General features: G+C 57.4%; 77 protein-coding genes (1 of these 77 running past the window's edge). 55 read left to right on the plus strand and 22 right to left on the minus strand.

The window, feature by feature from the left end; all coding sequences use genetic code 11:
- Positions 1–34: 34 nt before the first annotated feature.
- Positions 35–487 carry a lysis system i-spanin subunit Rz gene (locus tag OKC42_RS17675; protein ID WP_270818343.1) on the minus strand — a complete coding sequence of 151 codons (453 nt, stop codon included), beginning with the start codon at positions 485–487 and terminating at the stop codon, positions 35–37.
- Positions 484–1272: a hypothetical protein gene (locus tag OKC42_RS17680; protein WP_270818342.1), complete on the minus strand. Its 789-nt coding sequence runs from the start codon at positions 1270–1272 to the stop codon at positions 484–486. Before OKC42_RS17680 ends, OKC42_RS17675 begins: the two co-directional genes overlap by 4 nt.
- 270 nt (positions 1273–1542) lie before the next feature.
- Here OKC42_RS17680 and OKC42_RS17685 point away from each other — a divergent pair, with 270 nt between their 5' ends.
- A complete protein-coding gene (locus tag OKC42_RS17685) occupies positions 1543–2070 on the plus strand; it encodes a hypothetical protein (protein WP_270818340.1) in 528 nt (175 codons plus the stop codon).
- Here the strand turns inward: OKC42_RS17685 and OKC42_RS22740 are convergent.
- Together OKC42_RS22740 and OKC42_RS17690 are read right to left on the minus strand one after the other, a co-directional pair.
- Entirely contained in the window at positions 2067–2261 is a 195-nt protein-coding gene (locus OKC42_RS22740; RefSeq protein WP_443111670.1) for a DUF4236 domain-containing protein, read from the minus strand. The two genes, OKC42_RS17685 and OKC42_RS22740, sit on opposite strands and share 4 nt — an antisense overlap.
- A complete protein-coding gene (locus OKC42_RS17690; RefSeq protein ID WP_270818339.1) occupies positions 2258–3010 on the minus strand; it encodes a RepB family plasmid replication initiator protein in 753 nt (250 codons plus the stop codon). The genes OKC42_RS22740 and OKC42_RS17690 overlap by 4 nt, the downstream gene beginning before the upstream one ends.
- A gap of 631 nt (positions 3011–3641) precedes the next feature.
- Between OKC42_RS17690 and OKC42_RS17695 the strand changes: the two genes are divergently transcribed.
- Together OKC42_RS17695 and OKC42_RS17700 are read left to right on the plus strand one after the other, a co-directional pair.
- Positions 3642–3920, plus strand: a complete 279-nt coding sequence (locus OKC42_RS17695) for a HigA family addiction module antitoxin (protein WP_270820519.1) — start codon at positions 3642–3644, stop codon at positions 3918–3920.
- Positions 3917–4294 carry a hypothetical protein gene (locus OKC42_RS17700; RefSeq protein WP_270820388.1) on the plus strand — a complete coding sequence of 126 codons (378 nt, stop codon included), beginning with the start codon at positions 3917–3919 and terminating at the stop codon, positions 4292–4294. Before OKC42_RS17695 ends, OKC42_RS17700 begins: the two co-directional genes overlap by 4 nt.
- 45 nt (positions 4295–4339) lie before the next feature.
- Here OKC42_RS17700 and OKC42_RS17705 read toward each other — a convergent pair whose 3' ends face one another.
- Positions 4340–4741, minus strand: a complete 402-nt coding sequence (locus OKC42_RS17705; protein WP_139495215.1) for a hypothetical protein — start codon at positions 4739–4741, stop codon at positions 4340–4342.
- A gap of 4 nt (positions 4742–4745) precedes the next feature.
- A complete protein-coding gene (locus OKC42_RS17710; RefSeq protein WP_270820390.1) occupies positions 4746–11408 on the minus strand; it encodes an SNF2-related protein in 6663 nt (2220 codons plus the stop codon).
- 128 nt (positions 11409–11536) lie between these two features.
- Here OKC42_RS17710 and OKC42_RS17715 point away from each other — a divergent pair, with 128 nt between their 5' ends.
- Complete coding sequence (locus tag OKC42_RS17715; RefSeq protein ID WP_270820392.1) at positions 11537–13207, plus strand: phage portal protein; 1671 nt, start codon at positions 11537–11539, stop codon at positions 13205–13207.
- Entirely contained in the window at positions 13204–14205 is a 1002-nt protein-coding gene (locus OKC42_RS17720; RefSeq protein ID WP_270820394.1) for a hypothetical protein, read from the plus strand. Before OKC42_RS17715 ends, OKC42_RS17720 begins: the two co-directional genes overlap by 4 nt.
- A 36-nt stretch (positions 14206–14241) precedes the next feature.
- On the opposite strand, the gene OKC42_RS17725 is transcribed toward OKC42_RS17720, so the two are convergent.
- The 3 genes from OKC42_RS17725 to OKC42_RS17735 form a co-directional block, all read right to left on the minus strand.
- A complete protein-coding gene (locus OKC42_RS17725; protein WP_270818334.1) occupies positions 14242–14448 on the minus strand; it encodes a Rop family plasmid primer RNA-binding protein in 207 nt (68 codons plus the stop codon).
- Positions 14449–14457: 9 nt separating this feature from the next.
- Complete coding sequence (locus OKC42_RS17730) at positions 14458–15135, minus strand: hypothetical protein (protein ID WP_270820396.1); 678 nt, start codon at positions 15133–15135, stop codon at positions 14458–14460.
- A gap of 715 nt (positions 15136–15850) precedes the next feature.
- A complete protein-coding gene (locus OKC42_RS17735; protein ID WP_270820399.1) occupies positions 15851–16012 on the minus strand; it encodes a hypothetical protein in 162 nt (53 codons plus the stop codon).
- 227 nt (positions 16013–16239) lie between these two features.
- Here OKC42_RS17735 and OKC42_RS17740 point away from each other — a divergent pair, with 227 nt between their 5' ends.
- The 32 genes from OKC42_RS17740 (at position 16240) to OKC42_RS17890 (ending at position 32371) form a co-directional block, all read left to right on the plus strand.
- Entirely contained in the window at positions 16240–16662 is a 423-nt protein-coding gene (locus OKC42_RS17740; RefSeq protein ID WP_270818332.1) for a hypothetical protein, read from the plus strand.
- A 29-nt stretch (positions 16663–16691) separates the two neighbouring features.
- The gene (locus tag OKC42_RS17745) at positions 16692–16958 is read left to right on the plus strand and encodes a helix-turn-helix domain-containing protein (protein ID WP_443111671.1); all 267 of its coding nucleotides are present in this window, start codon (positions 16692–16694) and stop codon (positions 16956–16958) included.
- Positions 16959–16990: 32 nt separating this feature from the next.
- On the plus strand, positions 16991–17443 hold the full coding sequence (locus OKC42_RS17750; RefSeq protein WP_270818328.1) for a hypothetical protein: 453 nt from the start codon (positions 16991–16993) through the stop codon (positions 17441–17443).
- A 41-nt stretch (positions 17444–17484) separates the two neighbouring features.
- Complete coding sequence (locus tag OKC42_RS22745; RefSeq protein WP_443111672.1) at positions 17485–17655, plus strand: ParE family toxin-like protein; 171 nt, start codon at positions 17485–17487, stop codon at positions 17653–17655.
- A complete protein-coding gene (locus tag OKC42_RS17755) occupies positions 17648–18028 on the plus strand; it encodes a helix-turn-helix domain-containing protein (RefSeq protein WP_270820400.1) in 381 nt (126 codons plus the stop codon). The genes OKC42_RS22745 and OKC42_RS17755 overlap by 8 nt, the downstream gene beginning before the upstream one ends.
- Positions 18025–18363, plus strand: coding sequence for a DUF4406 domain-containing protein (locus tag OKC42_RS17760; RefSeq protein ID WP_270820401.1), 339 nt, complete (start codon positions 18025–18027; stop codon positions 18361–18363). Before OKC42_RS17755 ends, OKC42_RS17760 begins: the two co-directional genes overlap by 4 nt.
- Positions 18347–18544: a hypothetical protein gene (locus tag OKC42_RS17765; protein WP_139495226.1), complete on the plus strand. Its 198-nt coding sequence runs from the start codon at positions 18347–18349 to the stop codon at positions 18542–18544. The genes OKC42_RS17760 and OKC42_RS17765 overlap by 17 nt, the downstream gene beginning before the upstream one ends.
- Entirely contained in the window at positions 18541–18966 is a 426-nt protein-coding gene (locus OKC42_RS17770) for a hypothetical protein (RefSeq protein ID WP_270820404.1), read from the plus strand. Before OKC42_RS17765 ends, OKC42_RS17770 begins: the two co-directional genes overlap by 4 nt.
- Before the next feature lie 45 nt (positions 18967–19011).
- A complete protein-coding gene (locus OKC42_RS17775; RefSeq protein WP_270820405.1) occupies positions 19012–19926 on the plus strand; it encodes a hypothetical protein in 915 nt (304 codons plus the stop codon).
- Entirely contained in the window at positions 19923–20681 is a 759-nt protein-coding gene (locus tag OKC42_RS17780) for a hypothetical protein (protein WP_270820407.1), read from the plus strand. Before OKC42_RS17775 ends, OKC42_RS17780 begins: the two co-directional genes overlap by 4 nt.
- On the plus strand, positions 20678–21148 hold the full coding sequence (locus tag OKC42_RS17785; protein WP_270820410.1) for a hypothetical protein: 471 nt from the start codon (positions 20678–20680) through the stop codon (positions 21146–21148). The genes OKC42_RS17780 and OKC42_RS17785 overlap by 4 nt, the downstream gene beginning before the upstream one ends.
- A 9-nt stretch (positions 21149–21157) precedes the next feature.
- Entirely contained in the window at positions 21158–21418 is a 261-nt protein-coding gene (locus OKC42_RS17790) for a hypothetical protein (RefSeq protein ID WP_270818320.1), read from the plus strand.
- A 34-nt stretch (positions 21419–21452) separates the two neighbouring features.
- Positions 21453–21845, plus strand: a complete 393-nt coding sequence (locus tag OKC42_RS17795; RefSeq protein ID WP_270820413.1) for a hypothetical protein — start codon at positions 21453–21455, stop codon at positions 21843–21845.
- A gap of 489 nt (positions 21846–22334) precedes the next feature.
- Positions 22335–22652, plus strand: coding sequence for a hypothetical protein (locus OKC42_RS17800; protein ID WP_270820415.1), 318 nt, complete (start codon positions 22335–22337; stop codon positions 22650–22652).
- A complete protein-coding gene (locus tag OKC42_RS17805; RefSeq protein WP_270820417.1) occupies positions 22652–22846 on the plus strand; it encodes a hypothetical protein in 195 nt (64 codons plus the stop codon). The genes OKC42_RS17800 and OKC42_RS17805 overlap by 1 nt, the downstream gene beginning before the upstream one ends.
- Before the next feature lie 2 nt (positions 22847–22848).
- Complete coding sequence (locus OKC42_RS17810; RefSeq protein WP_270820419.1) at positions 22849–23022, plus strand: hypothetical protein; 174 nt, start codon at positions 22849–22851, stop codon at positions 23020–23022.
- A gap of 68 nt (positions 23023–23090) precedes the next feature.
- Positions 23091–23726, plus strand: coding sequence for a hypothetical protein (locus OKC42_RS17815; protein ID WP_270820421.1), 636 nt, complete (start codon positions 23091–23093; stop codon positions 23724–23726).
- Between the two features lie 360 nt (positions 23727–24086).
- Positions 24087–24269: a hypothetical protein gene (locus OKC42_RS17820; RefSeq protein WP_270820423.1), complete on the plus strand. Its 183-nt coding sequence runs from the start codon at positions 24087–24089 to the stop codon at positions 24267–24269.
- Between the two features lie 10 nt (positions 24270–24279).
- Positions 24280–24450 carry a hypothetical protein gene (locus tag OKC42_RS17825; protein ID WP_270820424.1) on the plus strand — a complete coding sequence of 57 codons (171 nt, stop codon included), beginning with the start codon at positions 24280–24282 and terminating at the stop codon, positions 24448–24450.
- 12 nt (positions 24451–24462) lie between these two features.
- A complete protein-coding gene (locus tag OKC42_RS17830) occupies positions 24463–24717 on the plus strand; it encodes a hypothetical protein (RefSeq protein WP_270820426.1) in 255 nt (84 codons plus the stop codon).
- 4 nt (positions 24718–24721) lie between these two features.
- Positions 24722–25078 (plus strand): hypothetical protein, encoded by a 357-nt coding sequence (locus OKC42_RS17835; RefSeq protein ID WP_270820427.1) that lies wholly within the window; start codon positions 24722–24724, stop codon positions 25076–25078.
- Between the two features lie 426 nt (positions 25079–25504).
- The gene (locus tag OKC42_RS17840) at positions 25505–25909 is read left to right on the plus strand and encodes a phage protein NinX family protein (protein WP_270820428.1); all 405 of its coding nucleotides are present in this window, start codon (positions 25505–25507) and stop codon (positions 25907–25909) included.
- Between the two features lie 278 nt (positions 25910–26187).
- Complete coding sequence (locus OKC42_RS17845; RefSeq protein ID WP_270820429.1) at positions 26188–27708, plus strand: hypothetical protein; 1521 nt, start codon at positions 26188–26190, stop codon at positions 27706–27708.
- Between the two features lie 9 nt (positions 27709–27717).
- Positions 27718–28350, plus strand: coding sequence for a VRR-NUC domain-containing protein (locus OKC42_RS17850; protein WP_270820430.1), 633 nt, complete (start codon positions 27718–27720; stop codon positions 28348–28350).
- Positions 28351–28376: 26 nt separating this feature from the next.
- On the plus strand, positions 28377–28955 hold the full coding sequence (locus tag OKC42_RS17855) for a hypothetical protein (protein ID WP_270818302.1): 579 nt from the start codon (positions 28377–28379) through the stop codon (positions 28953–28955).
- A gap of 146 nt (positions 28956–29101) precedes the next feature.
- A complete protein-coding gene (locus OKC42_RS17860; protein ID WP_270820431.1) occupies positions 29102–29395 on the plus strand; it encodes a hypothetical protein in 294 nt (97 codons plus the stop codon).
- Positions 29392–30120, plus strand: coding sequence for a DNA-methyltransferase (locus OKC42_RS17865; protein ID WP_270820433.1), 729 nt, complete (start codon positions 29392–29394; stop codon positions 30118–30120). Before OKC42_RS17860 ends, OKC42_RS17865 begins: the two co-directional genes overlap by 4 nt.
- Complete coding sequence (locus OKC42_RS17870) at positions 30107–30820, plus strand: crAss001_48 related protein (RefSeq protein WP_270820435.1); 714 nt, start codon at positions 30107–30109, stop codon at positions 30818–30820. The genes OKC42_RS17865 and OKC42_RS17870 overlap by 14 nt, the downstream gene beginning before the upstream one ends.
- A complete protein-coding gene (locus OKC42_RS17875) occupies positions 30810–31190 on the plus strand; it encodes a helix-turn-helix domain-containing protein (protein WP_270820436.1) in 381 nt (126 codons plus the stop codon). Before OKC42_RS17870 ends, OKC42_RS17875 begins: the two co-directional genes overlap by 11 nt.
- Positions 31183–31413: a hypothetical protein gene (locus OKC42_RS17880; RefSeq protein ID WP_270818293.1), complete on the plus strand. Its 231-nt coding sequence runs from the start codon at positions 31183–31185 to the stop codon at positions 31411–31413. The genes OKC42_RS17875 and OKC42_RS17880 overlap by 8 nt, the downstream gene beginning before the upstream one ends.
- The gene (locus OKC42_RS17885; protein ID WP_270818292.1) at positions 31410–31745 is read left to right on the plus strand and encodes a hypothetical protein; all 336 of its coding nucleotides are present in this window, start codon (positions 31410–31412) and stop codon (positions 31743–31745) included. The genes OKC42_RS17880 and OKC42_RS17885 overlap by 4 nt, the downstream gene beginning before the upstream one ends.
- A 35-nt stretch (positions 31746–31780) precedes the next feature.
- Positions 31781–32371: a 3'-5' exonuclease gene (locus OKC42_RS17890; RefSeq protein WP_270820438.1), complete on the plus strand. Its 591-nt coding sequence runs from the start codon at positions 31781–31783 to the stop codon at positions 32369–32371.
- 45 nt (positions 32372–32416) lie between these two features.
- Here the strand turns inward: OKC42_RS17890 and OKC42_RS17895 are convergent, their stop codons facing one another.
- Both OKC42_RS17895 and parM read right to left on the minus strand, forming a co-directional pair.
- Entirely contained in the window at positions 32417–32905 is a 489-nt protein-coding gene (locus tag OKC42_RS17895) for a hypothetical protein (protein ID WP_270820440.1), read from the minus strand.
- Positions 32902–34008 carry a ParM/StbA family protein gene (gene parM, locus OKC42_RS17900; RefSeq protein ID WP_270820442.1) on the minus strand — a complete coding sequence of 369 codons (1107 nt, stop codon included), beginning with the start codon at positions 34006–34008 and terminating at the stop codon, positions 32902–32904. Before parM ends, OKC42_RS17895 begins: the two co-directional genes overlap by 4 nt.
- 650 nt (positions 34009–34658) lie before the next feature.
- Between parM and OKC42_RS17905 the strand changes: the two genes are divergently transcribed.
- Complete coding sequence (locus OKC42_RS17905; RefSeq protein ID WP_270820444.1) at positions 34659–35450, plus strand: hypothetical protein; 792 nt, start codon at positions 34659–34661, stop codon at positions 35448–35450.
- Positions 35450–36955: a terminase gene (locus tag OKC42_RS17910; protein WP_270820445.1), complete on the plus strand. Its 1506-nt coding sequence runs from the start codon at positions 35450–35452 to the stop codon at positions 36953–36955. The genes OKC42_RS17905 and OKC42_RS17910 overlap by 1 nt, the downstream gene beginning before the upstream one ends.
- 23 nt (positions 36956–36978) lie before the next feature.
- Here OKC42_RS17910 and OKC42_RS17915 read toward each other — a convergent pair whose 3' ends face one another.
- From OKC42_RS17915 to OKC42_RS17925, 3 genes are all read right to left on the minus strand, one after another.
- The gene (locus OKC42_RS17915) at positions 36979–37749 is read right to left on the minus strand and encodes a hypothetical protein (RefSeq protein WP_270820447.1); all 771 of its coding nucleotides are present in this window, start codon (positions 37747–37749) and stop codon (positions 36979–36981) included.
- A gap of 128 nt (positions 37750–37877) precedes the next feature.
- Complete coding sequence (locus tag OKC42_RS17920; RefSeq protein WP_270820448.1) at positions 37878–38174, minus strand: hypothetical protein; 297 nt, start codon at positions 38172–38174, stop codon at positions 37878–37880.
- Positions 38174–38362 carry a hypothetical protein gene (locus OKC42_RS17925; protein ID WP_270820450.1) on the minus strand — a complete coding sequence of 63 codons (189 nt, stop codon included), beginning with the start codon at positions 38360–38362 and terminating at the stop codon, positions 38174–38176. Before OKC42_RS17925 ends, OKC42_RS17920 begins: the two co-directional genes overlap by 1 nt.
- Positions 38363–39125: 763 nt before the next feature.
- Here OKC42_RS17925 and OKC42_RS17930 point away from each other — a divergent pair.
- Positions 39126–39740: a tyrosine-type recombinase/integrase gene (locus tag OKC42_RS17930; protein ID WP_270820451.1), complete on the plus strand. Its 615-nt coding sequence runs from the start codon at positions 39126–39128 to the stop codon at positions 39738–39740.
- 150 nt (positions 39741–39890) lie between these two features.
- Here the strand turns inward: OKC42_RS17930 and OKC42_RS17935 are convergent, their stop codons facing one another.
- The 8 genes from OKC42_RS17935 to OKC42_RS17970 all read right to left on the minus strand — a co-directional run bounded on the left by OKC42_RS17935 (position 39891) and on the right by OKC42_RS17970 (position 43903).
- A complete protein-coding gene (locus tag OKC42_RS17935; protein WP_270820452.1) occupies positions 39891–40538 on the minus strand; it encodes a hypothetical protein in 648 nt (215 codons plus the stop codon).
- A 181-nt stretch (positions 40539–40719) separates the two neighbouring features.
- On the minus strand, positions 40720–41055 hold the full coding sequence (locus OKC42_RS17940; RefSeq protein ID WP_270820453.1) for a Lar family restriction alleviation protein: 336 nt from the start codon (positions 41053–41055) through the stop codon (positions 40720–40722).
- 219 nt (positions 41056–41274) lie between these two features.
- Positions 41275–41571, minus strand: coding sequence for a hypothetical protein (locus tag OKC42_RS17945; RefSeq protein WP_270820454.1), 297 nt, complete (start codon positions 41569–41571; stop codon positions 41275–41277).
- Positions 41568–41972, minus strand: coding sequence for a hypothetical protein (locus tag OKC42_RS17950; protein ID WP_270820455.1), 405 nt, complete (start codon positions 41970–41972; stop codon positions 41568–41570). Before OKC42_RS17950 ends, OKC42_RS17945 begins: the two co-directional genes overlap by 4 nt.
- A gap of 5 nt (positions 41973–41977) precedes the next feature.
- Positions 41978–42268, minus strand: coding sequence for a hypothetical protein (locus OKC42_RS17955; protein ID WP_270820456.1), 291 nt, complete (start codon positions 42266–42268; stop codon positions 41978–41980).
- A gap of 64 nt (positions 42269–42332) precedes the next feature.
- Entirely contained in the window at positions 42333–43142 is an 810-nt protein-coding gene (locus OKC42_RS17960) for a hypothetical protein (protein ID WP_270820457.1), read from the minus strand.
- 95 nt (positions 43143–43237) lie between these two features.
- Positions 43238–43459: a helix-turn-helix domain-containing protein gene (locus OKC42_RS17965; RefSeq protein WP_153227358.1), complete on the minus strand. Its 222-nt coding sequence runs from the start codon at positions 43457–43459 to the stop codon at positions 43238–43240.
- Positions 43460–43534: 75 nt separating this feature from the next.
- Positions 43535–43903 carry a hypothetical protein gene (locus tag OKC42_RS17970; RefSeq protein WP_270820458.1) on the minus strand — a complete coding sequence of 123 codons (369 nt, stop codon included), beginning with the start codon at positions 43901–43903 and terminating at the stop codon, positions 43535–43537.
- A 206-nt stretch (positions 43904–44109) separates the two neighbouring features.
- Between OKC42_RS17970 and OKC42_RS17975 the strand changes: the two genes are divergently transcribed.
- The 15 genes from OKC42_RS17975 to OKC42_RS18045 all read left to right on the plus strand — a co-directional run.
- Complete coding sequence (locus OKC42_RS17975) at positions 44110–44427, plus strand: hypothetical protein (protein ID WP_270820459.1); 318 nt, start codon at positions 44110–44112, stop codon at positions 44425–44427.
- Complete coding sequence (locus OKC42_RS17980; RefSeq protein ID WP_270820460.1) at positions 44424–44666, plus strand: helix-turn-helix domain-containing protein; 243 nt, start codon at positions 44424–44426, stop codon at positions 44664–44666. Before OKC42_RS17975 ends, OKC42_RS17980 begins: the two co-directional genes overlap by 4 nt.
- Before the next feature lie 378 nt (positions 44667–45044).
- Entirely contained in the window at positions 45045–45518 is a 474-nt protein-coding gene (locus OKC42_RS17985) for a hypothetical protein (RefSeq protein ID WP_270820461.1), read from the plus strand.
- On the plus strand, positions 45515–45964 hold the full coding sequence (locus OKC42_RS17990) for a hypothetical protein (RefSeq protein ID WP_270818400.1): 450 nt from the start codon (positions 45515–45517) through the stop codon (positions 45962–45964). The genes OKC42_RS17985 and OKC42_RS17990 overlap by 4 nt, the downstream gene beginning before the upstream one ends.
- Entirely contained in the window at positions 45961–46233 is a 273-nt protein-coding gene (locus OKC42_RS17995) for a hypothetical protein (protein ID WP_270820462.1), read from the plus strand. The genes OKC42_RS17990 and OKC42_RS17995 overlap by 4 nt, the downstream gene beginning before the upstream one ends.
- On the plus strand, positions 46230–46427 hold the full coding sequence (locus OKC42_RS18000) for a hypothetical protein (protein WP_270820463.1): 198 nt from the start codon (positions 46230–46232) through the stop codon (positions 46425–46427). Before OKC42_RS17995 ends, OKC42_RS18000 begins: the two co-directional genes overlap by 4 nt.
- Positions 46424–46747, plus strand: coding sequence for a hypothetical protein (locus OKC42_RS18005; protein ID WP_270820465.1), 324 nt, complete (start codon positions 46424–46426; stop codon positions 46745–46747). Before OKC42_RS18000 ends, OKC42_RS18005 begins: the two co-directional genes overlap by 4 nt.
- 37 nt (positions 46748–46784) lie before the next feature.
- Positions 46785–47432, plus strand: coding sequence for a hypothetical protein (locus OKC42_RS18010; RefSeq protein ID WP_270820466.1), 648 nt, complete (start codon positions 46785–46787; stop codon positions 47430–47432).
- 117 nt (positions 47433–47549) lie between these two features.
- Positions 47550–48140, plus strand: coding sequence for a Ref family recombination enhancement nuclease (locus OKC42_RS18015; protein ID WP_270820468.1), 591 nt, complete (start codon positions 47550–47552; stop codon positions 48138–48140).
- 344 nt (positions 48141–48484) lie between these two features.
- The gene (locus OKC42_RS18020) at positions 48485–49168 is read left to right on the plus strand and encodes a hypothetical protein (protein ID WP_270820469.1); all 684 of its coding nucleotides are present in this window, start codon (positions 48485–48487) and stop codon (positions 49166–49168) included.
- The gene (locus tag OKC42_RS18025) at positions 49168–49491 is read left to right on the plus strand and encodes a baseplate protein (protein WP_139495176.1); all 324 of its coding nucleotides are present in this window, start codon (positions 49168–49170) and stop codon (positions 49489–49491) included. Before OKC42_RS18020 ends, OKC42_RS18025 begins: the two co-directional genes overlap by 1 nt.
- Positions 49491–50702 (plus strand): hypothetical protein, encoded by a 1212-nt coding sequence (locus tag OKC42_RS18030; protein WP_270818394.1) that lies wholly within the window; start codon positions 49491–49493, stop codon positions 50700–50702. The genes OKC42_RS18025 and OKC42_RS18030 overlap by 1 nt, the downstream gene beginning before the upstream one ends.
- On the plus strand, positions 50699–51250 hold the full coding sequence (locus OKC42_RS18035) for a hypothetical protein (RefSeq protein WP_270818393.1): 552 nt from the start codon (positions 50699–50701) through the stop codon (positions 51248–51250). Before OKC42_RS18030 ends, OKC42_RS18035 begins: the two co-directional genes overlap by 4 nt.
- A complete protein-coding gene (locus OKC42_RS18040; RefSeq protein WP_270820470.1) occupies positions 51243–51986 on the plus strand; it encodes a hypothetical protein in 744 nt (247 codons plus the stop codon). Before OKC42_RS18035 ends, OKC42_RS18040 begins: the two co-directional genes overlap by 8 nt.
- 3 nt (positions 51987–51989) lie before the next feature.
- Positions 51990–52271, plus strand: partial view of a hypothetical protein gene (locus OKC42_RS18045; protein WP_270820472.1) — the 5' end (the start) only. It continues 711 nt past the right edge of the window; 282 of the gene's 993 nt are visible here — the first part of the coding sequence; its start codon is at positions 51990–51992; its stop codon lies off the right edge, out of view.

Below are 52271 nucleotides of genomic sequence, written 5' to 3' on the forward strand. Positions count from 1 at the left end.
GTAACAAAAAGCCCCGGCACTGCCGGGGCTTTTCTCATTTCGCGCCCTGGTAAACCTTTAGGGCGTCTTGGCAGGCAAGGAGCCTGGTTGCTGTGGCTCTGCAGTCACCGGCGTACCGAATAAGAAATCCTGCATCCTCTCCACGAAGTCCGTGGGGGGTGGTTGCATTATCGAGGCCGGTACCGGCGCTGGCTTCACCGGCGCGGGGGCAGGTAAAGCGCTCGAGCACGAGCACAGAGCCAGACTCAGCAAGGTGAGCAAGGCGCTCCGTTTCATTTTTCCCATCAACTTGTTCCTTCTGGTGATTGGCGTCAATTTTCGCCATGCCGGACACCTGGCGCTGCTCCTCTTGCCTCGCCTGTTCGCTGCCGTCCATGTTGTGGGAGAGCCAGCGCTCCCCCCAAACTCGATCTGCATAGTCATACCCGATGGCAAGGCCAGCGATGAACACGATCAGCAGCACGATACCTGTGTTTGCAGGGCTCATTCCCAACCTCCCGATTCAATCTTGGTTTGGCGGTACTTCTGCCACGCGATAACCACGGCGCAACCAACGGCAAAGCTGCCCAGGGCGAGCCGGATCATGCTTCCGCTGGTCAGGTCATCCCGCGCACCTTCTACAGCCGTCACTACAGATGGCAATGCGTTTGCTAGGGCATCAACACCCGCACCAGCGGCGTCAGTGATTGCGGGGAGTACGTCAGATAGCTGGTCAGCACCAAAGATGGCGGCGCCTACTGGGATGGTTGCCTTGCTGGCAACGTCTTTAACGGATGGCTTTTTGCGAACTACGCCCGCTCGCCGCAGGCCTTCATCGATCTCGGCATCGCTGTACCAGCCGTTGGCGTTTTTGTAGAAGGGGCCGCGGCCGTTTTCGTGGCGAATGATCCCTTCTACCAGAGGGCGAAGGTGGTCGTAGTTGTGAACATCGATCACCTCATCAGAAGGGCCTACGCCATCGAGCAGGGCCGCCACGCTGGCAGAGTAGGATGTGGTGTCATTTTCATTGGGCGGAGCCCAGCGCTCGATGAACTCTCGCACGCTATCAATGCGGCTCCCGTCTTTGGCTCGGCGCTTATCCTGGTAGGTGATCAGAACACACGCCAGCGCGCGGATACCGTAGGTGGCAGAGATGAACTGGCAAAAGCGATCGTCTGTTCGGTCGCTCTCTGGCCGAAGCCCTTGCCATGGCGAGCCCCACTCCAAGTTTCCCGGGTTGTTATTCCGGTACCCTCGGGTTTTGCTTGGGCCCTTGCTTTTTTGCTTGGACATTTTTCCCTCCAAATGAAAAAAGGCGCTGTCGAAACAGCGCCTTTTACCTCACTCCCCGGCCGCGCCATTTGTTAAAAATGATACTTGCCGGTTTAACCCCGCAAACATCCTAACAACTGCGAAACGCCGATAAAAAGTGATTTCGAGGAATGGCCCGAAGGTGGCCGCATTTTGTGATTTGGGGTGGCCTGATTGGGGTCTCAATGTAAGTGTTTGTTCGGATGAGGATTTGTTACACTCGGGAAAGACTCACCTCCCCAGGAGAAAAATATGAAACTCTTCCCTGCCTTACTGATCCTCGGTCTTGTTCCTGCAGCTGCGATGGCAGCTCCCGTTGATGGATACAAGGGGGTGAAGTTTGGGACGCCGGTTGCGAACGTTCTGAAATCGGCCCCTTGCACGCTTAATCACCTCCCCATGTTCACCCCGGGTCTTGAGGTGTTCGAGTGCGAGGATCTGACCGTTGGCCCGCATACCCTCAGTGCAACCTGGATGTTTGTGAATGGCCGGTTCGGGCGGGTGGCTATCGACCTGCCGTGGGGGGAGTTGCTGTCCTTTAGCCAGACGCTCAAGGACAAGTATGGGGTAACCAATGGCTCGACAGAGGCGGAGTTTGCAGCGGTAGAGCAGCAGCCCAGCAAGGAGGCCTATCTCGCCTTTGCTGATTCGTCTGTCTACATCACAATGAGCTCAAACGAGAGATCCCAGACCTCCGCCAGCCTGACGTACACAGACCTGAATTTCGATAAGATGCTGGAAGGTGCGCAGGCGCCGCGCAGTATTGACCAGGATATTTAAGGGCGCTTGCCCCTGATCCGCTTGCGGTAAGAAAGCCCGGTACCTCGGGCGCTTGCACTGAAACTGGCCCCCTTGGGGCCGGTTGTGTATGAGAATGGCCCCAGCTTTACGCTGACTGACCAGCCGCTCTTGGATAGGTTCAGCCATAGGAACGGCAATAGGCGAATGCGCCGCCGGTATTGAATGCTCACGCGGTCACTCCCTTGTTGGCTGGTTTGCGAGAAAAGCTGAATAGGATGGATGTAACCTTGCGGCCGGTCTTGTTCTCGACATACGCCACAGATAGCGGGGTCTTGGCGTTGATCTCCGACACGGCTACGTCCAAGAACTTCTGCTTGAAGTTGGCGTACCTGGAGTATGACGCTGGCAGCTGATAGCGCTCTATGAACCATTCAACCTTCTGGCAGAAGGTCTTGGTGTTCTCAAACTGGATGAGGTTTTCATACAGTCGCATTGCATGGGGGTTTCGGAGATCTGTTACATCCAGCAGTTGTAACTTGGTGAAGTCACGACTCAGGCCCAGCAGGAACTTACTCAGTTTGGGGTTCAGCTCGATCGTGTGTTCGCCTCGGCGCGGTTTCTTCCCTCGGCCGATAACGATGTTTTTGGCGCTGTAAGCCTTCTCTCCATCCTCCCCATCTTCGTCTGGGTGATAGAAGATCACTTCCCTTGCTCTCAGCTTCTCCATTGCATTGCTGATGTCATAAGAGGCGTTGCCGGAGTCCAGCTCAAAAAGCTGTGCGTACTCGGCATTGGTGATTGTGATCTCGTCTGGGATTGTCTCTTCGGCCCCGTTCAGTTGGCTCAGGCAAAGCCAGAGAATGCGCTTCTCGTCACGGCTCATTGTGTAGGCCGCGCTTAGTAGGGCGTTGCTTTGCCAAGCAACCCGCTGCGGAGTCTTTTTCATTTGATGGCAACCAGTAGTTAGCTTGGTTGCCATTCTTTTTCTTTGCTGGCCAAGAGTCAAGCCGCCTGGTTCGGTAGTGGCATCGGGCTCTCATTTATCCACACAGACCAGCCCCATAGATCTTTTTAAAGATCTTCTCTTTTAGAGATCTCTTTTAAAGATCTTTTAGGCATCCTGCAGCCCAAGTGCGGCGCGGCCTGCGGCGATGTTTGGGCAACTAATCGAGGTGAATGGGCAACTAATCGAGGTGAGTGGGCAACTATTCGAGGTGAACTTTATCCCCATAGGCAACTAATTGAGGTATCGGGCTGCTGGCGGGGAGGCTATGTGGATAAGTGCGGTCTGGAGCGGCCTTTTGGGTGGAAAGCGGCTCACATAGGCCACAAGAAAGGCAACTTTTTGAGGTGCTGTGACGAGGCCAGCCCTCCGAACCGGCAAGGATGGGCGCTTGCGGCCGCTGCTTTCGAGCCTGAAAGGCAACTTTTCAAGGTGTCTTGCTGCCCACTGATTTTGACCACAGGAATCGGGCCCATTAGGGGAGGTGGTAAAGGCAACTATTCGAGGTGATGGTGAGTTGGGTGCTCCGAACAAATCCACTCTTGAAAAGTGTATCGCATGGAGATACACTTTCTATATCAAAGGTAAGAGGTTTATGAGAGTGACGATGCACAACCCACCACATCCAGGCGAACTTCTTGGGAAAGAAATTGGACTGAAAATTGCCGAGGCGGCTAGGCGGTTAGGTGTTTCGCGCGTATCCCTATCTAGGGTTGTTAATTGCCGCGCATCTCTTACTTCTGAGTTAGCCTATCGCCTCGAGTTGGCGGGGTGTGGAATGGCGAGCTCATGGCTCGCAATGCAGAATGATTATGATTTGGCCGTCATTAGGAAGGGGCCACAGCCCGCCGTGAAGGCTCTACACAATGAGGAAGAAATAAAATGACCGGTTCTCGTCATCTGGAATTAATCAGGATTGCTTTGCGCCCATTAGAAAAGTGGGGCTGCACTCCAATACAGCAGCAAAACATTCTGCAGGTTCCTCTAGCTGAACTTGAAAAATATCGCGGAGAGGAGGCTGTTGAAGCCTATCTTGATGAGGATCAACTCCTTCGAGTTACGATTGTTTTGAATATTCATTTTGCTCTGGTGTCCGCGTTTCGTGACCAAGAGAGGACGTTCAGCTTCATGGGGAAGGAAAATCACAGCGCCGAATTTGATGGCAAGACCCCACTATCACTTATTGAAAGCGGGGACTTTGAAAATCTAGTAAGCGTAATGACTTACACAGCTGATCTGCGGGGAAAGTTGACTGCTTAGATGGAAAAAGGGAGGGATGCCTCCCTCCCTTTTTGTCCCTATCTATTAGTGCTCCATGTCACTGTCATAGAGGTTGTATTCGTAGGTCTCGCCATCATCCAGGTCAAGCCAGTGCTCACTGCAGCGCAGATAGCCCTGCTCAATCATCCGTTGCTGGTAAGCCCAAGCGGCGCATACCGTCAGAGCGGGTGACTCCAGCGTGTAGCGTTCGGCGGTACCCATCTCCAAGCTGCCGGTACCCACTTCATGGCCGTGCTCAATCAGCATGGCTTTCAGTGGCCACCACCAGGGGCCATAACTCCGGTACTGCTTGGGGTCTTTGCGCAGCAGGTCGGAGAGGTTGGTCATGTAGAGGGCCACAAAGGCCCCCTCGTCTCGTTCGCTGGTGGCTTCTGCCAATAGCGGAGCCAGCTCGTCAGCGCTGGGGATTACAGTCAGCTCCATCATGTGGTTAGCCTCCCAAAATGTTGATCAGGTTGTCGATCGGCGTGCTTGCTGGCACGAACCACCAAGCGTCCGGGCACTCCTCGGATGCGTCAACGGCAAACTTCGCCCCGTACAAAGACTTGAGCGTATCCTTAACGGCAAACAGGCGCCCAGACTTGCCTTGCGGGTCGTGCAGAGCGATAGACCCTGGCGACATATCAGCCTTGCGGTACCGGTTAATCTTGACTGATGCAGGCATGGAGATCACCCGGATAGTGACGCCGGAGACGATCTTGTCATCGGTATTGGCCGCGCTGGTGGCCGCTTCCGCCTTCTCCAGCTCCTCCGGCGATGGCTTCTCTGGCTCAGGTACCGGCATCGCAGCCTTCTCGGCTTCCATCCTGGCTCGTTCTCGCGCCTCAATCCAAGCATTCAGGGGGCAGTCATAGCGTCCCAGCTTTCTCTGGCCGTCCTGTAGGAGTGCGCTCAGCGTTGATTGCTTGGTTACGCTGCCGAGCTCTACCGCACCGATCGCGGCAAGGTCGGTTACAGCGGCGGCGAGGTCGAACCGGCCATCCTCGAGCACATACGGGCAACCTTCTGGCGCTTGCTTCTTGTCGATGATCTCGAAGGCATAGAATCCGGTCGCTGCCGTTTTGTGGTCACGCAGCCACACCAAGCGCGCCGCCCGCTTGTCGTCAGTGAGGTTGGCTTTGGCCCACACAATGCGAGCCCCCAGCCTGACGGCTTCCCTGGCATCTTGGATCTCTCGCTCTTTGGCAATCTCGTTGGAGATGGCCTCTCGAACTGTATCCACCGCCTTGGAGAAGGCAGTCCGGTTGTCCCATTCGCTCGGGATCTCTTTGCTGGCGAAGTTGTCCCAGGTGTAGGCCAGTCGGGTTTTGACTCCGGCCTTGATTTGTTGCCATTCCTCAATGATCTCTGGCAGCGCTTCAAACTTGGCCCGGGTATCCGCCGCCCACTGGTTGATAACCCCAGCTGGCGCGTTCTTGCCGTATCCCTCCTCAATGGCCAGCTTGTAGCTGTCACCGAAGATGGCCTTGATATGTGCATTGGCCTGGCCGTACTCCCGCATACGGGAGCGATCTTCCAGTAGCCACTTGGCCAGCCGCGCTTTCTCGGTGTCGCTGGGGTTGGGGTAGATAACCCGATCCGCATCTTGGGGGAGCTTGAGCTGGTAAAACGCGGTTTCGGCAAAGCTATCCCCATCCCTGACCAGCAGACCGGCGCTTTGGCCAAGGTCGATCCGTTTAGCGCGCATGTGCTGGACGAATTGAGCCTCAGTCATCAAGTCGGCTACCTGCCCAATCATCACGGTTTGCATCAAGCGCTGCAGCAGCTTGATCTCATCTGTGGTGTGGGAGCATTCCTCTCGAGCGAAATTCAGGCTGTAAGTCTCGACCGTGCCAATCTTGCTGCTGGCGAACTTCTCAGCCGTGTAAAGCAGCTTGCCGGAGAATGTCTTGGTGTCGAACTGCAGGGAGACGACTTCCACCAGGGTGCCGGTGATCAGGGTGTAGAACCGGCCCTTGCGGATCATGGTCTTGCCGTCAGTCATAAACTCGGCGCCATGATCCAGAACGTCCCGGCTGACTTGAATTGAGCCGGTATCAATGGCTCGCTCCACCTCACCGCGGAGGCGCTTAATGGTGTCGTTGGCCTTTGTCAGGCGTGCTTTGCGGCGCTCGGCGCCATCGAGCCTGGCAGACTTCACCTTGTACTCAGATGTGAGCTTGGCCAGCTCTTTGCGGGCTTCCTTGGCATTCTCCTGGTAAAAGCGCTTCATGGAGTAGGAGCTGGTGGCCGCCTCTTCGCTGTTGCGCTCGGCGCGTTCGCGGGTCTTTTCGATGCTGGCTGCCAAGGTTGGTACTTCCTGCCGCAACTCGGCCAGCTCTGCATCCAGAGCGCCAACGTCCGTTGCTGCATCGTGCTGTGCCTTGAGGTAGTTGTGCAAGTCGATGTTGGCTCGCTTGCGCGCAGCCGCCTCTACGCGCTCCTTGGCCTTTCGTTGGGCCTCCTCGATGCGGCGCTGGCGCTCCTCGGGATCGGGGGCGAGCAACATCCCCATATCTGCAGAGTCGCTGGCGTCCTCATTGCGCGCCCGCTCGGCGCCGCCCACGGTCAGGATCTCATCCTGCCAAGTGGCCTTGCGCTTGAGCGTTTCCAGGCGCCATTCATCAAAGCTGCCTTTGCCCAGGTAGTACCACACCCGCACCTTGCTTTGTTTGGCCCCGACTCGGGCGCCGCGGCCGTTGCGCTGCTTAATGCTGGCGGGAGTCCATGGGAGCGTCAGGTGGTGAATATCCGTAGTGCCGTGGTGGAGGTTGACCCCGACCTCTGCTTTCTTGTTGCAGATCAGGAGCCGGAATCGCCCCTCGTTGTAAGCGGCGGCAATCGGCTCTACATCCTTGAGCTTCTTCCCGTCAGCCCCCTTCATATCTGACTTACCATCAACGGTGTCAGCATTGATAATGCCGATCTGTTGCGGGGTAATGTCCAGGTGGTGGGCCAGCAGGCGGCGCAGCTTGTTGTGCTGCCTCTTGTCCTCGACAAAGATCAGCTGCTTGCCGCCCGCCTCGTAACTGGCCTTCACGTTCGCAACAAGGCGAGCGTACTTCGGCGTCATGGGGTGGCTAACATCGGTGTCCTTGATGCCGAACTTGGCCAGTCGCTTGACGACCTCCGCCTCGTAGGCGTCAGAAACAACCAGGCGCAGGGTATTACCCTCATGGGTGATTTGTGCGGAGGCGGTATAGGTCAGAGTGACAGAGCCGCTGCCATCGGCGTAATCGTCAGTGTCGTCTGTGGTTGTCGCTGTGGCGGCTACCCGGCGGGTCACCTTTTCAGGGAGATCGTTCACCAAATCCCTGAGTGCGGTTGCATGTTCGGCCGGTACCAGGAAGGTCATGGTCTTGTCATACAGATCCATGTCGGTACAAACCCGATCCATGTCGGCAATGATGGCGAACACGGCATCTTTCGGCTCGTCTTTGTCCTGTTCGCCGTTGCTCAGGCGCTCCGCTCGCTGGCGCAGCTCCTCATAGATCTGCTGCTGGCGCTCTGACATATCAACGGCGACATTCTCCTCCTCAAGGTCAGGGATTGTGACCGTTTTGGATACGTCCTTTGCCGTCTTGAAATTGACATAGCGATGGAAGAGGCTTCGCAGGCCGGAGAGGTTGCGGAAGCCAATCAGGCCTTGGCGGCTCTCTACTTCGCCGGAGAGCTTTTGCACCATTACGTTATCGGTCTCACCAAACACTTTGATGAAGTCGTTAACGTCAGCGATCCCGTACTTGCCCCACTCCTCAGGCGTGATGATATGGCTCAGCATGTTGAACACATCGACCGGGCTGTTTACGGTCGGGGTGGCGGTCAGCATGTAGCACCCGCGGCCCTCATACTTGCGCTGCAGCCATGCCATCTTCATCTGCATGTCCATAGCGGTTTGTGCAGACTTCGGCTTTGGCAGGTGGGCCAGCTGGGAGGCTTGGCGCCCCACTTCATAGGTGTTCCGGTAGTTGTGACCCTCATCGACAATTACGGAGTCAAAGCCGCAATCCTCGAAGTAGGGGAGATTCATGGCCTTCTTCGTGCCGGTGTCGCTGTGCTTCTCCTTGAACTTCTCTTTCTTCTTGGCCTCGCGGTAATTCTTCGCTTCACCCTCGATCAGGCCGGAGCGCAGGCCTGCCGCCATCATGGTGTCAACGTGGTCGATCACCGTTTCCGCTCGCAGCGGCAGGGTGGCGAATCGCTCCTTGCTGATCAATACCGTGCCTTTGGCGGTGTGCGGGATCATGTTGATGCGGGTGATCACCTCATCGCCGCTCAGGGTGCGCAGCTTGTCCCGGGTTAGGGGTTGGCCGTGCTTGTTGAGCTTGATCTCGCCCTCGTCATCGAGCACCGGCGTTTGCTCTACATCGCCGTCCTTGTTGCGAACCGGCTCGATACCCACAAACAGCATGTTCTGGTCAACGTAGGCGCGGCCATAGGTGGCAACCGCTTCGTGGTACCAGTTTTCCTCTACAGCTTTGGGGACAACAACGGCCGAGCGCTTGGAGCGGCCATTTTGCTTGTTGTAGGCATCCAGCAGGAGGGCGGTGGTTGTTTTGCCAAGGCCGGTACCGAAACCCAAGATCCCGCGCCCGTCCTCTGATAACCGGCGAACGGCTTGGTTCTGGTAATCGAACGGGGTGAGCTCTGCGTTGAGGCCGGTCAGCTCGAGCGGCGCGTCTGAGTGCTCGGGAGGCACATAGCCGTTGAATGTGTCGTTGTAGAGCTTAACCAGGTTGTCGCAGTCGTCATGCTGGCGCAACCAGGTACCGAATTGCTCCTCGAGCGACTTGATGCGGCTCATGTGGACGGCGGCGCCCTCGAGACCCGCGCCTCTTACTGGCAGATCATTGAGGTAGTGCTCGAGCTGGCGCTCAAATTGCTCGTTGCTGCGGCCCTTGAGCTTGCCGCCCTGACCATCGCTGTCATACCCGTACCAGGTGCCATCCTCGCCGTCATAGCTCTCGTCCAGCTCCATCTCGCCATCTACGGTAATCACCTTCCCATAGCGCAGGCCTGCATAGCCCTGGGAGCGCAGGAACTCAGACACATAGCGGCGTGGCAGCCAGCGCCCCAGCATGGTCATGTCGATAGCGTCTACGCCGGTATGAGGGCGCTTCCTGTCGATCTCTGCCAGCTGGCGCTGGTAGTTGTCGATAATGGCCTGGTCGGTGCCGGAGACCATTGCCAGCAGCAGCCGATCAGACTTCTTGGCTACATCGCCGCTGGTGGCCCTGTCCATCGGTGCCAGCATTCCATCCGGCGTGATGGCTACCCCGTCAACTTTGGCCAGCGCCTCGAGCGTCATAGGGACGCTGCCGTTGTAGTGCTCAGCGAAGTCGTCCAGATCAACCGGATTAAGGCCCAGCTGGCCGAAGAGGAAGGAAACTACCTGATAGGCATCCTCATCGTCATAAGCCCGCACGTTGCCCCGGTCGGCCTTGCCCTGCAGCAGGTCGGAGAGCTCGCCGGTGGGGTCGGTGGCGGCATAGAAGGCCTGCCAAGCGCCCGCGGCATTGCCGGTCTTGAGGGTGGCCAGCGTCTTATCAGCTGCGGCCACTCCGAATCGGGCGATCTCGTTGCTGATCAGGCTGCGGATCTGTGCCGCCTCTTCAACTGGGAATTTGCCGGTTTCGGTAAACACTGCCGCCATGGTGCGGATACGGTCACCGATCAGGGTGCCGCGAATGATCCGTTCCCGGTGCTTCGGGTCGGCCATCTTGGCCAGCTTGATTGCTTCGTGGACTCGCTGATCCAAGAATCGGGGATAATCCCGCTCTACCGCCATGATCTGGGGGAGGGTGAGCTCGAGCACAGCTTGAGGGTTGTCTGATAGGACGCTGCGGAGTTGGGATACCGATGCGGCGCCATAGGTTTCCTGGCTGATTTCATCGCCATCGCCGCCAGCTGGCTTGATGAGCTCCCATTCCCCAGCGGTCAGGCGGTGCCAGCGGCCGTTGATTTGACGCTCATCGCCTTCTGCATAGGTTGGGCTGGATGGCTCGGCCAGTTCGAGAGCGGCCCAATCAATGCGGCTGTCAAAGCGCTGTGCCAGTCGTTCCTTGATCCCCTGGTTGGTCAGGTTGCCTTTCTCCACGACCATTCTGGCGAACCGGCCGGTACCTGTGGTGGTCTGCTCGCCCATGATGAAGCGGCGACCCTCTGCTGACTCAAACCACTTGCCTTTGATCCAGGTATCCCAGAGCACGTTGGCGGCTTTCAGGTCGCTGCTCTTGCGGGAGTTGATCAGCTCGGCCATGTCGGCTGGGTGCTTACGCAGCAGGAGAATATCGGTAACGGTGTCGGTACCGTTGGCATCAAACGTGCCGGAGGGGAGGCGGTGAGCGCCCAGAAACTCTGCTTTGAGAGAAATGGCATGTCGCCACTTAGACCATGACGCTCTCGAGATGATGCGGGGAGGGACAACAACGCTGATCAAGGCGCCTGGCTTCACCTTGTCGATCATCCTGGTGATGAAATACTGATCCACGTATTTGATGTGGGAATACTCGGGATCGTGTGCCCCATTCATGCCTCGCGTATCACCGAACGGCACGTTGCCTACCGCACCATCCCAGGTGTTGTCCTCTGTCTCGCTGGCCAGCTGCTCAAAGGCGGCATGGCGAACGTGATCTTCTGGGTGCAACAGCTGGTTAATCTGGCTACTGGTGGCGTCCAGTTCGGAGGCGGTCATAATGGCCCCGGCTGGCTTGGTGCCGTTGAATACGCCAATACCGGCTGACGGCTCCAGATAATTACCCGGGCCAGCGCCCTGAGCTGCCATCATGTCCCAGACGCCTTCGGCTACATACTGGGGGGTGTAATACTCATCAATGGAGCCGCCAATCCCGCCTTTGCCGGAGTATTTGCGAAGGGCGTCTTTATCGGCCTCAGTGATGGAGCTCGGGTCTGCAGTGACGCGAGCAAGGACTTCAAGCGCGGCTTGGTTGGCAGCCAGTCTGGCCTTGCCAATATCTACGCCGTGAGTTTTGGTCAAACCGAATTCGACCGGGGCTGCGGGCAGGAGCGCCTTATCCAGGCTGGCCAGAATGCTGGCCACTGACCCCGCCGCAACAACGTCTGCGATTGCAGATGCGACTTTCGTGCGCTGCATGATTAATCTCCGTGGGTAAACAGCGCTTGAAATGGTAACATCCTAACAAGTCGGGCGCGCCCCGATTTCGTGACTCCCCGGTTAAGCGGCCTCCCCCAGCCGCACGCGCCCCTAGACGCGAATAGACCATGGCCAAAAAAGAAAAGGGACTGGTGGCGGTGATCGCCCAGGCGTTCGCTGGCTACAACCCCGATGACCAGAACAATGCGGGCATTCCGCTGCAAAGCGGGCCCGGGGCATCCTCCAGCTGGCACAACTCAGCGCCAGAAGCGGAAGAGGGCAGAGATCCGACTACCGATTCTGATTGGGTAGGCGATAAGGTCATGCCAGAAGATCGCTACCTGAAATATGACGTTCTGCAGGGCATGATTACCGATCCGCTGCTGTCTGGCGGTATAGACCTGCATATCTGTCATGCCCTGAGCGCTGACAACCGAACCGGCAACATAGTGACCATTGAGGCCACCGACCCGAGCATGGCCGAGTTGGCGGCCGAGCTGAATGCGGCGCTTGGCCCGCTCATCAATGAAGGCGCCCCCAGTTGGTGCAAGCAGATGGCGGTTTTTGGGGCTCACTACGTCCGCCCGTATGCCCGAGAGGGTGTCGGCATCGTTGATATTGAATCGTCCTGGTACACGATGGCGCGGCAGATCCGCGAATACGTCCGGGGCGGTAAGGTGGCTGGGTACACCTCCGAATACCTCAAGAAGCGCGGGACAGGCGGCGCAATCCAGCTGGCGGAGCCGTGGTCGCTGGTGGCCCTCAAGATCCCGTACTGGCAGCCAAACATAAACCGAGAGCCGCTGAACAATACCGGCACCCAGTACAGCCTCTACGATGACAACCACCGGCGGGTACCCATCGAGACGCAAGACTATGGTACCTCGATGCTCGAGCACTGCTATCCGGCATGGTGCGACCTCAAAGACTCCCTGGTGTCACTCAAGGGCTCCCGTTACAACGCCTCCCGAATCGACCGCTTTGTCGCTCTGGGGATGGAAAACCTCGACCCAGTGCAGGCGGCGCAATACCTGAATCTGGTGGGTACCCAGATGCGCAAAGATCTGGAGACGGCCGAGCGCAAGAGCCGCCAGAAAGGCCTGCTGCCAACGGTCTGGAACCGCATTGTTCCGGCCCTGGCTGGTGGCAAGGGCGGCGTGACAATCGACACTCAGACCACCAGCCCAGATATAGCCCATATCGAAGATGTGATGTTTCACCTAAAGCGCATGTCAGCAGGCCTTGGGCTGGATGTGTCAATGCTTGGTTGGGGGGATCTCATGTCTGGCGGGCTGGGGGATGGCGGGTTCTTCCGCACCAGCATTCACGCCGCCATTCGAGCTAACTGGCTGCGCATCGGCTTGCGTCACTCCATCCACCGGATGATCGACATTCACATGGCCAACAAGTACGGCAAGGTGTTCCCTGCCGGGCAGGCCCGCCCGATTGAGGTGAAATTCCACTCGCTCAATACCGCGATCGCCCAGGAAGAGGCAGAAGAGCGCGAATCCCGCGCCAACTTCGCCATGACGCTGGCCACCCTGCTCGACACCATCGAGAACGGCCGCTTGGCTGGCTCCGACACCTTCAAGAATCTGGCGCTTACCGACCTGGCAGGCATCGACAAAGATGTGGCCAAGGCGGTCATTCACGAACTGGCAAAGAGCGCCAGTGAGGCCGCGGATAGTGACGAGTTCATGGAGTCCGTTGGTTATCGGGGAGACAGGGCCGGATTCGATGCTTGGCTCAGTCAGAAAATCAACTCAGAAATCATCAGCTTTGTAGGAGGTGCGTCTTGATTATCGTTGAAGATAGTTTCGACCTGAAAAATGAAGGGCGCGCGGGTGGTAACCGGCGCCGTTATATCATCCATGCCGTAAAGGCCATGTTCCAAAGCCCGGTTACTCAGGAGGCTCTGAAACTGGGGGAGGCCTACGGTTATTTCGGTCACACGATCCGAGAGATGACCGGCAAGATGCGCCCGCGGGAGATGGAGGTGGTCACCATTGACGGCAAGCCGGTACAAATCCAGGTTGTACCGTCAAACCGCACGCTGGCTGTGGATGTAGACGAGAATGGCATCGTCAATCACAAGCAGGAGATCCTTGATACTCCCCCTGGCCGAATCGTTCAGGCAATGTGGAATGACAAGGTAGGCGGCTGGAGTTGGGCCACCAGCGGCTCCAATGATCCGGCGTTCGGCGCCCGCCCGCGCTCGTTCTTCGGCTTTGACTATGTGAAGCAGCCCAACTTTGTCCCGCTGGACAGGCAGCAGGCCATGATGGAGTCGGCCAGCGGCGAGCGGGTTATCGAGCTGTTGGTATCATCCGGCGTCAGCAATGGCGATGCGGTACCGCTGTTTGAAGGGTGGGCCGGTCTGTCAGAGAGCTATGCCGCCACTCGGGATGTGGACATGGACATTATGATGATGGAGGGGCTGCTCATCGAGGAGCGCAACCGTAGTCTGGTTCTGTCTCGAGATCTCGACCTGGCTAAGCAGGAGCGAGAAGAGCTGGGTAAGCGCCGTGAGCAGGCGCTCATGGAGGCTCTTGATACCGCCCCAATGGTATTCACCAAGGATCAGCGTGAAGCGTTCCTGCGCCTTTCTACCCCTGAGGATGCAAAGGTCGTGAAGATGATGCTGGAATCGCTGGCCAACATGGATGTGGAGAGCTTGCCGATCCGCCATCGCGCCGCGCCGGTGGAGATCACGCCGACCCCGACTAAGGGTGAGCGCTCCGGCATTCCGCTGGGGGCTGTGATCTTCCAGAAGCAATTGCCGGCATGGCCAAAGTAACGAGCTGAATCCAAGGCCGCCGATTGGCGGCCTTTTTCATGCCGCCTCTTCCTGTTTGCCCAATATGGCCTGCAGGTCGGCCAGCAGATCATCAGCCTGTTCGTGCATGGCCTGAACCTTGTCGGCCACCTCATCCAGTGCCGGGTTATTCATGGCGTCCACCTTCTCAAGTAGGCGGATCAACTCAGCCTTCAAGAATCGGGATTGGTTGATAATGGCCTGTTCCGGCGTTTTCTTTGCCATGGGGGCTCCTTACTGCTGGCAGAGGGCTAACTGGGAGTTGAGCGATTCGATAAGGGCGGTGTCGCCGCGGGCTGTGGCCATCTTCAAGAGGGCCATCAAGCCGCTGACGCTGGTTGTTGCCGATGCGGAGGCGCGCTGCGCTGCATAGAGCTCCTGTCGCGCCACACTTGCGGCCTGCTGTGGCTGCCGGTCAGGGTGGGCGGCCAGCATGGCGGCGAGCTTGTCAGCCAGCTCGTTATTCCCCTGCAGCTTGGCAACGTCCAGCTCCATCTCAATGCTGCGGGCGCTGCGCTGGTAGCCAAGTTTAGATTTCAGCTTGGCGGCAATGATGGCGGTGGCGTCTTTCACGCTCTTGAAGGCTGTGGTCTTGTGACGGTTGGCAAATTCGACTGCTTTGGTAATGAGCTTGCGGAGGTACTTGGAGAGCTTGCTGGCGCTGGCGCGCTGCTTGTCGGCGTGTTCGGCCAGTGGTTCAGGGTGTATGACATACCGATCGAAGTATTCACCCTCTACCCGGAACTTGGTCAGCACTCCCCAGCGAACCAGTTGGGCGATCACCAGTCTGACATTCCGGCGGTCTTGGTACTCGCAGAGTTGGCGAATACGCTCCTTGCCCGGATGTGCAATCCATAGGTTGTTAGTCTGCGGAGATTTGGCGCTGGCGTGGCCTGCAATGGCAAGTAACACTCGGCGTTGAGCGGAGTCATGTGGCCAAGCGTTGATGATGAGGTTTACAAGGTCAAAATGGTGCTGTTGGTTCATGGTTTTACAAAACCTAAAAGCTCGCCTTTTAGCCTTGAAATGGCGGATCTGCCCCTGTATTCTTACTCATAGAGTTGGTGTCCGTTTAGGGCTACAACTCCGGTTATCAGGTAGACATTGATCTCTTTCAAGAGCTCAGGTTGAGCGGATTTAATGGAATCCATCTGATAGTTGACGGACGGTGTTGCTTTCACCTTCTGTGGTCAAGTAGCTGGTAACTGCTTGACCTACGTTTTTTACTCTACCCGATCGTCTTGTGATCATGCAACGTGATCACTTGATGATCGGGTAAAAAAATATTAAGCCGCCTTCGGGCGGTATTTTTTTATCTGCAGCCCGCCAATCCTCAGTTCCCCATAACGATTCTATCGAGAGCGCAAAGCGCAAGCGAAGCGTGCGCGTTTGATCTCTGATCTATCTGCTTCAATGTTTTTGTTTAATGGATCGGAAGCCTAGAGGCCTGATTTGCCAAGGCTTTCAGGCTGTCCATTCTGCTGCTCTGGGTGGTCTCTCCTGGTGGTGCTGGTGGGCCTGCTGGGTGAGGGGGAGGATCGGAAGAGATGGCGGGGGGATCGGAGGCTGCTGGTCTGCGGGCACAAAAAAGGCGCCGTGATGGCGCCTCTTATAATCGACCCTGCGATCAGTTGAACGGGCAGTTTTCCACAAACCGCCGGGTGGCTTCTCGTAGCCATCTGTTCCGCTGATCAGGGTGAATTGAGAGGGTGCTAATGACGTTCTCTACATTCTTGAGGTCGTCAAATGAGTTAATGCTATTCATCAGCTCTGCGATGCTTTGTTTCATGGTTGTACCTTTGCTTCTTGATTGACGGGACGCCCCCGACGAGTCCAATCATGCCCCAAACGAGCCGTTAAATCATCCTAACAAATCTACCTATGTGTCGTTATTGTGATCTTGGTCAAGTTTGATGCCAAATCAGGGCAAAAGACCTCAAATGGAGTTGTTAGGATATTTACAGGAGCCCTGATTAGGGTTAAAGTCTTGCCCCGTCTGGATACGAAGGGGGTTTTATGGATGGCGAGTACAGCAGCGTAAAGGAGGTTCTTCGGCTTCAACTGCTGGCGGCCCGTCACGCTGACTCTCCATCGGTACTCGATGGCCTTGAGCTGGTGGAGCCCGCCGTTGAGGAGGAACCAGCCGAAGCTACCCCAGAGAGCGGCGCCGATTTGCGCTGCACCTTCTGCGAGGAGGGTCTGGTTAAAGGCCTTTTCGGCAAGGACTACGAATGTGCGGTGTGTCATGGAACGGGTTTCGACCTATCCAAGCCGGTCGCCGTCATCAAGTACCTGCTGGGAGGTGGTCGCAAGCTGCGAAAGCACTACAACGACCTGCGGCGAGAGTGCCGCGAATTTAGGGATATGTGGTCTCCAGAGGAGATTAAGGCAAGGCAGGAAGCCATTTTTTGCGAAAAACACAGCTCACGCTTTGATTAACCCCGTTTAGGAGAAAAGTAATGTCGAACATCGAAAACAGTGAAAAGGCCATGGGTAAGCGCATTCAGCAGGTGCGCCAGTGTTTGGGCCTGTCCCGTCCGAAGTTCGCAGAGCTGATCGATGTGCCGCCGACCACCCTGAAAAACTACGAGCTGGGTTATCGCGGTACCAGTGGTCACATGCTCGGCCAGCTGGCTGCCCAGCCTAAAACCGCCTCTTACGTTTTGTGGGTGATCTCCGGCGAGACCGGTTCACCTCAGTCGGTGCCGACCGCTGATCTGAATCCGTCATTCTGACCAGTCGCCAAATCAAGGAGCCCGTTTTAACCATGAATCAGTCAATCACCTTGAAGCCGTCTCAGATCGAGAATGAGGCGCTGGCGTCTGCCGTTCGCGCCCAGTTCGATGATGAGTTCGAGGCCTGCCGCCTTGCCCTGTCTACCGCCGCAACTGCCTATTGCGAGGCTGCCATCCCTGCGGAGGTACGCATGGCCCATGAAGTCGTGCATCCCTACCTCCACCGCTCGGTTACTGCTCGCTTCACTGATGGTGGAGAGCCGGTTTGTCTGTCCGATGGCTGCGGCGTTTTCTACCCCGTTCACCAGATCCCGTTGGGTGAGCCGATGGTGATGCCGCGTGATCGCCTGATCGCCATAGACAGGGAAATCAAAGAGTCGCTGCCGCTGGTCTCTGCGATAGCGGCAATGGGAGAGCTGCTGGCCCAGGTGATGGACACCTATCGCAAACTGGCTACGCAATCTGCGTGCGGGGTGGCGAGATGATCTCTTTTGTGACAGTTGGCCGCGTACCGGAGCGCGTGGTTATGCAGGCGAAAGAGATCTTGGAAAGTGGTCGAGTTCGCCCAAAGAAAATGGTCTGTCGTGGTGGAAAGGCCTTTTCTCTGCCGGTCGGCCGTAAGTGGAGACTTTGGATGCCTGTCGCTGGTGGCGAGTATCAGCTTATGTCTCACGAGAGGTACAACCGCCTTGCATAACCAACTGAGTGTGAATTTGAAAACCCCCGGCGCCCGTCTGCGGTATGTCAGAAGGACGGTTCTCGGCCTGTCGAGAGTAGACGCCTGGGACATGACAGGGGTTCCAGAAAAAACCCTGCGGAATTACGAAATCGACAAGAACCGGATGCCGCTGATGGCCATCGTCAAGATCTGTGAGTGCATCCCGTTCGCCCCTTACATGCACTGGATCATGTTGGGTTCTGTGAATACGGTCACCCAAGTAGACCCGATCACCGGCGAGCACAGCCAGGCGGCGGCCGAAGCGGCCATGAAGGCTCTTGAGCAGCTTGATGATCGCTCTATGGATTCGGTTGTCGCCACGATGCGCTCGTTAGTGCCGGGTGGCCGATGAAGCGGGTTTTTATTGTCGTCCCCTTTAACCAGCTGGTGGATACACAGATCCCTCGGTACCTGGTGAGGGAGTTGCTGTTGAAGCGAGAGGGTGTGTTGGTTTTAAACCCCTCGGTGCTGCCGCTGGGACTGACCAGCGAGGAGTACGCAAAGATTTGTATGGCGCTGCTATCCATCGCACAGGAAGTTCATTTTCTCCCAGGGTGGGAAAGCGATCGGGTATCGCGCGCCCTGCACGCCATGGCCCAGACCGGCGAGCAGGTTATCCATCTGGACGGGCTTGTTTCCGTGTCAGCGCACCATGTTGAAAGAGGTTGTTATGAGCAAGAGAGTTGATCCCCAGTCCGTCCCACAGCGCACTCTGGTGTCCCTGTATGTTGATGTTGCCCTGGTAAAGCAGGCCGAAGCGGCTGCCCGCCAGCGCGATAAGGAGTTCAGCGCCAAGATGCTCGCCAAGCAGCCACCTGGAATGGTTCAGCGTGTTCGCCAGTTCCTTGGTCTTGGAGGGAAGCAGTGAGCATTGAGACCGCAAGTGTTCTGGCCGCCGTTCGGGCCATGGCTGAGCAGGCTCGCAAGAAGATAAAAGGGGGGTTCGCCTCCCTTAACGACCGGCGAGAGCTGGTGGCCGAGCTGGGGCGTGGGTATGCCGAGCTGGTGATCCTGCTCAAGGCGGCCGGACTAGAGCCGCCCCGCTGCCTCCACAACTGGCGAGAGGCAACGTATCGGGAGATGCGCCGCAAGAACCCTGATGCGGAGCCGCTGCTGAAAGAGGTGTCGATACTCGATGACCTACGGCGCCAAGCCCGAGACCTGTCGGTGACCCCAGCAACCTCTCGAGGTGCCCCGCTCAATGAGCGAGACAAGGAAGGAATGTACTGGTCGGCAGAGATGAGAAGCCTTATGCGCCCCCCGTCACGCCTCGTCCAATCAAGTAATTAATCCCCCGGGCTGGTTCGCCAGCCCGCCAAATCAAGAAGCCCCGATATGACTATGACTAAACGAGTTGATGGCTTGTCCGCCATTCTGGAACGCCTGCAGCTGTCACTGAACACTCAAAGCAATCGCTGCACTGCCGACCCGTTCTTTTGCGTGTTCTCAAAGCGCGAAATTGTGGTAGATGCCGAGTTCGACCACGACAAGATCGTGTGGTGGAACACGGAAGAACACATTGATGCGTGCGAACGGACAACTCGGTGGCTTGATTACCGCGAGGAAACTTACCGCTCAACCGGCGACTGGGTGAAGGTTGCGATCAAGGAGGTAGACGAGTTTGTGACTGCCTGCTTCACAGAGCAGGGCTGTAAGGACTTCCTCGAGATCCAAGGCCACAACCTGCGCAAGCCTTTCATCTACGTCACTGGCCTGTTCCGCAACCGAGAGATGATTGCCCTGCGTGATGCACTGATGGTTGGCCAGCTGGCAGAGAAAAGCGACCGGTCAAACCGTGCCATTGCTGACCTGGTAAACAACCTGCGTGATACCGCCATCAAGTACCAGGGCTCCCAGCAATTGCGCACCCAGCTGGCAAACATCATTGTCCCCGTCCTGAAAGGGGTGGAGCTGCACCGAACCGACCTCGTTCGCTACTGCCATGAGTGCGGCCATGTCGGAGAAGTTAACGATAAGCACCTTGATTGCTGCCCCTCTGGCCAAGGTAGCTATGTGCGCAGGGCTGTAGCCGAGCAAGCGCGCCTTAGCTTGAGCAAGCCCGAACAGTCAAAGAATGCTTGTCAGTTGCCCTCCGAGGAGTGGAGTGATGACGCCGATCCCGAGATCACCAAGGCGGCCTATCTGGAATTGCAGGCACGGCAGGATCAGTTGCAGACCGAGCTGGCACAAGCCCGAGCGGCCTTGCGGAAAGCAGAGCTGGCACTCGAGAAGGCGGGGGTTAAGGCATGAAGTATGCGATGTGCCGCGAGCGCCTGGAGCACGCCAATACCCTGATCAAGTTGATTGCCAGCCGTGGCCGCCGGTTCTTTTACAACAAGGGGGCCGACCGCACCGCTGAGATGTGGATCGACCTGAACGGCCGGATTTGGTTCATGGACGATTACACCGGCCAGCCAATTTACACGCTGTACCGCGGCCGCTGGCGGGGGTTTAGCCATGGCGGCACGCTCCGAGATCTGGTGATCCGTCTGCACGACTACATTGCCCATGGCCACCTGCTGTCAATCGAGATCATCTGCCCGACCCGCAACAACCCAGAGGACGGCAATATCTGGGGGTACCCCAAGGAGGAGGCGGAATTGCTGCGGCAAGAGTGCGAGGGGCTGCCCCTGTTCTGCACCTACGAACCGGGCATGAATAGGGAAAGGGTGAGGGATACCCTGACGGCAGCCGGGATCACAGTGGATAGCGTCACCGTGCGCCAGCTACGCGAGTTACATGAATGCCTCCGGCTGCTGCTGCCCCAGTTCACCAACTGCTACGAGGGGACTATGCGGATCAATGGCTATCGCAGCGACCCGGCATTTTTGACCATGCGCACGTTCAGCTGGAAGTCCCGAGAGGCGGTCAGTTTTAACGGTCGGGATCAGTTTATCGGCATCGCCGGATGGGCTGACGACAGGAACGTTGTCCCGCTGCTGGTGGCCCTGCTGCACTGGGCCTCCCTGATTGAATACCGCCGCGCCAAAGGGGGTAAGGGATGAGCCATACCGAGCACCTGCTCGCATTGCTCAAGGAGGCGGCCGAGGTGGCCCCTCCTGAGTTGAAGGAGCGCATCGAGGCGGCCATTGGTGAGAGCGCACCAGGCATGTTCTACCTGCAGGACGCCCGCGGGTATTCAGGGAATTGCATTTCGTGGTGGCGGGCAGGGGGTGGCTATACAACCAGCCTTGCCGAGGCCGAGTTGTTCACCAGGGAGCGGGCCTGTTACCACAACCAGGACAGGGAGACAGACATTCCATGGCCTGCTGAGTATGTGAGGGCGCGCGCTGACATGACCGTGGACATGCAGCGAGTGACTATCAGTGAGGCTCTGGAGGGTACCGGCATCAAGCTGCACAAGCCTGACCGGCCGATCCGCCAGCCCAACAAGTGCTTTACCTGCGGCAAGTTCTACGGCGCCCGCCATTACTACGACTGCCCGCACTGCGGCGCCAGCAACGCACCATAAGGGGGATGTGTGACAGATAAAGTGGTGGCCCGAATCACCAAAGAGGTGGAGGTGGATGTGTGTGTCTATCTATCCGAACTGGAAACCTCTGATTTGGAGGCCGAGTTAAAGCGGCGGAATCTGGGCCCAATGCTGACCCCTATTGGAGCCGAATTTGACCATGATCAGTTTCTCGAGAGCCTTTATCAAGCCGTGGTTTTCGATGACCGGGCTCGCCAAGATCAGCTGGTTCGAGAGCTGCTGCGGGAAGTTGGTAACAAGACGGTTTGATGGGTCGCTGGTGGCCCACTTTTGAGGATTTCACATGGATATTTTAGACCGCCAAACGCTTGCCGCTGCAGTGCTGGGGCTGACCGATGATCGGGTCGAGGCGATCATGAATGGCGATGAGGATTTTGATACCCCGCTGATGGAACGGTTTGGTGTGGATCTGGATACCTTCGGTGGCATTGCCGAGGCGCTGATCCTGCTGACTGCGCCGGTTAGTTGTGATCAGGACGGCAATCAGATTCACGCATTTGTTCGCAATGAGGGGACTTTCCTGAGGGCGCTGGCCACCGAGAAGGGGGCAAACGTGAGTTGGGCTCACCCGCCAGCCGGAAATGACCATTCTCCCGAGGTCGGCAATATGGTCAGCGCGTTGGGCCCACACGCCAGAAATGAGCGAAAGCCGGGGGAGGTAGGTCGGCATGGATGATGAGAAAAAGCGCCTCCATGCCCAGCTGGTCAAATTGGGCGACATGATGGGAGATGGCTTGCACTTAGAGCCGGATGGGAAGTGGATTAGCAGGGATTACAAGAAGATCCTCCGCGCCCTGGGGATTTCAGCTCCGAGAAGAAACAACGGCGGCGCCATCAACCAGGCGATGGCCGAGGCATTAAAAACGGCTCGCTGCACTTGTGGGGCTGAGTTGAAGCAGTCCCGCTCTGGATCGATGCGGGCTGACTGTACCAGGTGTGAAAACAGGTACCAGTTTAAGCGAGGCCGGAAGGCCTCAGGAGGCTGAGATGTATAAGCCAAAGTGCCAGCACCTAATAGGCCACCAGTGCGGCAAGCTCGATGCCAAGTGCCTCGAGTTGCGCTGGTTCGGCGGCTGTAAGGTCTGCCCGTTCAAAGGGATGGAGAAGCCGCCGGTTCGGCCTCAGGTACCGAACCCAATATCACGCCCAGATAAGGAGAAATGAAGTGAGCGCATTCAAATTCAAACCGGCAACCGACCTTGAGCTTTACGAGCTGCTGGTGGCTGCATACCCGGACAAGTTCAGCGAGGACGGCCCAGACATTTGGGACGATGTGATGGAGTTTGCCGAGGAGCTGGTGAGTAGTGGTGAAGTTGAGGTTCTGAGTGAGCTTCTGGGGCGTATCGTGATGCTGGCCAGCCCTATGCAGGGGATGATTGCCGGTGAGAGTCGGCATAGCTTGGGCAAGGTCACCATTCAGGGCAACCAGGTACTAATGACTTCGGCCATCTCCCGCCCGGTGGCCATGCCAGAGAGCAAGTGATGACCCCATACGAACGGGATGTGACGACCCTAACTCGGACACAGGCCCTTATCTGGCTCAAGAAGAACGACCCGGAGTATGACTGGCTGGGTCAGGGGTTATCGAGGGAGGAGTTGGTTGCCGTCATTCGTGACAACCTTCACACCTTCGGGGAAACGAATCAGGCGCCCGGGCTGCGGGCTGTAGAGGTGTAGTTGTGAGCAAAAAAGAAGTTCGAGTTAAGTATCTTGCCGGTATCTATGCCGCCCTCGATGAGACGGAAATGGGTGCTGACGGGAAGTGCGTATACCCCAAAGAAAAGATCAAGCAGGTGTTGGAGACGGTTAAGCACTTGCTGGCAGAGGATGGCGTAAAGCCGCTCGATAGTTAGATAAAAAACGAGAGATGGCCTGAGTGGGTCATCTCGCAATTTTCTCAAGATGCAGAGGTAATTGGGTAATGGGCGTTGCAGAAAACATCAGTCACAGCAGCTTTCCAAAGCAAGGCAGTCTTTTAGGAAAGTCGGTCAACGTGTGCTTCCACTACAAAACAAGTCACACCATCCGTGGGGTTTGTGTTCGGGATGATGTGGAGGCGCCATTTGAAAGCATTTTCCGTCTTGATGATGGCCGGAGTGTTCGGTCTGTAGAGTGCCAATTCAGCATTGCTGAGCCGAACGAGCAGCCAGAGAAAAAAGCAGAGCGAGCTGATGAGTATTGCTACTCATGGAATGGAGAGGGCTTCAAAAGCGATACCTTTTACAGCGTCAAGGATGCCCTGGCGGCTGCCGCTGCAGATAACGAAGAAGATAATGCCCACGTTCACATTGGCAAGGTGGATCGCCCCAGCAATAGCCAGTTTTTCCCTGATGCTGGCGATGTAATTGAGCACATGGAAAACCAAGCTAGCGACTACGGCGGAGAGTATGCGGAATACTACCCAGATGTGTCTGAGGAGGCCAAGGCTGAGCTTGGTGATCAACTGGCTGCGCTCCTCGATGCGTGGTGTGAGAGGCACGATGTTTCCCCGAATTTCTACCAGGTTGTCGGCGTAAAGGAGTATCCCGTCTCGTCATCTCCAAGCCAGGAAGGGTGATCAGCAATGCCGTGTTACACGCTTCACGACAAGAACGGCAAGGCAGTTGGCCATCTCTGTGGAGAGCTTGGCCCGCACTGCGCTTGCTGTGGAGGGGTATCTGGGTACCTGTGTGATTTCCCAGTGGGGGAGGATAAGACCTGTGATCGGCCGCTCTGCAATGTTCACGCTGCAGAGGTTGCGCCAGAGCTTCATTACTGCCCTGGTCACCTGCAGGAGTGGCAGGCCTTCATGGAGTCGGGAGGCGTCAAGAAGCAGCTGATTAGCGTTGTTCCGTTCGCCCGGGGGCACTGGGTCAATGCGCCAAAGGGGCAAGGGGAAGGGTAAGACACCATGCAGCGATCTGGAGGGGAGACGGCGATGGAGAATGGCAAGCTGGGGTTTACCAGGGAGCAGATCGAACTGTTCAGAGAATGGTTTGATGCCGTTCAAGACCTCAATCCGGCCTACCTCAAGAAAGGCGATTACGCCCTCGGCAAGGAGCTGTACGAGCGCCTTGGCCTAAGGGTTCCAAATAGCATATCGACCAACGTTGGAAGTTGAGGGAAAAATCATGCGCGAAATCAAGGTGTCCTTTACCACTTCCGTCCCTGACGATGCAACGGATGAACAGGTTCAGGAGTGGCTGGAATTTGAACTGAACGCAAGTGGGGGTATGTCAGGAGAAAACCCGCTGAGTTCAAACCCTATCGAAGCCGACTCATTCAGTGTTGAGTTCGAGTAAGAGGAAAAAATCATGTGCAACTGCCAGACAATGGCGCGCGACCTATCCGAAACGCTAGGCGGGCGTTTTCCGCCTAGCACCCACGCGCCGAAGTGTGAGGACTTCAAGCAACTGGAGTTCACCTGCATCAAGTTCGATAACGCCAGCTTTATCGTGCCGGTGGATGAGCGTGATGGCGTGATCGAGAACATTGACGGGCCGCACCATGTTGAAACCGTGATGCTCACTCAAGACCAGTTCGACAATCTGCCGGAGTGGGAGGGGTGAGCCGATGGCTGACAACAAGGAGTTTGCCGAGCAGATCGTCGCCGCTTTAGTGCAGCTCGGGACGGATGATGCTCTGAGCTGCATGGGGAGGGTGATGTGCTGGGTTGCAGCAGACCACGGCCATCCCCTCCAGTTTGATTGTGATCTCGGGGTGGTGGTCATCGAACCCCAGCCGTTGCTGCTGGATAAGGTCGAGCAGGTACTCAAGAACAAGCAGCGCGAGCATAGCTACATGCTGAAAAGGGCGGGGGAGCTGCAAGAGAGAATTGCCAAGCTGACCAGCGAACTGACAGAGCTGGGGTATCCCCCTCCTCCCGGTAGCTTTGCGGCCACCTTGATGAGTGTTAAGGGGGAGTCGTGAGCACTGCGGTAGAGGCCTGCATAGCCCACTTTGTCGCCTTCCATGGCGATTGCTGCGCCTCTTGCAGTTGGTGGCATTACATCAACTCCGCCACTGGGGAGTGTCATCGCTCGGCCCCTGTGTCAGGGGAAGAACGGCACGGGATGCTTGGTATGGAGTCGGTTAGCCTGGCAATGCCAGCAGGGCATGTAATAACCCAGAGAGGCCACCGCTGCGGAGATTTTGAGAGGAAGGCGTTTCTGTGGCAGATGAGTGGTTTGCGAATGGATGGGGAGTAGCTATGGGTTGGTTCATGGTTGGGATGATTCTGTTTCTTGCGCTAAACATAGCGGTCAGCGCGTACATACGTGAAGATCCAGTAGAAGGGCTTATGGCGGCTGTTGCGGCGGGGTTTGGATATTATGTGTATTACTGTGAGGTGGCGTAATGGCTGCGTTTGTTGAAGTGCCCATTAATTCACTGAGTTCGCCAATGCTGGATTGGGCTGTGGCTGCTGCAATTGAATTGAAGATGATGCACCAGGAGTCGGGCGGCATTGCTGCCTGTGATGCTTATCGTTACATCAGTGCAAAGGATGCGGCTAATACTGACCCTGATTACCAACCCTCAATAGACTGGAATCAGGGTGGCCCATTGCTGGCTGAGTTACTGGAAAGTGGAAAATGGGAGGCGCTGCAGGGGCAGCACCCCGGCGAGGTTATTTTGCAGAACGGCAGTGTGAGGCTGTCCGGTTCGCTGCTGGTGGCCACCTGTAGGGCTGTCGTCACCACTGCCTTTGGTCGGGCGGTAAACGTTCAGCGAGAGCTTATCGGCCGTTCGGAAATGCCGTAGGCCGGTTCCGCTGGTAATTGCTCTGAGGTCACCCGTATTCAAAGGCGAGGTCACCTCTATTTGCCTCGAGGTCACCCTCATTTGCTGTGAGGTCACCTGTATTTGAAGAGTTGAGAAAAGCCCGGCCTGTTCGCTGGGCTTTTTGTTGGGCGGAGTGGGTGGCTGGTGGACGGCTTATTTTGGGGCTTTTTTGCGTCCATTATTTTTGTGGCGCGTTACGTTGTGTTATCCTAACAATCTCAAAGAGACGTTATTTTGTGATTGGAGAAGCACGCCAAATGAATGCACTCACCCCAACCTCGTTACTTCCGCGTGACGAGGTGATCATTCGCCAGGAGAGCCAGGAGGTTTACGTTGTCACTCTGGAGCTGGCCTCTCTCACGCCAACCGGCGAATCCCTAGAGATTGAGCGCGAGCGCCTGATTGACCACATCATCACCCACCAGTACCGGGATCTGGCAGCCCTGCGGAGTGAATTGGGGGTGCGGGAGCAGTTATTGGCTGCGGCCACCAGCAAGTTATCGTCCCTCGATGGAGAGTTGGCGATTGAGCGGGCCACCAGCGAAGGGCGCCAGAAGGTTATCGAGCGCCTTACGCTGGAGTCCGGTTCGGCCAATAGCGAGGCAGTGCAGGCCAAACAGGCAACCATCGAGCGCCTAGCCGGTGAGTGTGCCGACCTTCGGGCTCGGATTGGCGAGCTGGAGCGCGAGCTGGCCGCATCAAAAGAGGGGGCAGCCGCCGCCGGTGACGCTTCCGCCCGGGCTGCAGATGCTTATGCCCGCCTTGCTCACGTAGAGGCCCGCCGTGACGAACTGGCCGCCAGCCTGCAATCGGAGCAGACGGACAAGAACCACTTAGCGGTGCAGTTGAAAGACAGGCAGGCCAAGCTGGCCACGGCCGAACGCGAGGTTCGCCAGCTGCGCGACTCTCTAGCGGTTGCTGACCGTGGCAAGCAGAATGCCTTGGCTGCCCTTGAGACACGACTGCGCGAGGCTCACGCCCTCGAGCTGCAAGCCGTGCGTAGCGAGTATGACGGCGTTGCTGCTGTTGACCAGAAGGAGCTCACCACCCTGCGCCGTCAGGCTAAGCAGGTACCGGATCTGGAGCGGGAGATTGCCCGTCTGCAGGAGAAGTGTGATGGGTTGCTGGCTACGAACAAGACATACAAGGGGAACATCAAAAAGCTGGAGGCCGAGCAGGAGAGCTTTGCTCGCACAATGGAGAAGGCCCAGAACATGCTGACGGTGGTTAACGGCCACTATGCCCAGGCACGCCGGGATGTTGATTATGCCTATATGTCTCTGAGGGCTTTCAACAACCAGCCTGAGTACAAGTCTGACAGCGGCCGGCTAACAATTATGAGCCTGCACCCAGGGCACATTCAGTCCACGGATAACGAGACCATTCACCCCGACAAGCCGATCTGCTGGTGGAACACTCCCCGCGGTCTCGGTTGCGTTGTGATGTATTCGGCCGCCCCGCGGGATGATGACGGCGAGCACTACCTGATCTTCCCCTCCTTCTCGGTCACTGTTGCTGGCGTTGATGAGACTATCGACATTGCCAAGGCTGTGATGCCGCCCAAGGATGAATGGCCCGCCATCATCGAGCACTTCAAGCAGATGAGCGCCAAGGAGATGCAAGTCGCCATGGAGCACAGCGAAGCCGCCGCCATCGCGTACACCGAAATGAAGAATCCTGACGCAGAGGCAAAGATCCTGGCCATGCTGCGCGCCCGCCAGAGCAGCACTGCCGTTATCCAGCGCAAGCAGGGTAAGTCAGCCAAGAAGCGCCGCTAAGGGGGATTTGTGCGTCATTCACCCGAGCAGTATGAAGCCCTGATCGCCCGCCAGAAGGGATGGGCGGCCCAGGGCATCAAGAGCGGGAGCGGCAAGGCTTTTGGTGGCGCCGGTGTGGGGCTGGTTCCCCCCAAGGCCAAAAAGCCGAAGGAGAAGCCGAAGCGGGGGGAGGTCGGTTATGTGTCCCCCCATGCTGCCGCCATGGCCGCCCTGGCAAGTAACCCTGATCTTCGCAATGGTGCCCAAGAGCACTACGAGCAGGTAGAGCTGTTCTATTGGGCTGAGCTTTATAGCGCTGAGCTCTACGAGTCGATGGCCGCCGTCCCGAACGGTGGTCACCGGAGCAAAAAGACCGCCGCCGATCTCCGAGCCGAGGGAGTGAAGCCCGGTTACCCCGATATACTGGTCGATCTGCCTGCTGGCGCTTATCATGGGGCCCGCTTGGAAATGAAGGCCGAGAATGGCCGCTTATCCGAGCTGCAAATAGAGACCCTGAACTCACTGGCAGATAAGGGTTTCTATTGTGCGGTATGCTGGGGGGTCGAAGAGGCCAAGGCGGTGCTGATTGCCTACATGGCTTTAGCCCCTGGCCAACGCATGGCCGAGAGGCCACAAGACGCCAAGTGGCGAACTAAAAAATAAAACACCTGATGAGGGGGGAAACAGCGATGCGTATGAATAACAACAGAAGGGTGATTCTCGATTTGCTCTGCAATCCCGGGTACATGATGTTACGCCGGAATGCGAGCACCACCCCTATGAGTCTCAGAGGTGTACTGCTGACTGGTACCTGCATCGTTGAGCTGAAAGATGGCCATGAGAAGTTGATTTCAGAGGTGAGCGGCCGGTCGGCCAGCAACCTGATCAATGACGGCTATGTCGAACTGGCCGAGCGCAAGCCGATGTACGGTGTGTATTACCAGCTCAGTGAGAAGGGCCGCCGAGTGGAGGTACCTCCAGCGCCAAAGAGCATAACCCGCCGCCGTGTGGTTGAGGGGTATGCACTGGAGTACGGCACCCACTTGAACTATCACCATGGCCGCAAGTGGTTCTATCTGTCAGACGACAATGGGCAAGAGGAAGTGATCGAGAACCCCGTAACCGGTGGGGCGGTAGAGCGCCTTGTCGATCTCACACATGAGCAGTGGGAGAAGGCCATTGAGGTGGCCGGTCGAAAGCTGCAGCAGAAAGGGGATGCAATTGCTCAAACAAAAACTACGGGCGGTAGCCGCCAACCTAAGAAGTGACGGCGATAAAGTGATGCGTCAGGCACGGCAGGAACGGGGCGGAATGGTGGGCTGTCAGCCGCAATCTGCACGCGAGCTCAACCTCGTTCGATATGCCGAGGCCCAAGTGAAGGTTGACATGGCAAGCAAGCTGGAGGCTCTGCTCCATGGCGATTGAAGTAGTAAAGGGGCCGGGACGCCCCAAAAGCCCGAACCCTGAGAAATCAGCCGCGGCCCGCCAGAAGCGGTACCGTGATCGCTGCGCCAAGCTGGGTATTGTTGAGCTCCGCGGCATTCGCGTTTCAGAGAGTGAGCGTGATGTTTTTGACGAACTGGCCAAAGTGAAGGGGTTTGGCTCAAGAGTAGAGCTGGTGGTCAGCACGATATTGGAGGAGGCCGCCAGCCTTGGTATTCACATTAAAAATCACGCAATCAAAACAGGGGAGGGTGTTAGGAAGTGAGTGATCTATCGCGTTTATTCTCCCTCGATGCGGAGGAGTGGCTGGCGTCCCTACCGGACGGCTCAGCAGATTGCATCATCATCGACCCCCCTTACGAGTCACTGGAAAAGCACCGCAAGCGCGGCACGACAACCCGCCTGGCTCACAGCAAGAGCTCCAGTAACGACTGGTTCAAGATTATCCCGAACGCTCGCTTTGAGGCGCTATTCGCCCAGCTGTATCGGGTACTGAAAAAAAACCGCCACCTGTACCTGATGTGTGACCAGGAAACGATGTTTGTGGCCAAGCCGCTGCTCGAGGCCGCCGGATTCAAGTTCTGGAAGCCCATTGTGTGGGACAAGTTAGCCATGGGGATGGGGTACCACTACCGCGCCCGTTGCGAGTACGTCCTGTTCTGCGAGAAGGGGTACCGCAAGCTCAACGATCTGGGTATCCCTGATGTGCTCAACTTCGAGGCGGTAGACCAAGAGGACTGCTACGACCTGATCCCGGCTAAGCGTGTTCGGTTCGGGTACCCCACGGAGAAGCCGGTCGGCCTGATTAAGACCCTGCTATCCCAGAGCACCCAGCCCGGGGAGCTCATTATCGACCCCTGCTTTGGCTCTGGCTCCAGCTTGATTGCCGCTGACGAGCTCGGTCTGGAGTGGATGGGTAACGACCTGTCCCCAGCCGCTCACGAATACTTCCATAAACGCCGCCTGGAGGCCGCCAATGTTTCAGCTTGATGAATTGACCCGTTACCAGAGCCACAAGACCGTTGCCGCCAAGCCTATGAGCCGTGGGGAGTACAACGAGCGCCGCGGCTGGTCGCTGCCTGCCAATGAAGATCCCGCCGATCCCGGCTATCTGGTGGTCTACAACATCGGTGAGTCACGCCAGCACGTAAGCTGGTCGCCCAAGGATGTGTTCGAGGAAGGCAATCGCAAAGCCGACACCTGGCACGACCGCCTTGTTATCGAGCTGATTGAGCTGGAGGAGCGCCTTTCCTCCCTGGTCACCTTCTTGGACATGGAGGACAAGCCATGCACCGAGCAGGAGGTTGCCGCCCTGGCTGGCCAAGCCCGGATGATGCTCCATCTTGCCGATGCACTGCGCGAGCGTAGCGGCCGACCTGAGCTCCTGCCGGTTCGCCCTGATAACATCCAGTCTTTTGATGACCGGAAATCAACTGACCTCAGGGTGTGGCTGGCTGGTGGTGCGCTCCATATCACGGCCGGTACCGCCCTTCTGGCTCACTCCATCACCATGGGGCGTGGTGGCCTTGGCGGTGTGTCGGTGGTTGACCCTGACCTGTTCGCCAGTGAGCTGTTGGGCATCTTGCGCCGTGAGGAGGAGGACGGTACCACCCTCGTCCATACCATGCTGGATGAAGCCGCCGAACTGGCTGCAGAGGACGGGGTGGAGGGTATCGAATATGACGATTGAGTGCCCGAGCTGCCACGGTAAGGGAAAAGTGGACGGGTTCGCCAATGGCGGCCCCGACCTATCGCTCCACTACTACGGCTCGCTGCCCTGCTTCCGCTGTAAATCAACCGGCCGTGTGCCTAAAGCCATGCCTGACTGGATGGCTGGTGGTCGCCGCTTGCGTTTGTACCGTGCAGCCAACAACATAACCCTCCGCCAGATGGCTAAAGCCATGGGTCTGACCATTGCAGAGGTCAGCGCCATGGACAACGGCCGAAGCGACCCCACTCCCGCCCTATCCCGATACAACATTCCCGATTCAATGCCTGATGTGGTGCTCTCAGTAGCGACCCTACAGGCCGCAATGACCAATGGTGTGATAGATGAATAACGTTCAACTCAAGCTGATTACCTTCAACTCAGTCCGTTATGCCCGAGATGTGCCAGCTGCCCAGTTCGCCGTTATTGAGGATGGAGTGGAGGTTGATCGCCTATGGATGGATGCTGACGACATTCAGGCGAACGCTGACGCTGTTAACCAGAGCTTTGATGAGCTCTCCAAGGGGATGGCCCGCTATGGCCGTGTACTGCAGAGGAGCAAGGGGGAGCAATGAGCGCCAAGGAGTGTAGCCAGTGTGAGACTGGCAATTCATGCGAGGAGCACGGCCTCCTGGTTGTGCTGAATGCGGTACGGGATTACCGAGACCGTGTATCTGTCGGCGTATCACCAGCTGCGGCCGGTGAGCGTGTTGATGAGCTCCTGCATATGTCCTCTGTCGTCTATGGCCGTGGGGCTGCTGCTGGTGGCATGTGGGATACAGTTGCCGTTGTGATACTGGCGCTGCTCCTGGTTGTTTGCCTGATGGCCGGTGTGGCCATTGGGTACTGTGTGCTGCCTGATATTGTCGGGCCATGGTCAAAGATGCTGGAGGTATTGAAGTGGTAGTAGGGGCGGTAAATCGGGCTTCACGGTTCGTAGTGGTGATTGACCTGGAAACACTGAGCACTAGCCCGGGTGCGGCGATTGGTACCGTTGGCGCTGTGCTGGTGGATGTGCTGACAGGGGAGATCCTTTCTGAGTTCTACGAGCGTGCAGACCTGAAAGGTCAGAATGATCGCTTTCGGAATGGCCCCACAATGGCTTTCTGGGCAGAGCAGAAGCTGGTGAACCGGCTGGCATGGAATGAAGTGTTCAGCGAAGAGGTTTCACGCCGCCCGCTGGCTTGTGTGCTGCAGACCTTCTGCAACTGGATGATGGCCATTCAGGAGACCTATGGCGAGGTGGAGGTCATGGGGAACGGCCCAGAGTTTGATAATGTCATCCTGCTGGATGCGCTGGGGTGGTGTGGGCTGAATGAGCCGTGGCACTTCCGCTTCAATCAATCGCTGCGCACGGTGGTGTGGCTGGCGCGACTGCTGCTCAAGATTGACCCGCGCAATATCCCGCTGGTGCCGGGGGAGGTGCAACATCACGCTCTGCACGATGCCAGGCGAGAGGCCAAGGGGCTATATCGTGGCGTGAACGCCTTTTCTGAGCGGCTGGCTGGTGGGGATGCCGTGCTGATGGCGTGACAGGAGAGATGGAAAGAGAAAGCGGCCCGTAGGCCGCTTTTTTTGTTAGTCGAGGGTGCCAAGGCCGCCCGGGATGGGGCGCCGAACGCCTGGGTTTGCGCGCTTCTGCGGGGTGTCATCTTGCTGATGCTCGCCGCTGGTGGGCTGTGCAGCGCTCTGAGCGACCTCATTTGTTGCGGGTGTCAGTGCGTTGGTCGCATCGTCAGTCGCGCTCTGTGGCTCGCTGGTGGGCTCTGCTGGCTTCCCAGCTCCCACAATCTCAACTGGCTGGTGGGGGTGACCAAAGAACACCGCCAGTTCGGCCACCAGCATGGCGCGGCGATGGCTAGGGCTGGCAACCGCCCAGGTATCGTTATCGCAGGCAGTGATCAGCAACTCCAGCAGGCCGGACTCCTTGAGCAGTGTCCCGCCGCATACGGCTTGGCTTACCAGAGCTGCTTTCCCGCTGCCTGTCTCCTGGTAGAGGGCGGAAAACCGCCCTGCTGCGCCCTTTCGAGCGGTATCTACCTCGAATTTGGCGTAGGTTTTTTTCATTCAGTCAGTGCCTCTGCTGCACGCACCAGAATTGCGGAGCGCTGTTGTTCAAGGAGCAAGTGAACCCCGCGGCTGATGGCCTTCTCCGGCTCTGCCGGAATGTCTACAACGGAGTGCCATGCCATGGCGTGTTCACGCAACCAGTGGGCGCCACCGCCAACGAAAACGATGCGGGTCAAAACCGCTTCCTTGCCGCGGATCATCTTGTGGATGTCATCACGGATTAGCTCGTTCAGGGAGTCGGCCGCCTCACGGACTTGGCTTGTTACATCAATGCGGTTGGCAACGGCCTCAGGGGTGGGGACAGTGCTACCAAAGTAGCCGCGATTGATCAGCGCCTTGAGGGTGGGGGCGCTGGCGGCCGACAGGTCTGGCAGGCCAAGAGCGGAGCTGTCACGCATCAGCAGGGCGCGGAAGCGCTCAACCATGCGGTGTACGCCGTGCTCATAGGTGGCAATGTCTTGGATCTCGTTGCCGGTGGTGACGATAGCGAGGTCGCAGGTGAACTCGCCCAGGTCAACAACCAGCGTCATGTGTTCGTCTGGGTATTCGGCCACCTCTTCACCAGGGCGAGCCCCGTAGGCGCAGTAGTAGTAAGCGGGCAGCGCCTCTGGGTATACGGCCACGGAGAGGATGCGGGGCGGCTTGGCCACGCCAAACATGTTGGTGACGGACTTCTTCAACGAGGCTTGCTTGGCCTTGATGCGATCTGCATTGCGGCGGTCACCGCCAGCATTGGCCTTGTAATACTGGTTCACCGGCAGGGTGCAGCCCACGGCCAGCTGTTGGCCCGCCAGCCCTGCCTTGACGAAGGTATCTACCACCAGCACGCGGGATGCGTCAGAAATCTGGTAGTCGGGGTCAAGGGTGCTGATAGGGGACTGGGTGGTGCGGCGCACGGTGTAGTTGTGGCCATTGGTAGTCCAGACGCTCGCGTTGAGTTCGTCCGTCATGGAGGCGGCTACATCGGCCTCCACAAGGGATGGCTGGGAGTATTCAACCATGATGCCTTCGGCGTCAGTGTAGGCAACGTTGATGTTACCCGAGCCGTCATCTACGGCTACCAGTTGGATGCTTGGCTTCTCGGCAGGTTGCTTAGTCATTACGTGGTGCTCCTTGATTAATAAATATAGCGCGTTACAGCAGGGGTATTTTAGGGCCAAATCAGCGCCAAGCAATACCAAAAAGGCGCTGAGAGGTTCTTATTTGTGATGTTGGGGCGCTTTATGGCGCCAGCCGGTCAGTAAATGGGCGCCTGAAATGAGGGCTGCTCGCTCGGGTTAGATTGGGGCGCCCTGTTTGGGTTAATATCCTAACAGGTTTGACGTAACGGTAATTAATGACTATGGCACGCGAAAACTGGGAACTTCACAAAGCTCGCTATCGTGAGAGCTATTCGCACCTGTCTATTACCGACTACGCCAAAGAGATGGGCATCAACCCGAACACCGCCCGCCGAGCCATGGCGGGTGTTGCTGACCAGGGGAAGGCCAAGGAGGGAGAGCAGAAAGGGAAGGGCGATCAGAAAAGTGATCGATCCAAGGGTGATCAGGGCAAAAGTGATCGCAAAAGTGATCGTGCGATCACTTCCGGCAAAGTGATCGCATTGAGCGGCACCCCAAAGGAAAAAACAAAAAAGACAATAATATCAAAGCCTTACGGCTCCAATAAGCAGAGGGGCCAGCACGCACGCGATCAGTTGGCTGCCGCAGATCAAAAAAGCCAAAACAGTCGGCCTGATGACGACATTCTGATGCTGACGAGGCACGCCCAGGATCACACCGGCGGCTATGTCACCTATCTGGGGATGGATGACGACATACGGATGGCGGCCGAGATGCTGGCTATGGATGACGGCGATCTGATGCTGTCATGTGGCCGGTACCTGCAGATGGAGCGGGCCCAGAAAAACATACTTACTCAGATAGAAGAGGACTATGACGCTGGTAAGTCATGGCCCTACCCCGGCACAGAGACCCCAATGCCCCGTTCGGTGGCAATCGCACAAGCTCTGATCTCCCCCTCTGACCGAATGACCGAGCTGATCAACTTCATCGGTCGCCGCAAGGTCTCAGCCGCTCGCCTGAGGCTGGATCAGCACCGTGCCCACCCCATTAGCGCCGAGCGCCAGATTGCCATCGTTGATGAGGCGCTGGATCTGCGAGAGGAGAAGCAGCTCACGGCCTTGGAGACGGCCTATCTGATAGAGCGCCACGGCATACGCCTACCCCGCGCCCTGGAAGCCGAGCTGCTGCGTGAAGTGTCGCTGATGGAAGCCAAGGTTGAAGAGGGTCAGGGCATCACTGATGACGAGCTGGATGTGCTGGCCCGCAAGTACCAGGAGAAGATGGCCGACCAGAAGGGGCCATGGCTCAAGAACCGCCGTGAGGAGGTGCAAGCCGCCATCGAGGCGGAGCTGGCCGCTCAGGTAAGCGATCAGCTGGACGAGGACGAGTATGCCGACCTCCCCCCTCCCGATTGGAGCGATGTGGATGGGGTAGAGCCGCTTACCGGCGAGGATGACGTACCAGGGGAGCATGGATAATGGCTCGCCTGCGCTCTATCACGAAAGACCCGCGCTACCCCGAGCTGGTGGCCAAGTACCGGTACGACTGGATAAGGGCGTCTGTTGACCTGTTCGGCAAGGAGCCGACATGGCAGCAGCAGATCATCTTGGAGGCCATCGAGGAGCCGGGCTCTAAGGTGTCGGTGTCGTCAGGCCACGGTACCGGCAAGTCAGACATGACCTCCATCATGGTGATCTGCTACATGCTGTTCTTCCCGAACGCGATGGTGAACATCGTGGCGAACAAAATCAGCCAGGTGCAGCAGGTGGTCTGGAAGTACCTGCGCCTCAACTGGAAGGAGCTCTGCCGCCGCCACCCTTGGGTTGAGCAGTATTTCGTACTGACCGATACCACGTTCTACGAGATCACCGGTAAGGGCGTCTGGTTCGTGGCTCCCAAGGGTTGCCGTATCGGTAACGAGGAATCGCTGGCCGGTTCGCACGCCAAACACCTCCTCTACATCGTGGATGAGGCCTCCGGCGTCAGCGACAAGGCTTTCGGTGTGATGACCGGCGCCCTCACTGAGGAGGATAACAGGATGCTCCTGTTGTCCCAGCCGACCCGTAACGGCGGCTTCTTCTATGACACTCATCACAAGCTGGTGAAGCGCGGGCCGGACGATAAGGACGGATGGACGGCGATAAAACTCAACTCCGAAGAGTCTCCTATCGTCAAAGTCGGCTTTATCCGCATGAAACTGCGGGAGTATGGCGGCTCCCGGGACGCCCCGGAGTACATGATCAAGGTGCGCGGGGAGTTCCCCAAGTCGCTCGCTGGGTACCTGCTGACCCGCGATGAATGCGAGCGCTCAGGGCGGGCCAAGCCGCGGCTGGATGAATCGTGGGGTTGGGTGCTCACAGTGGACGTTGGTAACGGCCGCGATAGCTCTGTGGCCAATCTGGCGCGGGTATCTGGCGACCGGTTCGAGCGGCGAGTGGTGCCGCATAGCGTGAAAGAGTGGCCAGGTACCATTGATCCGGTCAATTTCGGTCGCCTGATTGCGGCCGAATACCCCAGGGAGCAGTACCCCAACATCACCGTTGCGGTGGATGGTGACGGCGTGGGTGCTGATACGGCAACGATCCTCGAGGAGGCCGGTGTCGCCGTACACAGAATCCGTTGGGGCCAGCCCTGCTTCTCCGATGATGACAAGACCCGATTCCTGAACAAGCGCGCTCTGGCAAATATTATGGCGCGTGACGCTGTTAAGTCTGGTCGTTTGAAATTGGATACAAATGAGAAAACGCTAGACCAGGCATCCCGAATACCTTGTCGCCTGAACGAGCAGGGGCAATGGTGCATGATGCCAAAGGATAAAATGCGCAAAGATCTCGGCTTGCCATCACCGGATAGATGGGACACCTATTGCTTCCATTTTTTAACGGATTATATTCCAGCCGCAATGGTAATTACGGATGATATGAAGGCTGAGCACGAATCTGTGTCTGCGTGGGCTCGGGAGCTGGTGGCGGAGGATGTTTAATCATTCCACCAGTCGAGCCTAAGTTAATCACTGATGACTACACCTGTTTTTAGTAAGCTAAAAAGTTTCTTATATTTCAACACCTCGCTTTCTCGGTACAGCTTGCCCGCGACACTCGGCAAAGAGCACTTAACAATTGGACACACCTTATAGTACATGGCGTCCTTCCTTTCCTCTTGTTCGCGCTTCTGTTTTACCTGCACCCGCCCGCTGCGGTTGTCGATAAGCATACCGGCGAATGGGCAGCGCTCCTTTACTGTTTCGCCATCTGACATGGTGAACAGGCATTCGGTCTCTGTTCCGTTATCGTTCCGGCTGCGGTAGTGGGTTTCATTATCCTCTTCCATGGCAGCCAGTTCGGCGCGCAATTCATTTAGTGCATGACTGCCTGCTAATGTTGCCGCTCGCTGCTGGTCTTTTTCAAGCCCCTTTATATGCCGCTTCATTCTTTCGACTATTATTCTTTTTTCAATGGAACGAGAGTTAACCGCTTGCTTTATTTCAATCTTTACAACATCAACCCCGTAAATTATTTTGGGTGGTGGATTAAATACTCTTGAGCTCTCAAGAAATCTTACTGGGTCGATAGAAACAAGCTCGGCAACCATATCTTTCCACTCACTAATAAGCAAGGTGAAGCGGCGAAGCTCTTCCTCGTTAGTTATAAACCCGACAGGCCTAACAATTTTCCCATCTTTTATTTCATGGCTTATCGAGCGCCGATGAATAAGATCAATCAGGCTTTGGCGAAACTCCAAGAATTTTTGATATTCTGCGATTCCGTTTTTACTCATGGTCGGTGCTGCTCCTGTGTGCGTCAAACGACACTTTTTATTAGTGTATAGATAAACAAAAAGCCCGAATCAGGTCAACTGTTCGGGCTAGGTGTTAGGATAATTATTGTTACGATTTGCGACAATACCTATGGATCAGAGCGCTTTAGTAGCTGGTCACACCAGATCAAATGTAAAAAAAAGGCTATCAGTGAGGCGACACCGCTTGGCAGTTCGGGGGTGAATGTCAGCAAGACGTAGCTAGCCGGAGGGATGATGGCTGCTGACGAACCGACACAAAAGAGCTTTTCGCTGTTGATGAAGAATAAAATGCTGCAACCAAGCAAAAAAGCAACAGCGGCAATATGTGCGATACCCGCCATGCAAAAGGATTGCCCGATCAGCAACCCCCCAATAGTGGCCAGCACCAGATTACGTAGAGTCATCACCAGATTTCATTCTCCTCGATATAGGCCTGAACGGCTGGCATGAATTGTGCCTGAATGCTTGTCAATTCCTTGCTGCTTGTCTCAGCTGGCAGGGTGGCCAAATATGCCATCCAAATATCGTCAGGTGAGTTAGAGAGCGACCTTCCTATTATCGACTCTATGTTATATGGCAGTGCCTTGTTCATTATTGTCTCCAAGATCCCGGAGACAGGATGATAACCGCTCGCAAAAAGATCCGGCAATCTTTTTGAGTCTGCAAAGTGGTGATCTGTCGCTAACCTTGACCGAAACTGAATAAAGTGATCGAAATCTCTTGCTATTTCATAACTATCGTTAAGCGTAGCCGAACAAGTGGTTTGGTTCGTTTGAACGCCCATCAATGTCTGATAATTACAGTTATACGACATTGATGTATAATCCCTCGGGTAACCCCAACGTCAAGAAGCGAACAATATGCAACTCCCATCTATTCACACCGGCACCTTGCCGGTTTCGAGCATTCCTCTCCAACTCGACCGAGTGGGGCCAGACCAGCTGGCCGAACTGATCGCCCAAGCGCGCCTTCGTGGCATTCGCCTGGAAGATTCCCCCGAAGTGCAGGAGGCCATGCGCCGGTTCCTCGAGCGGTTCAAATCCACTAGCGGCCGCTTCTCGAAAAACACATGGCGTCAATTAGAGAGTAGCTGGTCACTTTTCGTTAAGTGGTGCGATAGCAGTTCACTGATTCCACTACCCGCAGAACCAGAAACCGTTAATCGTTATCTCTCACATAGAGGGGTGACCGTTCATCGTAATAGTTTAAAGGTTGACCTCTGGGCGATCGGGCGCGTGCATCGGGCCGCCGGTTGCCCAAATCCGGCGGCTGACTCTCAGGTGACCGACTCGGCCGCCGCGATCAGTCGGCGGAAGGTGGAGGAAGAGGAGGAGGGGGTTAGCCAGGCAAGCGCCATGCGCGAAACCCATCTCGATGAGCTGCTGGCCATGTGGCGGAAAAGCCCAAGCCTGACTGCTCGCCGGGATCTGGCCCTGCTGACCTTGGCCTATGAGACCATGCTCCGAGAGGCCGAGCTGGCGCGGGTCAAGCTCAAGCATATCGCCATGCAGCCGGATGGCGGGGCGATCCTGACGATCCCTATCACAAAGACTAATCACAGCGGCGAGCCGGAAAAAGTGGCCCTGTCCCGCCAGTGCATGATGCTCATTGTTGAGTACCTGGAGCTGGCCGGGCGGGAGCTGGATGCCTACAGCGATGCAGCGCTGCTGGGGAGTGTTAGCCGGTTCGGCAAGGCCTTGAAGCGGGGCGCTCCTCTCACAACCAAGACGATCGAGCGGGTGTTTGCCAGGGCACATAAGGCGCTTGGGCTGGATAAGCTGGGGGTGCGGCCGTGGTCGGGTCACTCAGCCCGGGTAGGGGCCGCCCAAGATCTGGCGGCTGACGGCTACAACGCCCTGCAGATCATGAAGGCGGGCCGGTGGTCGAGTGAGGTGATGGTGATGCGCTACTGCAGGGACATATTTGCCCATGAAGGGGCGATGGCCAAGCGCCGAGCTGGGCGGGTGTAGGTCAAGTGAGTTAAGGGTAATTCACGGTGAGTTTGCTTAATTCACCGGATTTGACTAAAAAGCGCTCGCCCCCAACTATCCGGTATTGCCGGATAGTTGGGGTGGTCTAGGGTAGATGTAAGAAGGGCGCCAGTTCGGCGCCCTTTCTGTTTATACCGTGATCTCTACGGGGTATGGCAACGGCTTGCAGGCGATGATGGCCAGCTGCCATTCGTGATGGCCCTCTACCTTCCCCCATATCGTATCGGACAGGGCATTCAGCTGTTGCTGGGTGAGGATCTGGTTAAGGTCGGCCGTCATTACGTCATAGTGGTAGACGTACAACTGACGATACAGAGCCTCAGACATGCGCTCCTTCCAGAAGTGCATCCCCTCGCCGGTCTGAATGTTATCGCTCAGGATCACATCGTAGCGCGCCAGTATGTAGTCGAAGAACACCTTGGCGGGCAGGTCACGCAGAACCGGCTTGTGCTGGAAGTCGGCCGAGCGCCATACGCGCTGCTGGGTGGCCGGTCGGCACTTGAGGTCTTTGTAGTGAACGATGATCACCTGGTTGTAATAGACAACCTGCTTTATGTGGTCGTTTACCAGGGCAATCTCGAACTTCTCATTGCTGATCCGCGTGGTAATGCAAATCAGGCGGTACCCAGGAGTAAGGGCCACCCCCAGCTTGCTGGCAATGTCCTGAACGTGAACGTGCCCCACCAAGGCGTGATAGATAGCCTCGTTGGTTGCGGTCACTTCAAGGTCATGGAATGTTTCAATGACCTTGTTGGCGTCTAGGAGAAGTTGCGGCATAGAGTCCCGTAGTAGATTGCTCATATTTGATTCACGCCTACTCTACCACCCGAAACGGGGCTGTTCCATAAGAATAGCATTGGCGGCCCATCTACGGCGCCGCACCGTATCACTGCGCAACGGCTTTAATATGTTAAATAGGGGGCAATAGAAAAGGGGGCTTGATGCCCCCTTGATGGTGTCAGCTGCGCTCTCCCGGGAGGGCAGCCAGTGATGAATCTATGATGGCGGCCACCAGCTCAAACGCCTTGTTGCTGGTGGCCGCCCTGGCATTCCAAAGTAGCACGGCGGTATTCCGTGACTCCTGCTCAAACTCCTGGGTCAGGGGGAGGTCTCCGCTTGTGTGGTTGTGGGCTGTCGGGCCTCGAGCGCCGCATTCCCCGCACTGCACAACATCTTTCAGATAAGCGTATCTCCGAATCTTGCCGTGTTTATTGAGGGCCAAGTCTTGGCGCTCGAGTGATACAACCTCAATTTCTTCTTGTTGGCCGCAAAATGGGCACGGATGGATTTTCACTACCTCTTTCCTCTATTGCTTTGCATCTCTGCGAATGATGGCCTTCACTTCGGCCACCGGCGCCCCAGGGGGAGCGCTTACTGTTCCGGCCGGTTCGCCGCCCCTACTCTTGGTTATCTCGGTGTCACCCTTGAACCAGCACCATTCTGTGTCGCTGGTGGTGTCGGCCGCCTCAAGGATTCCGCACCGGTACTGAAAGTTGATGGCCATCGCGCCCCCTCAACTGAGTTCCCATGCGGCCAAGACTTCATCGCCCTCAAACTCAATCAAGGGCTCCCCGCTCTCCCATTCGTGCCATACATCGCCAACCTTGAATGCGAAGAGGTGAACAATATCCCCCTGTCCATCCCAGTTATCGCGGAATCGGATGGCGTGGGTAGGGTGGATAGGCAGAGCCTTTTTCTCTGGTACCTCTACTGTCAGCCCGCCCGCCTTTAGTCTCTCAATTGCAGCCTCAACCTGGGGCTGCAGGCTATCGAGTGATTGCGCCAGATCTTGTGCGGTCATTGCCATCATGCTTTTCCTTGTTCTGTTGCTGCTGGGCCACCAGCAAGCCGTTCTTGCGCCATCATCAGCTCGTAGCCGGAGATCCTGTCTACCCCCTTTACATCCCTCTGGGGTGGCCGGATCTCCGTCCCGTTGACTGTGCCGGTCAATATCCATTGCCTGAGCTGGCCTATTGTCATCCCCAGCTGCTTGCAGGCGTCCTCCATGCGCCATGAGTGCTTGAATAGGAGGTCGTCTGTCACTGGGTCAAAGGTTCCCGCCATCATGCGCTCAAGCGCTCTATGGGCCAGCTCCTTAGCCGTGTCGCCGTATCGGGCCGTGCTGTATACGATCCTTTGGCTTTTGTACTGTGCCTGCCATAGGCCTTTTGAGGCCTGAAAGGAGATCCCGGTCGGGAGCTGGTTGTGCATTGCGTTTATTCCCCCACCTTCCCAACTGTCACCATCATCATCTTGCTGGTGGCAGGGCTCTCGTCATCAATATCTGTAACAAGCAACGCCCTTTGGATAACACACGGCTTCCCATACTTTGAAAAAACAGCCTTAACGCCGGAAGAGAACTTCTGCCTTACCAGCGCATCTGATAGGTCATCGACATGGGCCAGCTTATAGAGGCCGTAGTCCCCAGGAGCGCCATCAGCTGCCAACTGAGTGAGGGGGATCGACTGCTGCGATATGAATTGGCTTTTGATGTTGCGTGATATCAAGGTAACACCTCTTGATTCTGGTGATTCTGTTCTGCCCCGACTGGTGGCCGGGGCGATGTAATGGCTATGCCGCCATGCCCGCCCTTACCGCGGCCTCGACACTATCTATGCTCGCCAGACGCTTGGTGATTGCTTCCCGTATGTGCATCAGCACCAGCTCTTGATCCGCTCTGAGCTCCTGCTGGCGGGCCAGCACCTCTTTACCCCGCTTCTGTGAGTAGAGCGGCGCGTTCTGGAGGCTGCAAAACTCGCTCGAAAACTCAGACATTCCATTGCCAAGCGCCTTTACGGTCACCAGCTTGTAGGCGGCCAGAGCGTCCGGGGTGCAGATGATCCACTGCTCACCGACCAGGGCGGAGCGAGTGAGCCGTTCCCACTGTGCAAGCCTCTCATTCAAGGCGTTACGGCTGCTGGACAGGTCATCGAGCAGCTTCACCAGCTCTCCATTGGCCGCCTTGCTCGCGCTGGCCGCCTGCTGCTCCTGTTCCTGCTGGGGATACTCATAGACCAGCCCTGTTGCCTCACCCGCCCAAGGGGTGTAGTCGCCATCATTCATTGCTCTGACGGATTCGGCGCCATCGCAGCCGATGCAGATCAGCACCCGGGCAGCAGTCGGGAACCGGCCCTTGATAGTCTCCAGCGCGGCCTTGAAGTCTTTCAGGGTCTTTGGCATATCCCAGCTTTCGCCGGTGGCCAGCAGGGTTTTACCTTCCGCATCTTCGGCCACCAGCACGGCGCCGCGGCTGCGAATAACCCGCAAGTCCCAGTTGTTGGCCGCATCCTGCTTGGCTTCGGCAAACAGATCGCTTTTCAGGGCGCAGATGGCGGCCCAAGTGGTCGGGAGCTGGTTGGTGGTTTGGGTCTGGTTAGTCATGGCGAATCTCTCCAAAGGAAGGGGCGGCGCCCCCTGATGAGAGATAATATAAGAAACATATTTCTGGTTATCAAGCGTAAAGTGGAAATATATTTCTACTCTACGCCGTTAGCATAGGGCAGGCCGCGCAGCGCGTCATCATAGTAACCAGGGCGGTTAGGGTCAGAAATCATCTGGCCGATCCGGCGCTCTGTCAGCTCCCAGCGGTCAGCCAGGGCGCGCTGCGTCCAGCCCTTCTTCTTGAGCAGGGCTTTGATCTCCTCCTTGGTCATCATGGCTGGCATGGGGGCTGGCTTGGTGGTGGTCTTTGTGGTCATTCCTACTACCTTCAATATCGAAATGGCGAAATATATTTCATGTTATGCGACTGGCGCCCCAGCTGTAAACGCCGGTCACTCCATGATGTTCAGGGCGGCCATTGAGGTGGCGATGATGTATCGCTCATGCAGGGCATAGTTTCGGGTTGGCGCGTTGGCCGCCTCGATGGCCTTCGCCAGTTCGGGATGGGAGCCGTTGAAGGTCGGCCGGTCGTGTGCGCCGCCATCCAGGCAGCGGATCTCCCACTCCCCAGCTCTGGGGTTCCATGTCAGGTAGGGCTGACGCCACCAGAGCATAAGCTCCTGCTGGGTTCGGCGCTCGTTCGACAGGTCGCGGGCTGGTGGGCTGGCAGGGTTTACCGGCACGCCATTGATAACGGCGTCCACCAGCTCAGCTGGGGGAAGGGTGCAGGCCTGCTCGAGGGGGATGCTTGAGAAGATCATGGTTAACGCTCCAGAGTGAAAAGGCGGCCGGAATACTATACCGAGTTGCTAACAGGGCCGCCCACAGAAGTTGTGGATAAGCGTATTTATAGCGCGTTACGCCAAATAGAACCAGAAACATATTTCTGATAAATTTCTTGAAAGTGCGCCTCCACGGCGTATTATGTGCGAGTCGATACGCCTTGGCGGCGTATACAGGAGGTGACATGAAGCTAACCATAGAGAGCCGCTTTATGCGGAGTAGATGGGGCGCTGATGGCCGACCGGTCGGCGGTAACGTGCTGAGCATTGTTGCCACTGCTGGAGACGGTACCCGGCTGCAGCACTCAGACACCTTTACCTTCTTTGCCTTTGATGAGGCGGGGGTCGAGGAAAAGGCAAAGGCAAATGCCCAATCCGCCCTCGAGCGCCTGCAGAAGGATGCGGACAAGGGCGAGCTGTTCCCTGGTCAATGGGTGGAGATCGAACCGGCGGCCGGTTCGCCTCAAGCGGTATACAGCATGAAGGGTGCGGAGTGGCTGTGACTACGGCAGAGATAGTCGAGCGCCTGCAGGCCTGCAGGACGGTAGAGTTGAGTACCCGAGACATAACCCCCGCCAACATCCGAGCGGCCCGAGAGGCGCTGGATATTCCGGTTGGCGTAATGGCCATGAGGCTGGGAGTGGATCGGGATACTTACAGTAAATGGGAGCGCGGTGTCTGCCAGCCATCTGCCAGCGCCGTGACCACGATCCGGTGGTTTCTGGCCGGTCGGGTGCTATGACTCCCCTCCCCTGGTGGCAGCCGGTGATGTGTCTCGGGGTTAATGGTGCGCGTTATGTCTTGTGAATCCATTATCCTAACAGATCACCCGTTTGGTATATTATGATGATACAGCGCAGTCAGATGGTGAAAGGCCGCTTAATCCAGCTCACGGCGGCCCGCAATGCCGCTGGTCACCCCGTTGTTATTGCGGCGTGGCTGGTGGATGGCGCCGAGGTGCAGGAGGCGGCTATCGCCTTTCCGATGCGCTCCGATGGTACGGCGATAGCCTTTGTGGCAAGCGCAACTGAGGCGGTATTTCTGAGGGCTCACGCCCAGCTAGAACCGCACTTTGAGCTTGTCGATAGGTTCATCGCTGGCATGAAAGAAGGTATGCAACGTGCAAAATCAAGAAGCAAATTCCCACCCGTTCAGCCTGGGTACCGCCGCCGTGGATAACTCCCCGCGCCGGTTCCCCGCGTCACTGGTTCCCTCAATGATCCGCGCCAAGTTGAGCGGGTCAGCTATCAAGGTGTGCGTGCTGGTGGCCACCGACAAGGCTGGGCTGATGAAAACCATCTCTCAGGCCGTTATCAGCAACCCGGATATGAGGCGCGTAGCCAGCGAGAATGGCGATGCTCACATCTACCGTGGCACCGTCCAGTATCAGGGTTCTGGCAACAGCAACCCCTGCATGGTCATTTTGGCCGCCTCTCAGGACGATCCCGCATTCAGGTCTGCCAAGTTCGCAGCTGGTGGCGAGCCGATGCAGGTGATCGCCCTGCACGATGGCGCGCTGGCCAAGGGCAGCTGTTTTGAGGCGCTGGTTCGCCAGCTCTGTGCTGAGCCGATGCAACTGGAGGGCGGCCTGTGAGCGTATCCAGCGGAATGCTGAGTGTGATCGTCTCCATGATGGAGTTTGGCGAATCCCCGTTCCTGAGCGTGGCCTACGATCCCGATCAGGATGCCTATACCGGCGTCTCCCCCTGCTCCGCCCTCTCCAAGCTGGAGAGGATGGGCTTTGTTCGGGTGATGGACGTTCAGCCGGCGGCCGTGGGCGATTGCGCCACTGTTCGCCTGGAGGCTCGCTCCGACTTCCTGAGCGCCTTTGCTGCTGGGGTACGGGAGTTCGAGAACGGGCGGGATCTCTACTACGCCGACTACTCACAGCACCCATTCGCCTTCTCTTGCGGCCACCAGCACGCGGCAGCTCGGGCCAAGCGCCCCTGCAAGCCCTATCGGGCCTCTGCTGGCTACATGTGCCATGGCTTCCTTGATGCCGACAACGGAGAGACCCGTTTCATGCAGGGGGGCGAATGAGCGATAGCAACAAGGCTCCTCGAGCTCCAGTGCCGGAAGGGTGGCGGCTGGTACCGGAAGAGCCAACCCCTGAAATGGTGGCGTCTTGCAATGCGTGGTTCATCCCCAGCCTGATGCTGCCCCTGTTCGTGGCTGCCTACAAGACGATGCTGGGCGCCGCCCCGAGCTGTGCCTGGTCTCACGCTTACCCTGGGGATGACCAGCACAAGCCACAGCCCGCCGATATTGGCGGGCAACCTCTTCCGGCCAAGGCTGGAGAGACCGAATGATCGCCGTCACTGACAAGGTAGTGCTCGACTCCATGGCGCTGGCCACGGCCTACCTGGTGAAAGAGGGCTACACGAAAGTTAAGCGCCAGCGCCAGTGTCAGCTGCAATGGTGGATGCGTGGCTCTCGCCATGCAGCGGTAGTAGAAAGCAGCCCAACAGGCCGCGTAATTGTGAAAACAGGTGTTAACGCATGACCGAATTTATTGAGGTGACGATGGACAGCATGGACTGCAGCGCCGAGGCAAAGCAGTTTATCGACCAGTGCCTTGCAGCCCGCCCGGATGGAGAGCGCCTACCTGAGACCGCCAAGATTATGGCCGCCGGTATGGATGCCATGTCCTCTACGTTCAGCGAGCTGCTGGCCCGCAACGTGACGCCTCAAGAGCTGCTGCTGATGATCGCCAGTGCCATGGATGCCACTGAAACCGAGCATGGCAGCCTGCTTGATGTTGAATCCAAGTTCATCTCCGAGATGAAAGATCCCGCCGAACAGGCAAAACCCACAACCCACTAACCCAAGGTCTCAGGCCGTAAACAAGAAAGGTAGTAGCGTGAACAACACCCAAGAGCAGAGCAATATCACCGAGCAGAAAGTCGAAGGCCAAGAGCAGGTACAGGAGCAGGCCGCGCCGCAACTGACAGCGGAAGAAGCATTGCGCATCAACATGGCCAACAACTACCTCAAACACTGTATCAACTCCCGCGTGCTGGAGTGCCAAGAGTCCGGCGCCAACCCGGTGCTGGTCGGTTCGGCTGATGCGCTGGTGGTTCTGATTAGCCAGGTTCTCAACATGAGCCAAGGCGATCCGCAGGTGCTCCAGCAGCAAGTTGGCGCCGTCATGCAGGCACTCAACAGCCTCTCTATCGGTAACGACTCCCTGAGCGTGATCATGGCTCGCCAGATGATTGGTCAGGCGGCCGACCAAGGCCAAGCCTTCTCTCTGATTGGTCACCTGCAGGACGTAGCCCAGCAGCATATGGCAAATGCCACCATGAATGAGATGGCCCAGCTGGTGGCCTCCATGCAAGCGGAAGCCAAGCAGCCCGCCAACTCTCCCATGGCCCCCTTCCCTGCAGATGCAGAGTCGGTACCGGAAGTGAATGCCGTTGATGAGCCGAAGAAGGCCACGGAAGAAGAGGCCGAACCGGCCGAGGTGGAGGCAGAGGAGCCGAAAAAAGAGGTAGAAACCGCCGAATAACAGGCATCAAAAAGCCCCTCCGAGGAGGGGCCATTGAATTGATCGGCTGTAACGCCAAATCAAGAAGCAGGGACATGGTAAGCGATGCGAACAACAGACGCAAACCCATTTGATAAAGTGAGAGCTCAACAGGAGCGCGCCAGAGAGCGTCAGCGGGCCAAGCTGGCTGACCCGACCTATCAGGCAAAGCAGCGCGAGAAGCAGAAAGCAGCGGCCGATAGGGCTATCCAGCGGCGCCGTGAGCTGGTGGCCTCCCCAGAGTACCAAGAGCGCCAGAAGGTGAAGCAGGCCGAGGCCCAGCAGCGCCGACAGTGCGCCCCGAAGAAGCCCAAGAAGGCCACCAGCAGCCCCAAGAAGCGGGCCAAGGGTATGCCAGGGCGAACCCCGACCGCCGATGAGCGCCGGGTGATGGACGCAATCGGCCAGTTGCCGTGCATCTGCTGCGAAATGATGGGGCGATACAACCCCGTTATCTCTTTGCACCACACGAAAGGGCGCACGGCGCCGGAGTGCCACAAGTATGTTCTGCCCCTGTGCGCTGGCCACCATGACACACCGGTACCGCCCGAAGTGCTCCAGCAGTACCCCGACATGATCCCCCGCCATGCTAAGGGCTCTCTTGGTGGCCCTGGTGCATGGCGCCGCCTGTTCGGTACCGAGGAGGCGCTGGTGCAGGCCGTCTGGGAACGTGCGGGGGTATCTTCCTAACAAATGGCCCTGTTCCGGTTATTGTGTCGGCTGATCGGCTCTCGTAGAATCGTCTACGTGTTAGCCACCAGCGACACACGGTTAAGGCAAAGCTCCGCTCTTTGAATGCCGTCCCCTCTAACGAGGGGGCAACCGCAAAGGTTCTACTCAGAGTCTTTCCGGTTGCGGGCCTATCTCCTGATGTTTCTCCCGTTCCCACTGCAGTGCATCGGGCCCGCAACAAACTGAGGAAGGTAACAACGGGGTGCATCCTTTTCGGTTCCTCAGGCCGTTTGGGGTGCAGCGCCGCTGTTTCCTGTGATGGCAGTGATGCTTCTTCTCAGGTTTCTATTAGGCGGCCAGCAATGGTCGCCATTTTTTTTGGGGATTTTATGGCCGATACCAACACCATTAACGTTGTGGCGATCAGCTTGGCCACAAAGCAGCCCGTCATGCTGATGGGTTCACTCACTCAGAATGCCCTCCATATCATCGAGCTGACCCAGCTCCCCGCGTCCATCCCTAAGCTGCGAGAGTCGATTGCCAAGCTGCGCACCAGGCTTGCCAAGGCGGGTCGGGACGTAACCATTTACACCGAAGATCCTACCGGCCTGCTGCGTGACTGCGGCTACCAGTTGCGCCTGGACTCGATAGCCCCGGCAGATAGCCGCCCCCTGGTCTCTATCGCCCTCGAGCGGTACCGCGCCCTAACCTCTGTGAACGGCATTCAGTACCCCGGCGGCGACAACTCCGCATACCGGATCTCTGACTCAGTGATCAACATCAAGCTCAATGACATGGGTAAGACGGTGTACGAGGTGGATTGGGCCAACATCAAGGACGGCACGCGGGTAATGATGCTCCTGATCTACGGTGCGATGTGTCAGGGGCCAATGCAGGCGGATTACCTGCGCCGCATGTTCGCTGCCATGGATGCGGGATCTAGCAAGCCCAAAGCCGGTAACGGGTTCTTGGCGGCCACGGTCGGGTATGACCGGCTGCAGCAAAGCAAATTCCCAGCTGCGGCACAGTCAGGGGAGACCCTGTAATGGCCCGCCTATCCCGCCTATCTGACATGCTGATCACCGATGACATTCTGCGGTCGTACCTCTATGCCGCCGTTCTGGCCATGGTGCGTGACCATGCCGAGACGGATGTGATCACCTACGAGATCCGCCCGGATGAAGAATACCGCGCCGACCTGCTGGCCCACCGGGCATACGGTACCGCCGAGCTCCGATGGGTAGTTAAGCTGGTGGTCGGTGTCGATGATGAAGCAGATCCCCTGCCGGTTGGTACCTCCATTCGCCTCCCCTCGAGCGCATGGGTGAGAGAGAAGATCCGGCACTTCCTTGATGACGGGGGGATCTGATGCCAAAGAAGGCGAGCTTTATTCAGGATGAGGCCGGTCGCTTTCAGACGGCTGGCCTGTCAGAGAAAGCCTTTATCCAGGTGTTCAAGGAGATAACGCGCCTCAACAACAAGCGCCGCCAAGACGGCAAGCGAACACTCCGCCCAGGGCAGCTGTCCCGAAAGTCGGTTCAAGACCTGGTGCGCCTTGGCAAGAAACCGGACGGCACCGAGTTTACAGTCGATGACCTCAAACGGTTCGACAAGCTGCGCAAGCAGTACCGCAAGCGCCGCGGCGGTCAGCAGGGGATCACTTACCTCGAGCTGGTGGCCCGTTCTGCAGATACCAGGATAGACCGCGCCAGTAACCGCTCTGGGGATGGCCGAGAGGTAAACTCCGCCCAGCTGCTTGCAGTGAAAGCCAACGTGCTGACGATCAAGGTCAAGGCCTCCCATGTGTCAGTCCACCAGCACCACCGCGTAGAGGTGCGGCTGGAGGAGTGGGATCAGCTGATGGCTGATGCAAATGGGCTGGATTCCGGCTACCAGAAGGCCACCAAGCAGGCCTGCGCGGGCCGCCTGTCCATCAACTGCAGCTGTGGCGACCACCAGTATCGGTACCGCTACATGGCCACCCTGGGGAATTACTGCCTCTCCCCGCCCAAAGAGTTCTCATACCCCAAGATCACCAACCCGAACCTCTCCGGCTTGGCCTGTAAGCATGTGCTGCTGGCAGCGCGAATGATGCAGAGCCCGACCTGGTACAAGCGCCTCAGTTATGAGATGGCCGCTCAGGCGCGCCGAACCGGCTACGGGGATGTGAAGCGCACAACGGTCTACACCGGCCCCGATGCCAAGGCGCTCGCTCGCAACAAGTCCAAGAGCATTGATACGGACGCGGCTCGAGCGGCGTGGGACAAGTACCGGAAGAATGCCGCCAATGTGGCAAAGCGGGTCTCTCGAGGTGATGAAAAGCTCGAGAAGATGCGCGACCAGCTCCTCAAAACCCGCAAGAAGCACCAGGACACCAAGGCCAAGCTGCGCGAGGAGCAAAAGGCGAATGAGGCGCTGCGTAGGCAGGCCCAGCAGATGATGAGGGATAACCTCAAGATGCAGCTGCAGGCCTTCACCGATGCGTTCAAGGTCGCCGGTATGGACGCCAACAAGGCCATGGAGGCGTTTGCCAAACAGAAAGGGATCACCCCCTCCACCCTGCAGGAGTTGATTAAGTGACAACAGAGACCGAGAAGCCCGCATTGAAGCGGGCCCGTTCCCAAGGCCACCAGCCATTCAATGACCTGGTACGGCGCGACTGGGAGCGCCTGATCCGGCAGAGCCAAGACAACTTTGATGCCCTGCTCTACCGGCCGAACCGTGAAGAGACACAAGCGGCCATGACCGGCGCCATGTTCGGCATGGGGGATATGCAGCAGGCCACGATCAGCTATGAGCAAGAGCCAGAGCTGGTGGCCGCGCTGGTGGCCCCGCTCGATGATGACGGCTTTATGTCGATGTGGGATGGCGATGCCATGGGGATGGGCGATAGCGGCATTCTGACCGTGCTCCTGTCCTGTGTGCTGGCCCCTGAGGGTTCAATCCTTGAGTGGAAGGAGGAGACCGCCACCGGCGATGTGCGCTCGGTGTTCTGGTATGTGCAAAACGTGCGTGCAGTGGGCTCTGCTGCCGTTGGCGCCTTGCATACCTGCGTACCCTGCGGTGACCTGACTCAAGCCAAACTAGAGGCCGCCAAGGTGGCTATGGGGGAAAACAACGATGAGTGAAGATGCGCTGATCAGCTGGGAGGAGGTGGTATCAACCCGCAATGGCTCCCATAGCGTTGATGACTGTCTGGCGGTCGATGTGGGGTTCGGTAACCTGATCTCTGCGCTGGTGATCGGGATGCGCCCTGGTAATGACCAACGGCATGGAGCTCTTCGCCAGTTCTTAGCCCGCCCGCCCGCCTCCCGGGTGCTCTACTGCAGCCATGGCGACCCGACCAAGTTTATGAAAGACCTGCTGGCCAAGGGAGATCCCGCCGCTGACGGCAACACTGCGGCCCTTCCGGTGGTGTTCTTTTCTCGGGACTTGGCCAGTTCGGTAACTGATGGCTCTATCTACGCCCCGATGCGCAATCTTGGGCAGCTGCAGGGGGATGATGGCCGCCCTTCTGCGTGCATCAACCTGTTCCATGAGACGCTGACCTATCAGGTGTTCGTGGTGGGCTGGGATCGCCATACCGCTGACTGGATGCGCCGCTACTTCTCCGCCATGCTGCGCCACCATGTAACCGGCTTCGCCTTTGAAACGGTGCTGCTGGATACCGCCATTGATGCCTCGGCCGATGTGATGACCAAAACCCTTGATTGGCAGCCCCAGCCGCTCGAGGATGCGCGCCTTGTCTGCCTGTCAGCAGCCATAGAGGTCGTTGCCGAAGTGCATGAGGCGGCAGGCCTTGACGCCCAAATCCGCCGGTACCGGCTTCTGGAGCCAAGGCCAATGTTTGGCATGGAGGGATAAGCCATGGCCCGCCCGATATATCAATTCTTCCAGCGCCTCACTACCAACGGCCAAGAGATCCCGATCAACAACATCTCGGATGGCGCTTACAGCGAGTTCTGCTCCATGGATGGCCCCCAGCTGATTCTGAACCTGTCCGATACCGATAGCACCCTGGCTGACGATTACGGGCTGGTGGAGGGAGCGGTGATCGATGCTCGCTTTGGCCACACCTACAGCGGCGGTGACGACTACTTTGCCAGCTCCTTTACGGTCGTCTCTGCCGCCCCGAGCGGTGATCACCTG

This window comes from Aeromonas sp. Y311-2 (assembly GCF_027706025.1).
Classification (GTDB): Bacteria; Pseudomonadota; Gammaproteobacteria; order Enterobacterales; family Aeromonadaceae; genus Aeromonas; species Aeromonas veronii.

What these genes read in the sequence shown, in the direction of transcription:
- OKC42_RS17675 (WP_270818343.1), bottom strand. Translation starts at nt 487, where the DNA reads ATGAGCCCTGCAAACACAGGTATCGTGCTGCTGATCGTGTTCATCGCT.
- OKC42_RS17680 (WP_270818342.1), bottom strand. Translation starts at nt 1,272, where the DNA reads ATGTCCAAGCAAAAAAGCAAGGGCCCAAGCAAAACCCGAGGGTACCGG.
- OKC42_RS17685 (WP_270818340.1), top strand. Translation starts at nt 1,543, where the DNA reads ATGAAACTCTTCCCTGCCTTACTGATCCTCGGTCTTGTTCCTGCAGCT.
- OKC42_RS17690 (WP_270818339.1), bottom strand. Translation starts at nt 3,010, where the DNA reads ATGGCAACCAAGCTAACTACTGGTTGCCATCAAATGAAAAAGACTCCG.
- OKC42_RS17695 (WP_270820519.1), top strand. Translation starts at nt 3,642, where the DNA reads ATGCACAACCCACCACATCCAGGCGAACTTCTTGGGAAAGAAATTGGA.
- OKC42_RS17700 (WP_270820388.1), top strand. Translation starts at nt 3,917, where the DNA reads ATGACCGGTTCTCGTCATCTGGAATTAATCAGGATTGCTTTGCGCCCA.
- OKC42_RS17705 (WP_139495215.1), bottom strand. Translation starts at nt 4,741, where the DNA reads ATGATGGAGCTGACTGTAATCCCCAGCGCTGACGAGCTGGCTCCGCTA.
- OKC42_RS17710 (WP_270820390.1), bottom strand. Translation starts at nt 11,408, where the DNA reads ATGCAGCGCACGAAAGTCGCATCTGCAATCGCAGACGTTGTTGCGGCG.
- OKC42_RS17715 (WP_270820392.1), top strand. Translation starts at nt 11,537, where the DNA reads ATGGCCAAAAAAGAAAAGGGACTGGTGGCGGTGATCGCCCAGGCGTTC.
- OKC42_RS17725 (WP_270818334.1), bottom strand. Translation starts at nt 14,448, where the DNA reads ATGGCAAAGAAAACGCCGGAACAGGCCATTATCAACCAATCCCGATTC.
- OKC42_RS17735 (WP_270820399.1), bottom strand. Translation starts at nt 16,012, where the DNA reads ATGAAACAAAGCATCGCAGAGCTGATGAATAGCATTAACTCATTTGAC.
- OKC42_RS17740 (WP_270818332.1), top strand. Translation starts at nt 16,240, where the DNA reads ATGGATGGCGAGTACAGCAGCGTAAAGGAGGTTCTTCGGCTTCAACTG.
- OKC42_RS17750 (WP_270818328.1), top strand. Translation starts at nt 16,991, where the DNA reads ATGAATCAGTCAATCACCTTGAAGCCGTCTCAGATCGAGAATGAGGCG.
- OKC42_RS22745 (WP_443111672.1), top strand. Translation starts at nt 17,485, where the DNA reads ATGCAGGCGAAAGAGATCTTGGAAAGTGGTCGAGTTCGCCCAAAGAAA.
- OKC42_RS17760 (WP_270820401.1), top strand. Translation starts at nt 18,025, where the DNA reads ATGAAGCGGGTTTTTATTGTCGTCCCCTTTAACCAGCTGGTGGATACA.
- OKC42_RS17765 (WP_139495226.1), top strand. Translation starts at nt 18,347, where the DNA reads ATGAGCAAGAGAGTTGATCCCCAGTCCGTCCCACAGCGCACTCTGGTG.
- OKC42_RS17775 (WP_270820405.1), top strand. Translation starts at nt 19,012, where the DNA reads ATGACTATGACTAAACGAGTTGATGGCTTGTCCGCCATTCTGGAACGC.
- OKC42_RS17780 (WP_270820407.1), top strand. Translation starts at nt 19,923, where the DNA reads ATGAAGTATGCGATGTGCCGCGAGCGCCTGGAGCACGCCAATACCCTG.
- OKC42_RS17785 (WP_270820410.1), top strand. Translation starts at nt 20,678, where the DNA reads ATGAGCCATACCGAGCACCTGCTCGCATTGCTCAAGGAGGCGGCCGAG.
- OKC42_RS17795 (WP_270820413.1), top strand. Translation starts at nt 21,453, where the DNA reads ATGGATATTTTAGACCGCCAAACGCTTGCCGCTGCAGTGCTGGGGCTG.
- OKC42_RS17805 (WP_270820417.1), top strand. Translation starts at nt 22,652, where the DNA reads ATGACCCCATACGAACGGGATGTGACGACCCTAACTCGGACACAGGCC.
- OKC42_RS17815 (WP_270820421.1), top strand. Translation starts at nt 23,091, where the DNA reads ATGGGCGTTGCAGAAAACATCAGTCACAGCAGCTTTCCAAAGCAAGGC.
- OKC42_RS17820 (WP_270820423.1), top strand. Translation starts at nt 24,087, where the DNA reads ATGGAGAATGGCAAGCTGGGGTTTACCAGGGAGCAGATCGAACTGTTC.
- OKC42_RS17825 (WP_270820424.1), top strand. Translation starts at nt 24,280, where the DNA reads ATGCGCGAAATCAAGGTGTCCTTTACCACTTCCGTCCCTGACGATGCA.
- OKC42_RS17830 (WP_270820426.1), top strand. Translation starts at nt 24,463, where the DNA reads ATGTGCAACTGCCAGACAATGGCGCGCGACCTATCCGAAACGCTAGGC.
- OKC42_RS17835 (WP_270820427.1), top strand. Translation starts at nt 24,722, where the DNA reads ATGGCTGACAACAAGGAGTTTGCCGAGCAGATCGTCGCCGCTTTAGTG.
- OKC42_RS17840 (WP_270820428.1), top strand. Translation starts at nt 25,505, where the DNA reads ATGGCTGCGTTTGTTGAAGTGCCCATTAATTCACTGAGTTCGCCAATG.
- OKC42_RS17845 (WP_270820429.1), top strand. Translation starts at nt 26,188, where the DNA reads ATGAATGCACTCACCCCAACCTCGTTACTTCCGCGTGACGAGGTGATC.
- OKC42_RS17855 (WP_270818302.1), top strand. Translation starts at nt 28,377, where the DNA reads ATGCGTATGAATAACAACAGAAGGGTGATTCTCGATTTGCTCTGCAAT.
- OKC42_RS17860 (WP_270820431.1), top strand. Translation starts at nt 29,102, where the DNA reads ATGGCGATTGAAGTAGTAAAGGGGCCGGGACGCCCCAAAAGCCCGAAC.
- OKC42_RS17870 (WP_270820435.1), top strand. Translation starts at nt 30,107, where the DNA reads ATGTTTCAGCTTGATGAATTGACCCGTTACCAGAGCCACAAGACCGTT.
- OKC42_RS17875 (WP_270820436.1), top strand. Translation starts at nt 30,810, where the DNA reads ATGACGATTGAGTGCCCGAGCTGCCACGGTAAGGGAAAAGTGGACGGG.
- OKC42_RS17880 (WP_270818293.1), top strand. Translation starts at nt 31,183, where the DNA reads ATGAATAACGTTCAACTCAAGCTGATTACCTTCAACTCAGTCCGTTAT.
- OKC42_RS17885 (WP_270818292.1), top strand. Translation starts at nt 31,410, where the DNA reads ATGAGCGCCAAGGAGTGTAGCCAGTGTGAGACTGGCAATTCATGCGAG.
- OKC42_RS17895 (WP_270820440.1), bottom strand. Translation starts at nt 32,905, where the DNA reads ATGAAAAAAACCTACGCCAAATTCGAGGTAGATACCGCTCGAAAGGGC.
- parM (WP_270820442.1), bottom strand. Translation starts at nt 34,008, where the DNA reads ATGACTAAGCAACCTGCCGAGAAGCCAAGCATCCAACTGGTAGCCGTA.
- OKC42_RS17905 (WP_270820444.1), top strand. Translation starts at nt 34,659, where the DNA reads ATGCTGACGAGGCACGCCCAGGATCACACCGGCGGCTATGTCACCTAT.
- OKC42_RS17910 (WP_270820445.1), top strand. Translation starts at nt 35,450, where the DNA reads ATGGCTCGCCTGCGCTCTATCACGAAAGACCCGCGCTACCCCGAGCTG.
- OKC42_RS17915 (WP_270820447.1), bottom strand. Translation starts at nt 37,749, where the DNA reads ATGAGTAAAAACGGAATCGCAGAATATCAAAAATTCTTGGAGTTTCGC.
- OKC42_RS17920 (WP_270820448.1), bottom strand. Translation starts at nt 38,174, where the DNA reads ATGACTCTACGTAATCTGGTGCTGGCCACTATTGGGGGGTTGCTGATC.
- OKC42_RS17925 (WP_270820450.1), bottom strand. Translation starts at nt 38,362, where the DNA reads ATGAACAAGGCACTGCCATATAACATAGAGTCGATAATAGGAAGGTCG.
- OKC42_RS17930 (WP_270820451.1), top strand. Translation starts at nt 39,126, where the DNA reads ATGCGCGAAACCCATCTCGATGAGCTGCTGGCCATGTGGCGGAAAAGC.
- OKC42_RS17935 (WP_270820452.1), bottom strand. Translation starts at nt 40,538, where the DNA reads ATGCCGCAACTTCTCCTAGACGCCAACAAGGTCATTGAAACATTCCAT.
- OKC42_RS17945 (WP_270820454.1), bottom strand. Translation starts at nt 41,571, where the DNA reads ATGATGGCAATGACCGCACAAGATCTGGCGCAATCACTCGATAGCCTG.
- OKC42_RS17950 (WP_270820455.1), bottom strand. Translation starts at nt 41,972, where the DNA reads ATGCACAACCAGCTCCCGACCGGGATCTCCTTTCAGGCCTCAAAAGGC.
- OKC42_RS17960 (WP_270820457.1), bottom strand. Translation starts at nt 43,142, where the DNA reads ATGACTAACCAGACCCAAACCACCAACCAGCTCCCGACCACTTGGGCC.
- OKC42_RS17965 (WP_153227358.1), bottom strand. Translation starts at nt 43,459, where the DNA reads ATGACCACAAAGACCACCACCAAGCCAGCCCCCATGCCAGCCATGATG.
- OKC42_RS17970 (WP_270820458.1), bottom strand. Translation starts at nt 43,903, where the DNA reads ATGATCTTCTCAAGCATCCCCCTCGAGCAGGCCTGCACCCTTCCCCCA.
- OKC42_RS17975 (WP_270820459.1), top strand. Translation starts at nt 44,110, where the DNA reads ATGAAGCTAACCATAGAGAGCCGCTTTATGCGGAGTAGATGGGGCGCT.
- OKC42_RS17995 (WP_270820462.1), top strand. Translation starts at nt 45,961, where the DNA reads ATGAGCGATAGCAACAAGGCTCCTCGAGCTCCAGTGCCGGAAGGGTGG.
- OKC42_RS18000 (WP_270820463.1), top strand. Translation starts at nt 46,230, where the DNA reads ATGATCGCCGTCACTGACAAGGTAGTGCTCGACTCCATGGCGCTGGCC.
- OKC42_RS18005 (WP_270820465.1), top strand. Translation starts at nt 46,424, where the DNA reads ATGACCGAATTTATTGAGGTGACGATGGACAGCATGGACTGCAGCGCC.
- OKC42_RS18020 (WP_270820469.1), top strand. Translation starts at nt 48,485, where the DNA reads ATGGTCGCCATTTTTTTTGGGGATTTTATGGCCGATACCAACACCATT.
- OKC42_RS18025 (WP_139495176.1), top strand. Translation starts at nt 49,168, where the DNA reads ATGGCCCGCCTATCCCGCCTATCTGACATGCTGATCACCGATGACATT.
- OKC42_RS18030 (WP_270818394.1), top strand. Translation starts at nt 49,491, where the DNA reads ATGCCAAAGAAGGCGAGCTTTATTCAGGATGAGGCCGGTCGCTTTCAG.
- OKC42_RS18040 (WP_270820470.1), top strand. Translation starts at nt 51,243, where the DNA reads ATGAGTGAAGATGCGCTGATCAGCTGGGAGGAGGTGGTATCAACCCGC.